This window comes from Streptomyces sp. NBC_00341 (assembly GCF_041435055.1).
Classification (GTDB): domain Bacteria; phylum Actinomycetota; class Actinomycetes; order Streptomycetales; family Streptomycetaceae; genus Streptomyces.
The window spans coordinates 114,623-172,293 of the sequence record NZ_CP108003.1; the positions used below are offsets into that span (position 1 = coordinate 114,623).

Below are 57,671 nucleotides of genomic sequence, written 5' to 3' on the forward strand. Positions count from 1 at the left end.
GTGACGATCGCGGCGTGCGACGTGTCCGACCGCGAGGCGCTGCGCCGGGTACTCGCCGGCATTCCGGCCTCGCAGCCGCTGACCGGTGTGGTGCACGCGGCAGCCGTACTCGACGACTGCCTGCTCGACGAGCTGACCCCGGAGCGGGTCCGCACGGTGCTGCGGCCCAAGGCGACAGCGGCGCACCACCTGCACGAACTCACCAGGGACGCCGGCCTCGACGCCTTCGTCCTGCTGTCCTCGATGGCCGGCACACTCGGCGGACCGGGCCAGGGCAGTTACGCGGCGGCCAACGCCTATCTCGACGCGCTGGCCCGGCTGCGGCGTGCCGAGGGACTCCCGGCCACCTCGCTGGCCTGGGGCGCCTGGGACAGCGTCGGGCTCGCCGTGGGTGAGATGGGTGAGCGGCTGAGCCGCAGCGGAGTGGCTCCGATGGCACCCGAAGTGGCGCTCCGCGCGGTGCAGTACGCCCTCGATCACGATCTGGCCTACCTCATGGTCGCCGATCTCGACTGGCGGGTGTTCGGGCCGAACTGCACGGCCGGCCGTTCCGGGCGGGTGCTCGACAGACTGCCCGAGGCGCTCCGCACCGAGTCGCCGGAGTCCGCCGGAGAGAAGGAAGAGGCGGGCTTCGCCGGCACCCTTGCCGGGCGTGCGCCGGCCGAGCGGGAGCAGTTGCTGTCGACGCTGGTGCGCACCCAGGCGGCGGCGGTGCTCGGTCTGACCGGGCCCGAGACGATCGACCCCGACCGGGCCCTGCGCGAGCTCGGCTTCGACTCGATCACCGCCGTCGAACTGCGCAACCGCCTCAACTCGGTCACCGGACTGCGGCTGCCGGTCACCGTCGTCTTCGACCACGTGGCCGCCGGACCGCTGGCCCGCTACCTGGACGGAGAACTGTTCGGCGAACAGTCCGGCGGGGCGTCCGCCGCCCTCGTGACCCCCGGCGCGCAGCCGGCCGCCGCGGTGGCCGGCACCGATGACGACCCGGTCGTCATCGTCGGGATGGGCTGCCGCTTCCCGGGCGGCGTCCAGACCCCCGAACAGTTCTGGGACCTGCTGTCCGAAGGCGGCGACGTCGTCTCGGACTTCCCCACCGACCGCGGCTGGGACCTCGAAGGGAACTTCCACCCGGACCCGGACCACTCGGGCACGTACTACACCCGGGGCGGTGGCTTCCTCCAGGACGTGGGCGAGTTCGACCCGGTGTTCTTCGGCATCTCGCCCCGGGTGGCACCGGCCATCGACCCGCAGCACCGACTGCTGCTGGAAACCTCGTGGGAGGCGTTCGAGCGGGCCGGGATCGACCCGGCGACCGTGAAGGGCACCCCGGTCGGGGTGTTCGTCGGCTCCAACTACAACGACTACGGGCACCGGCTCCTCGGCACACCGAGCGAGTTCGAGGGACAGCTCGCCACCGGCAGCGCGTCGAGCGTGACCTCGGGCCGGGTGGCGTACACCTTCGGTCTCGAAGGGCCCGCCGTCACCGTGGACACCGCGTGCTCGTCGTCGCTGGTCGCCCTGCATCTGGCCGCCCAGTCCGTCCGATCCGGTGAATGCGCCATGGCGCTGGCCGGCGGCGTCACGGTGATGTCCACCCAGGACACGTTCATCGAGTTCAGCCGCCAGGGCGCGCTCTCGCCGGACGGGCGCTGCAAGGCGTTCTCCGCCGAGGCCGACGGGGCGGGCTGGGCCGAGGGCGTCGGCATGCTCCTGGTCGAGCGGCTGTCGGACGCACGACGCCACGGGCACCCGGTGCTCGCGGTGGTGCGGGGCAGCGCGGTCAACCAGGACGGCGCGTCGAACGGGCTGACCGCGCCCAACGGGCTCGCCCAGCAGCGGGTCATCCGGCAGGCACTGGCCAACGGAGGACTGAACACCGCCGACGTGGACCTGATGGAGGCGCACGGCACCGGCACCTCGCTGGGCGACCCCATCGAGGCGGACGCGCTCCTCGCGACCTACGGGCAGGGGAGGCCCGAGGACCGGCCGCTGTGGCTGGGATCGGTGAAGTCGAACATCGGCCACACCCAGGCCGCTTCTGGCGTGGCCGGAATCATCAAGACCGTCCTGGCCATGCGGCACGACACCATGCCGGGCACGCTGCACGTCGCCCGGCCCACACCGCACGTGGACTGGTCCTCGGGTGCCGTGCGGCTGCTGACCGAGGCCCGTGCCTGGCCGGAGGGCGACACACCGCGTCGGGCGGCGGTCTCCTCGTTCGGCGTCAGCGGCACCAACGTCCACATGATCATCGAGCAGGCTCCGGCGCCGGTTCCGGCTCAGCCGGAACTGCCCGCGCCGGTGTCCGGCGGGGCGAGTGGTACGGACAGCGCAGGACGGCTCCCGTTCACCCTGTCCGCCCGCAGCGCCGCCGCGCTCACCGCGCAGGTGGAGAACCTGCTCGGGGTGCTCGACAGCCGGCCGGACACCGACGTCGCGGCCATCGGCCGCGCGCTCGTGGCTCGCTCGCGCTTCGAGCACCGCCTGGTGACCTGGAGCAGTGACCGCGACGGGCTGCGCGAGCAGCTCAACGCCTGGATGGACGGGCGCACCGCGGCACCCGCGGCGGACGGCACCGCGAGCGGCGGCCGTACCGCGTTCCTGTTCTCCGGACAGGGCGCCCAGCGGCTCGGCATGGGCCGCGAGCTCTACGGCACGTTCCCGGTGTACGCCGATGCGTTCGACGAGGTCTGCGCCCACGTGGACCTGGAGCTGCCGAAGCCGCTGCGTGACATCGTGTTCGCGCCGGAAGGCAGCGCGGAGGCCGCGCTGCTCGACCGCACGGAGTACACCCAGCCGGCACTGTTCGCGGTCGAGGTCGCCCTCTTCCGGCTCTTCGCCTCGTGGGGTGTCACGCCCGACTACCTGATCGGGCACTCCATCGGTGAGCTGGCCGCCGCCCACCTCGCCGGAGTCTTCACCCTCCCCGACGCCTGCCGCCTGGTGGCGGCGCGCGGCCGGCTGATGGGCGAAGTGCCCGAGGGGGGCGCGATGGCCGCCCTGGCCGCCGCAGAGGAAGAGGTGATCCCGCTGCTCACGGGCCGGGAGGACCGGATCGGCGTGGCCGCGGTCAACGGCCCGGATGCCGTGGTGGTGTCCGGTGACACCGCCGAAGTCGACCGGGTGGCCGCGCACTTCGCGGAGATCGGTCGAAAGACTAGGCGTTTGCGGGTCAGCCATGCGTTTCACTCGCCGCATATGGATGTGATGCTGGAGCGCTTCTCCGAGATCGTCCGGGACATTCCGATGTCGCCGCCGACGATTCCGCTGGTGTCGGACGTGACGGGTGAGACCGCCACGGCCGCACAGCTGTGCACGCCCGAGTACTGGGTGGCGCAGCTGCGCGGGACCGTCCGGTTCGCCGACGGCGTCCGCTTCCTCGCGGACGCCGGAGTGACCCGGTTCCTGGAGATCGGCCCCGACGCCGTGCTGTCCGCGATGACCGCGGACAGCCGTGCCGAGGACGCCCCCGGTGTGGTCGTGCCCGCGCTGCGCCGTGGCCGGGACGAGACCGGGGCCGCACTCGGGGCGCTCGCCCAGCTGTACGTGCACGGCGGCAGCTGCGACTGGTCGGCGTTCCTGCCGGACACCGCACCGGCCGAGCTGCCCACCTACCCGTTCCAGCGGCAGCGCTACTGGCTGGACGCACGGCCCGCGGGCGACGTACGGGAGGCCGGGTTCGACACCGCGGACCATCCGCTGCTCGGCGCGGCGGTGCAACTCGCCGACGGCGACGGCGTCCTGTTCACGGCCCGGCTCTCGCACCGCCGCCACCCCTGGCTCGGCGACCATGTCATCGCCGGCCGGGCGGTACTGCCCGGCACGGCGTTCCTGGACCTCGCCGTCCGGGCCGGTGACCACGTCGGCTGCGGCGGCATCGGCGAACTGACCCTTCAGGAGCCGCTGGTGCTCCCCGGGAGCGGGGCGGTCCAGGTCCAGGTGCGGGTGGGCGCCGCCGACGACGACGGCATCCGGCCGATCGGCGTGTACTCGCGCCCCGACAGCGAAGGCGCCGACGGACGGTGGCAGCGGCACGCGGGCGGAACCCTGCTGCCCCAGGCCCTGCCCGCCGAGCCGCTCCCCGCGGCCTGGCCGCCCGCGGACGCCGACCCGGTCGACCTGACCGGCCTCTACCCCCGGCTGGCCGAGGCGGGCAGCGAGTACGGTCCGGTGTTCCAGGGTCTGCGCGCCGCCTGGCGGCGGGGATCCGAGATCTTCGCCGAGGTGTCCCTGCCCGACGGCACGGACGCGACCGGCTTCGGGCTCCACCCGGCGCTCCTGGACGCCGCCCTTCAGGCGGTGTCCCTGGGCACGCTCGGGGACGAGGGCCGCAGCGTGATGCCCTTCTCCTGGCAGAACGTCACCCTGCACAGCACGGGCGCGACGGCCTTGCGGGTGAGGCTCGCGGACACCGGTACGAGTACGGTGTCCGTCCAGGCCTGGGACACGGCCGGTTCCCCCGCCGTGTCCGCCGGCTCGCTGGCGTTCCGGCCGGTCGCCGGCGCCGAGCCGGGCCGCCCGCGCACCGAACTGCTGCTGCGCACGGAGTGGACACCCGTCCCGGTCCCGGCGGCGGACCCGCAGGGCCGCACCTGGGCGATCGTCGGGTACGACGCGTCGCCCGGTCCGACGGCCGCCCTCACCCGGGCCGTCGTACTCGACACCTACGCGGCACTGCCGGACCTGGCCCAGGCCGTCTCGGCGGGCACCGCCGTCCCCGACCGGGTCCTCGTCGCCGCACCGTCTTTCGACGGCGACCCGGCGGGCGCCGCCCACTCGGCCGCCCACTGGGCCCTGGAGCTGGTGCAGAGCTGGCTCGCGGACCAGCGGTTCACCGGATCCCGGCTGGTCTTCGTGACGCGGGGCGCCATCGCCGTCGACTCCGGCACGGAGCTGACCGACCTGCCCGTCGCCACGGTCCACGGACTGGTCCGCGCCGCGATCACCGAGCATCCGGGACGCTTCGCACTCCTGGACGTCGACGGCCACGACATGCCGGCCGCCGCGCTGGCAGCCGTGCTCACCGGCGACGAACCCCAGACGGTGCTGCGCGACGGCACCGCGCGCATGGCCCGCCTGGCCCGTGTCCGCGCCGGTCAGGAGCCCGCCCGGGAACCCGTCTGGAACCCCGCCGGAACGACACTGGTCACCGGTGCCACCGGCACGCTCGGCCGGCTGGTCGCACGGCATCTCGTCGCCGAGCACGGCGTACGGCAGCTGCTGCTGGTCAGCCGCAGCGGCCCCGACGCGGCGGGAGCGGCCGAACTGCGGGCCGAACTCACCGCGCTGGGAGCCGAGGTGACCTTGGCGGCCTGCGACGTGGCGGACCGTACGGCACTGCGCCGGCTGCTCGACGGCATCCCCGCCGCACACCCGCTCACCTCGGTCGTGCACGCGGCCGGTGTCGTGGACGACGGAGTGGTCACCGGGCTGACCCCGGAACGGGTCGACGGCGTGCTCGCGGCCAAGGTCGACGCCGCCGTCAACCTGCACGAGCTCACCGCGGACCTGGAGCTGAGCGCCTTCGTGCTGTTCTCCTCGGTGGCCTCGACGTTCGGCGGGGCGGGCCAGGCGGCCTACGCCGCCGGGAACGCCTTCCTGGACGCGCTCGCCGGCCACCGCCGGGCCCGCGCACTGCCCGCCGTGTCCCTGTGCTGGGGGCCGTGGGCCGAGGCCAGCGCCATGACGGGCAAGCTCGGGGCCGCGGACCACGCACGATTCGCCCGGGGCGGCATGGCATCGCTGTCCTCGGCCGAGGGACTGAGCCTGCTCGACGCCGCCCGCGGCATCGACGAGGCGGTCCTGGTGCCCGTACGACTGGCCCTCGCCCCGCTCGACGACATGGACCCGGACCAAGTGCTGCCTCTGCTGCGCGGCCTGGTGCGGGGCAAGGCACGGCCGGCCGCCGCGCAGGCGGGCAGGCCGGCCGCCGCAGCCGCCCCGGAGGACCGCTTCGCGGGAATGTCCGGGCCCGGACGCGGACGCGCCCTGCTGGACCTGGTCCGTGACGAGGCGGCCGTGGTCCTCGCGTACTCGGCCTCCGAACGCGTCGACGTGGAGCGCGGATTCCTCGAAATGGGCTTCGACTCCCTCAGCGCCGTGGAACTGCGCAACCGGCTCGGCAAGGCGACCGGCCTCACCCTGCCGGCGACCCTGCTCTTCGACTACCCGACGCCTGCCGGGCTCGCCGCGCACCTCGACGAGGTCTTCCCGTCGGACAGCGAACTCGTACTGGCCCCGCTCCTGGTGGAGCTGGAGAAGCTGGGCGCCAACCTGCCCGACACGACCGCCGACGACGAGCTGCGCGGCCGGGTCGAGAACCGGCTGCGGGACCTGCTGGCCAGGGTGACGGGTCCGGCGGCCGCTCCGACGGCGCCGGACCCGGCGATCGACGACCTCGACGGGGCCTCCGACGACGAGATCTTCCGGTTCCTCGACGGGCTGGAGCCGTGAGCGTGCGAATGGGGGAGCAGGACGTGCATCAGGCCAGCTGGTCCGGACGAGGGGGAGACCGATGAGTCCCATGAACGAGGAGCGGCTGCGCGAATACCTGAAGAGGGCCACCGCCGATCTGCAGCGCACCCGTCAGAAACTCGCCGAGCACCAGGAGAAGAGCTCGGAGCCGATCGCGATCGTCGGCATGAGCTGCCGGCTGCCCGGCGGGGTCACCTCGCCCGAGCAGCTGTGGCAGCTCGTCGCCGACGGCACCGACGCCGTCTCGGAGTTCCCGGACGACCGGGGCTGGGACCTGCGCTCGCTCTACGACCCGGACCCCGACCAGCCGGGCACCTGCTACTCGACACAGGGCGGCTTCCTGCACGACGCCACCCGGTTCGACGCCGAACTCTTCGGCCTGAGCCCCCGCGAGGCACTGGCCACCGACCCGCAGCAGCGACTCCTCCTCGAAGCCTCCTGGGAGGCGCTGGAACACAGCGGGATCAGCCCGACGTCGCTGCGCGGCAGCCGTACGGGCGTGTACGTCGGCGTGATGTACAACGACTACGGATCCAGGGTGCGGCAGCCGCCGCGCGGCCTGGAGGGCTACATAGGCAACGGCAGCTCCCCGAGCATCGCCTCCGGCCGCATCGCCTACACCCTCGGCCTCGAAGGGCCCGCGGTCACGCTGGACACGGCGTGCTCCTCCTCGCTGGTCGCCCTGCACCTGGCCTGCCAGTCCCTCCGGTCGGGGGAGTGCACCCTGGCTCTGGCCGGCGGTGTGACGGTCATGTCCACACCGGTCACCTTCGTGCAGTTCAGCCGGCACCGGGGCCTGGCGCCCGACGGACGCTGCAAGTCCTTCGCCGACGACGCCGACGGGACGGGCTGGTCCGAGGGCGTCGGCCTGCTCACCCTGGAACGCCTGTCGGAGGCCCGCCGCAACGGCCACCGCGTGCTGGCCGTGATCCGCGGCAGCGCCATCAACCAGGACGGCGCCAGCAGCGGCCTCACCGCTCCCAACGGCCCCTCCCAGCAGCGCGTCATCCGCCAGGCCCTGTCCAACGCCGGCCTCACCCCGGCCGACGTGGACGCCGTCGAGGCGCACGGCACCGGTACCCGGCTCGGCGACCCGATCGAGGCGCAGGCGCTGCTCGCCACCTACGGCAAGGACCGCCCGGCGGGCCGGCCGCTGTGGCTCGGATCGCTCAAGTCGAACCTCGGCCACACCCAGGCCGCCGCCGGCGTCGCCGGTGTGATCAAGATGGTGCAGGCGATACGGCACGGCAGCCTGCCGAAGACCCTCCACGTGACCGAGCCCTCCCAGCACGTCGACTGGTCCGCCGGTGACGTGCAACTGCTCACCGAGGCCCGGCCGTGGCCCGAACCCGACCGCCCCCGCCGGGCCGGCGTCTCGGCGTTCGGCGTCAGCGGCACCAACGCCCACCTGATCGTCGAACAGGCCCCGCAGGAGGAGCCCGCCGCCGCGACGCAGGACGGTCCGCCCGCAGGCCCCGCGCCGCGCATCCTCCCCGTGATCCCCTGGGTGGTCTCCGCGAAGACCCCCGAAGGCCTCGCCGCCCAGGCCCGCAGGCTGCTCCCCGGCACCGCCGGGCACGCCCCCCAGGACATCGGCCACGCACTGGCCGTCACCCGGGCGCCCCTGGAGCGGCGCGCGGTGGCGGTGGGCACCGGCCCGCAGGAACTGCTGGCCGCGCTCACCGCCATCGCGGACGGCGAGAGCACCGGACCCGGTGTGGTCACGGGACAGCCCCTCGGCGGCCCGGTCGCCTTCATGTTCAGCGGCCAGGGCTCCCAGCGGACCGGGACGGGCCGCGAGCTGTACGCCGCCTACCCCGTGTTCGCACGGACACTGGACGAGATCTGCGCGCACTTCGACATCGGTTCCGGCACCCCGCTGAAGACCGTCATGTTCGAGGACACCGGCCTGCTGGACCGGACCGAGTACACCCAGCCCGCCCTGTTCGCCCTCGAAGTGGCCCTGTTCCGGCTGCTGGAGTCCTGGGGTGTGCGGCCCGACCACCTCATCGGCCACTCCATCGGGGAACTCGCCGCCGCCCACGCCGCGGACGCGCTGTCCCTGCCGGACGCCTGCCGGCTCGTCGCCGCCCGTGCCCGGCTGATGCAGGCCCTGCCGGCCGGCGGCGCCATGCTCGCCCTGCGCGCCACCGAGGCCGAGGTCACCGGGCTGCTCGGGGACCGCGTCTCGATCGCCGCGATCAACGCCGCCGACTCCGTGGTCCTGTCCGGCGACGAGGACGAAGTGCTCCGCGTCGCCGCCGGGTTCCCCGGCCGCGACACCCGCCGCCTCACCGTCAGCCACGCCTTCCACTCCCACCGCATGGACGGGATGCTGGCGGAGTTCCGCGCGGTCGCCGAGACCGTCGAGTACCGCAGGCCGGCCGTCCCGGTCGTGTCCAACCTGACCGGGCGTCCCGTCGAGGAGTTCACCGCCGAGCACTGGGTGCGGCACGTACGCGAGGCGGTCCGCTTCGCCGACGGCATCGACCGGCTGCGCGCCCTGGGCACCGAACGGTTCGTCGAACTCGGCCCCGACGGACCGCTGTGCGCGGCCGTCGCCGGCGGCCGGCCCGGCCCCGGCCTCGTGCGGCCGCTGCTGCGCGGCGCCCGGCCCGAACCCGAGACCCTCACCGAGACCCTGGCCATGCTCTGGGCCTGCGGCGGCCACGTCGACTGGTCCGCCTTCTACGAGGGCACCGGCGCCCGCCGCCCCGAGCTGCCCACCTTCGCCTTCCAGCACCGGCGCTTCTGGCTGGAGGCGCCCTTCCCGCACCGCGACACGACGACCGGTCACCCCGTCCTCGGGGCCGGAGTCGAACGCGCCGACGCGGACGGCTTCGTCTTCGACGGCGAACTGTCCGTCGCCACGCACCCCTGGCTGGCCGACCACCGCGTGGCCGGTCACATCCTGGTGCCCGGCACCGCCTTCCTCGAACTCGCGCTGTCGGCCGGCACCCGGATCGGCTGCCCCCGCGTCGACGAACTCGTCCTGGCCGAACCACTGGTGCTGGAACCCGCCGACCGCGTCACCCTGCAACTGGTGATCGGTGCCGCGGACCCCGCCGGCCGGCGCGCCGTCACCGGCTACGCCAGGCCGGAGACGGACACCCCCGGCCGGCCGTGGACCCGCCACTTCACCGGCACCCTGACCCCGGCACCCGGCCCCGCGGACATCGGAGCCGGGCCCGCCGACTGGCCGCCGCCGGGCGCGACCCCCCTGGAGACCGGGCACCTCTACGACGAACTGGCCTCGGCCGGACTGGAGTACGGTCCGCTGCTGCGCGGACTGCGCGCCGCCTGGCGGCTCGGCGACGAGATCCACGCCGAGGTCGAGCTGCCCGAGTCCCGGCACATCGAGGCCGAACGGTTCGAACTGCACCCGGCCCTCCTCGACGCCGCCCTGCACGCCTCCGCGCTCGGCGCCGACACCTCCGCCGCCGCGGTCCCCTTCACCTGGACCGGCGTCAGCGTGCACACCCCGGGCGCCACCGCACTGCGCGTCACCCTCAGCCCGTCCGGGCAGCGCTCGCTGAGGGTGACCGCGACCGACGCCGCCGGGACGCCCGTCGTGTCCGTCGAATCGCTGCTGGTACGCCCGCTGCCCGGGGAACGGCTGCGCGCACTGCCGCGCCACCGCGACACCCTGTACCGCGTCGAGTGGCCGGAGGTCCCCGCCGGACCCGCCCCGGCCGGTGAACCGCCCGAGGTGATGGACCTGCCGGGCGGCCCCGCGCTGCCGGACGACCCGCACGAGGCGCTGCGCGAGGCCCTGCACCGCACCCTCGCGATCCTGCAGGACCGGCTCGGCGGACCCGAGCCCGTGGACGGGACCCCGCTCGTACTGCGCACCCGCGCCGCCGCCCGGCTGCCCGGCGAGAGCGCGCAGGCCGACCCGGTCGCCGCCGCCGTCCAGGCCCTGGTGCGCTCGGCGCAGTCGGAGAACCCGGACCGGTTCGTCCTCGTGGACGTCACCGACGACGGCCCGCAGATCCCGGTGGCGGCACTCCCGTACGACGAGCCGTCGCTGCTGTGGCGCGACGGCCGCTGGTACGCGCCCCGCCTCGCCCGGCCGGAGCCCCGCACCGAAGAGCCGGCGTCCCCCTTCGGGGCCGACGGAACGGTCCTGGTCACGGGAGCCACCGGCCGGCTCGGCCGCGCCCTGTGCCGGCACCTCGTCGAGCAGCACGGCGTCCGGCACCTGCTGCTGACCAGCAGGTCGGGGCCGGACTCCCCGGACGCCGACGAGCTGACCTCGCTGGACGCCGAGGTGCGGCTCGCGGCCTGCGACGTCTCGGACCGGGACGCCCTGGCGGCACTGCTCGACACGGTGCCCGCCGCGCACCCGCTGACCGCCGTCATCCACCTGGCGGGCATCCTCGACGACGGCATCATCCAGTCGCTGACCCCCGGGCGCATCGACGCCGTACTCGCCCCGAAGGTCTCCGGGGCGCTCAACCTCCACGAGCTGACCCAGGACCTGCCCCTGACCGCGTTCATCCTGTTCGCCTCGGCCGCCGGCACCTTCGGCGGCCCCGGCCAGGGCAACTACTCCGCCGCCAACGCCTACCTCGACGCCCTCGCGGAGAACCGCCGCCGGCAGGGGCTGCCCGGCCTCTCCCTGGCCTGGGGCCTGTGGGAGGGCCAGGACGGCATGGTCGGCGGCCTCAGCGACGTCGACCTGCAGCGCGCCGCCAGCATCGGTGTCCTCAGCCTGGGCGGCCCCGAAGGACTCGCCCTGTTCGACACGGCCCTCGGCAGCCCCGAGGGCAACCTGGTGCCCGCCGCCTTCGACTTCCCCGTCCTGCGCGGGCAGGACGGCAAGCAGGCCATGCACGCCCTGCTGCGCGGCCTGGTACGCCACCAGAGGCCCGCGACGGCCCCGGCGGCCCGGCCGGTCCGCACGATCGACCTGGTCCGCAGCCGGGTCGCCGCCGTACTGCGGCACTCCTCGACGAGCGCCGTCGACCCCGACAAGTCGTTCTCCGAGCTCGGCTTCGACTCGCTGATGGCCGTCGAACTGCGCAACACGCTCAGCGAGCAGACCGGCCTCAGACTGCCCGCGTCCGTCATCTTCGACCAGCCCACCCCGGCCGCGCTGGCCGGCCACCTGGAGTCGATGACGGCGGGCCCGACGGCCGCGCCCGCCCCCGGCGCCACCCCCGTCACGGCGGCCGGCGCCCCCGACGACGAGCCGATCGCGATCGTGTCCATGGCCTGCCGGCTGCCCGGCGGGGTCGAGACACCCGAACAGCTGTGGGAGCTGGTGCTGCGCGGCGACGACGCTGTCGTACCGATGCCGGAGGACCGGGGCTGGGACCTCGGCGCGCTCCTCGACCCGGACGCCGACCGGCCCGGCACCAGCTACGCCTCCGAGGGCGGATTCCTCGTCGGAGCCGACCGGTTCGACCCCACCCCGTTCGGGATCTCGCCCCGCGAAGCCCTCGCCATGGACCCCCAGCAGCGCCTGCTGCTCGAATCGTCCTGGGAGCTCTTCGAACGGGCCGGGCTCCCCGCGCGCTCCCTGCGGGGCAGCAGCACCGGCGTGTTCATCGGCCTGATGTACACCGACTACTCGGCCCTGCTGCACGGCCGCGCCCACGATCTGGAGGGCCACCTCGGCACCGGCACCGCGGGCAGCGTCGCCTCCGGCCGGCTCGCCTACACCTACGGACTGGAGGGCCCGGCCGTCACCGTCGACACCGCCTGCTCCTCCTCACTGGTCTCCGTGCACATGGCGGTCGCCGCACTCCGCTCCGGCGAGTGCTCGCTCGCCCTGGCCGGCGGCACCACCGTGATGTCGACGCCCACCGTGTTCCAGGAGTTCAGCCGCCAGCGCGGACTCGCCACCGACGGCCGCTGCAAGCCGTTCGCGCAGGGCGCCGACGGCACCGGCTGGGGCGAGGGCGCCGGACTGCTGCTCCTGGAGCGGCTCTCCGACGCCCGCCGCAACGGGCACACCGTCCTCGGTGTCGTACGCGGCTCGGCCGTCAACCAGGACGGCGCCTCCAACGGGCTCACCGCCCCCAACGGCCCCTCCCAGCAGCGCGTCATCCGCCAGGCGCTCGCCAACGCCCGGCTGGACGCCGCGGACATCGACACCGTCGAGGCGCACGGCACCGGCACCCCGCTCGGCGACCCGATCGAGGCGCAGGCGCTGCTCGCCACCTACGGCCAGGAACGGGCGGACGACACCCCGCTGCTGGTCGGCGCCCTCAAGTCGAACCTCGGGCACACCCAGGCCGCCGCCGGTGTCGCCGGGATCATCAAGACCGTGCTGGCGATGCGGCACGGCGTACTGCCCAGGATCGTGCACCTGGACGAGCCCTCGTCCAGGGTCGACTGGGAGTCCGGCGCCGTACGGCTGCTCGACCGCAACCAGGACTGGCCCGACACCGGACGGCCGCGCCGCGCCGCGGTCTCCTCGTTCGGCATCAGCGGCACCAACGCCCACGTCATCCTCGAACAGGCACCTGCCGAGCCCGCGTCGGCCGCCCGTCCGGACCCGGACCGCACGCCGCCCGCCGCCGTCGCCTGGACCCTGTCCGCACCGAGCGAACCGGCCCTGCGCGCCCAGGCGGACAGCCTGCTGCCGGCCCTCCAGGACACCGCACCCGTGGACGTGGGCCTGACCCTGGCCACGGTCCGGTCGGCCTTCGAACACCGCGCGGTGATCGTCGGCGCCGACCGGGGCGAACTCCTCGACGGACTGCGCGCCCTGGCCGCGGGCGAACCCAGCGCGCACGTCGTCGAGGGCGTCGCCCGTCCGCTGAGCCGCCCGGTGTTCGTCTTCCCCGGCCAGGGCTCCCAGTGGGCCGGCATGGCCGCCGAACTGATCGACACCTCACCCCGGTTCGCCCGCAGCATCGCCCGCTGTGAGGCCGCGCTGGCCGAGTTCGTCGACTGGCGGCTCACCGACGTGCTGCGCGGCGCACCGGGCGCCCCCGGCCTCGACAGCGACGACGTCGTGCAGCCCGCGACGTTCGCCGTCACCGTGTCACTGGCCGAACTGTGGCGCTCCTGCGGCGTCGAACCGGCCGCGGTCGTCGGCCACTCCCAGGGCGAGATCGCCGCCGCCTGCTTCGCCGGAGCGCTGACCCTGCGCGACGCCGCCCGCGTCGTATGCCTGCGCGGCCGCGAGGTCACCGCACTCGCCGGGCTCGGCGGCCTGCTCTCGGTGGCCGCCCCGCAGGCCCTGGTCGAGGAACTGCTGCGGGCGTACGAGGGCCGGCTGCACATCGGCGCGGTCAACAGCCCGCGCGCGGTGATCGTCTCCGGTGACGCGGACGCGCTGCGGGAGTTCGCCGCCGCCTGCACGGACCAGTCCATCCGCACCAGGACCGTCCCGATCAACTACGCCTCCCACTCCCCGCACGCGGACGCCGTCGAGGACCGGCTCGCGGAGGTCCTCGCGCCGGTCACGTCATCGGCGCCCGACGTGCCGTTCTTCTCCACCGTGACCGCCGACTGGGCCGACGGCCCGGTGTTCGACGGCTCGTACTGGTTCCAGAACCTGCGTCGGCCGGTGCGCTTCGCGGACTCCGTCCGGGCGCTCGCCGAGGAGGGCTACGGACCGCTGATCGAGGTCAGCGCCCACCCCGTGCTGACCGCCGCCGTCGAGGAGACCCTCGCGGACCGCGACGACGTGGCCGCCCTCGGCTCGCTGCGCCGCTTCGACGGCGGACTGGCCCGCTTCCTGCGGTCCGTCGGCGAGGCCCATACGGCGGGCGCGGCCGTCGACTGGACCCGGGTCTTCGAGGACACCGGCGCCCGGCGCATCGACCTGCCCCCGTACGCCTTCCAACGGCGCCGCTTCTGGCCGGAGTTCGAGGAGATCGTGGCAACGGTCGCGGATCCGGCCGAGGCCGAGTTCTGGCGGGCCGTGAGCGACCAGGACCTCGACGCACTCACCGAGCACACCGGCATGGCACGCTGCGAACTGGCACCCGTGCTGCCCGCCCTGTCCCGCTGGCACACCGGACGCCGGCTCCGTACCACGCTGGACGACTGGCGCTACCGCACCCAGTGGGAGCCGGTGGCGGCGGGCCCGGACGCGCCGCTGTCCGGGAGCTGGCTGCTGCTGCGGCCCGCCGGAGCCCACGACCGCCTCGTGGACGCCACCGCCCGCGCACTGCGGCAGGCGGGCGCCGACGTCATCGACGTACCGGTGGACACCACCGGAAACGGCACCGCCGGAAGCGATACTGCCGGGGGCCGGAGCTCCTCGCTGGCCGAGCGGATCACGGCAGCCCTCGACGGCCGGCGCCCCGCCGGAGTGCTCTGCCTCACCGGCCTCGACGAGACCCCGCACCCCGACCACCCCGCGATGACCACCGGGCTCACCGCCGTCCTCGCCACGGTCCGGGCACTGACCGCGCTGGACCTGGACGCCCCGCTCTGGCTGGGCACCACGGGCGCGGTCGGCACCGGCCCCGCCGACCCGCCGCGCCACCCGGCACAGGCACTGGTGTGGGGCACGGGCGTGGTCATCGGCCTCGACCTGCCCCGCCGCTGGGGCGGACTGCTCGACCTGCCGGAGGAACTGGACGCCGACAGCGCCCGCCACCTGTGCGCCGTCCTCGGCGGCACCACCGGCGAGGAACAGCTGGTGATCGCCCCGTCCGGGATACTCGCCCGCCGGCTGGTCCGCGCGCCCGCCGACGGCGCGGCGACGCCCTGGCAGCCGCGCGAGACCGTGGTGATCACCGGCGGCACCGGAGCCCTCGGCAGCCGCCTGGCCCGCTGGGCCGCGCGCTCGGGCGCGGACCGGGTCGTCCTGGTCAGCCGGCGCGGAGAGGCCGCGGACGGCATGCCGGAACTCATCGACGAACTCGTCGACCTGGGTGCCGACGTCGTCATCGCCGCCTGCGACCTGGCCGACCGGGCCGCCCTCGGCGACCTGTTCGCCAAGATCGGCACCGACGGTCCGCCGATCCGCGCGGTCCTGCACGTCGCCGGCACCAGCGGACGCGAGGTGCCCGCAGAGGAGCTGACCCCCGCCGAACTGGCCGCCGTACTGGGCCCCAAGGTGACCGGCACCCGCAACCTCGCCGCCCTCACCGAGGACCTCGACCTCGACGCCTTCGTCCTGTTCTCCTCCGGCGCCGGCACCTGGGGCAACTCCGGCCGGATCGGCTACGCGGCCGCCAACGCCCACCTCGACGCGTTCGCTGCCGAACGACGGGCGGCCGGACTGCCGTTCCTGTCCCTCGCCTGGGGCGCCTGGGACGGCGGAGGCATGGTGGACACCGACACCGCAGCCCATCTGCACCGGCTCGGCAACCGGCAGATGGACCCCGACCTGGCCGTCGCCGCCCTCGCCGACGCCGTCGGCCGCCAGGACCACAACCTGGTCATCGCGGACATCGACTGGCAGGCCTTCGCCCCCGCATACAGCGCCGCCCGCTCCAGGCCGCTGATCCTCGGCGTGCCGGAGGCACGACAGGCACTCACCGGGTCCGAGACACCCGCCGCCGAGAGCGACGCCGTGACCGGACTCGTCCGCGAACTGTCCGCACTCGACGACACCGAGCGGCAACGGCTGCTGCTCGACCGGATCCGCCGTGAGGCGGCGGTGGCGCTCGGACACGAATCGGCCTCCGAGCTGCTGTCCGACCGGTCCTTCCGGGACCTGGGCTTCGACTCCCTGACCGTGGTGACCCTGCGCAACCGGCTGTCCGCGCTCACCGGTCTGCAGCTCCCGACCACCCTGGTCTTCGACCACCCCACCTTCCCGGACCTCACCCGCTACCTGACGACCCGCCTGTTCGGCGCCGACAGCGAGGCCGCCGCGCAGAGCCCCGAGGAGGAGGCCACCTGGTCGGCCCTGCGCGCCATCCCGCTGAGCCGGCTGCGCGAGACCGGGCTGCTCGACGCCCTGCTGGAACTGGCCGCCGCCCCGCAGCAGGCCGACGCCCCGGACGCGGACACCGCGGCCGACACCGCGGAGCGCATCGACGACATGAACGTGGCCGACCTCGTCGAGCTGGCACTCGGCACCGACACCCATGTACAGGAAAGCTGACATGACCGCACCTTCGGACAAGATCGTCGATGCCCTGCGCGCCGCGCTGCGCACCAACGAGCAGCTCAAGCAGCGCAACGAGCGCCTGGAGCAGGTCGCGCGCGAGCCGATCGCGATCGTGGGCATGGGCTGCCGGCTGCCCGGCGGAGCCAACAGCCCCGAGCGGCTGTGGCAGCTGCTCGCCGCGGGCGAGGACGCCATCTCGCAGTTTCCCGACCGGCCCGGCTGGGAGCTCGAGTCCCTCGTCGACCCGGACCCGGACCGGCGCGGCACCACGTACGTCAGCGAGGGCGGGTTCCTCCACGACGCCGACCGGTTCGACGCGGGTTTCTTCGGCATCTCGCCGCGCGAGGCCCTGGCGATGGACCCGCAGCAGCGGCTCCTCCTGGAGGTCGCCTGGGAGACCCTGGAGAACGCCCGGATATCCCCGGCCTCGCTGCGCGGCACATCGACCGGCGTCTTCGCCGGGGCCACCGGCCAGGACTACGGACCGCTCGTCCACCAGAGCGGCGTCGACACCGAGGGCTACCTCGCCACCGGCACCGCCACCAGCGTCGCCTCCGGCCGCATCGCCTACGTCCTGGGTCTCGAAGGACCGGCGGTGACCGTGGACACCGCCTGCTCCACCTCCCTGGTGGCGCTCCACCTGGCCGTGCAGTCCCTGCGTTCCGGCGAATGCTCGCTGGCCCTCGCCGGCGGCGCGCAGCTGATGACGAGCCCCTCGACGTTCCGCGAGTTCAGCCGCCAGCGCGGCCTCGCCCCCGACGGCCGGTGCAAGCCGTTCTCGGACGACGCCGACGGCACGGCCTGGAGCGAGGGTGTCGGCCTCCTCCTGGTGGAGCGGCTGTCGGACGCGCGCCGCAACGGCCACCGCGTCCTGGCCGTCGTCCGGGGCACCGCTGTCAACCAGGACGGTGCGTCGAACGGCCTCACCGCGCCGAGCGGCCCGTCGCAGCAGCGGGTGATCCGGCAGGCGCTGGCCAACGCGCGGCTGGCCTCCTCGGACGTGGATGTGGTCGAGGCGCACGGTACGGGTACCTCGCTGGGTGACCCGATCGAGGCGCAGGCGGTGCTCGCCACGTACGGTCAGGACCGGCCGGACGACGCTCCGTTGTGGCTGGGCTCGATCAAGTCGAACATCGGCCATGCGCAGGGTGCGGCCGGTGTGGCTGGTGTGATCAAGATGGTGCAGGCGATGCGGCACGGGTTGATGCCGAAGTCGCTGCATCTGGGTACGCCGTCGTCGCATGTGGACTGGTCGGCGGGTGCGGTGGAGCTGCTGGCGGAGGCGCGGGAGTGGCCGCGTGGTGAGCGGCCGAGGCGCGCGGCTGTGTCGGCGTTCGGGATGAGTGGGACGAACGCCCACGTGATCCTGGAAGAGGTGCCGGAGGAGGCGGGGGCGGAGGTCGGGGACGCGGTTTCCGGGACGCCTTCGGTGGTGCCGTGGATTCTGTCGGGGCGGAGTGCTGCCGCGCTGCGGGGTCAGGCCGAGGCGCTGCGTCCGCTGGCGGACGGCACTGATCCGGTGGGTGTCGGGTGGTCGTTGGTGTCGTCCCGGGCGCGGTTCGAGCATCGGGCGGTTGTGGTGGGGGAGCCGGTGTCCGCTCTGGCTGCGTTGGCTGTGGGTGAGCCTTCGGGTCGGGTGGTGTCCGGGGTGGTGGGTCCGGTGGGTCGGACGGTGTTTGTGTTCCCTGGTCAGGGGGCGCAGTGGGCGGGTATGGCGGTCGAGCTGGCGGAGTCGTCGCCGGTGTTCGCGGCGCGGCTGGCTGAGTGTGAGTCGGCGTTGTCCGCTTATGTGGACTGGTCGTTGACGGAGGTATTGAACGGGGTGCCGGGTGCTGCGTCGTTGGATGCGGTGGATGTGGTGCAGCCGGTGTCGTTTGCGGTGATGGTGTCGTTGGCGGCGTTGTGGCGGTCGTTCGGTGTGGTGCCGGCTGCGGTGGTGGGGCATTCGCAGGGTGAGATTGCTGCGGCGTGTGTGGCGGGGGTGTTGTCGTTGGAGGATGCGGCGCGGGTGGTGTGCTTGCGGAGTCGGGCGATTGCTGCGGTGGCGGGTGCGGGCGGTATGGCGTCGGTCGCGGCGTCGGTGGAGCGGGTGGAGGAGTTGCTCGGGGCTTGGGCGGGCCGGGTGTCGGTGGCTGCGGTGAATGGTCCGTCGCAGGTGGTGGTCTCGGGTGAGGCCGTGGCTCTGGATGAGCTGGTTGCCGAGTGCAAGGGGCTGGGGTTGCGGGCGCGGCGGATCGCGGTGGATTACGCCTCGCATTCCGCAGCGATGGATGTGCTGGAGGCGGATCTGGCGGTCGAGCTGGCCGGGATCAGTCCGCGTGCGGGTGACATCCCGTTGCTGTCGACGGTGACCGGTGAGTTCGTGGACGGTTCCGGGATGGATGGCGGGTACTGGTTCACGAACCTGCGCTCGCGGGTCCGGTTCTCCGAGGCGATCGAGAAGCTGAGCGGAGAGGGTTACGGCGTCTTCGTCGAGGCATCCTCGCATCCGGTGCTGACGGCTGCGGTCCAGGAGATCGCGGACGAGAGTGTGGTCACCGGTTCGCTGCGGCGCGATGACGGGGGCCTGGACCGTTTCCTGGCCGGGGTGGCAGAGCTGTGGGTGCGCGGCGTGGACGTCGACTGGTCGGCCGCCTTCCCCGACGGCGCCCGGCCCGCGACCGTGGACCTGCCCACGTACGCCTTCCAGCGCGGGCACTACTGGCCGGAGTTCGAGACCGAAGCTGTGGTGTCCGGCGATGAGGGCACTGCTGCCGATCGTGCGTTCTGGGCGGCGGTGGAGCATGCCGATGTGGACGCGCTGGCCGGGACGCTGGGTGCGGAGGCGGCTCTCATCGATCCGTTGCTGCCCGCGCTGACCGACTGGCGACGCAAGCAGCGGGAACAGGACACCACCGACTCCTGGCGCTACGAAGTGAAATGGCGCCCCAGGAGCAGCAGCGCCGGGCAGCCCGAGCTGACGGGGGCATGGCTGGTCGTCCTGCCGGAGAGCGAGGCGGAAACCGAGCACACCGGCGCGGTCCTCGACGCCCTGCGCACGCACGGCGCCGACGTACACACCCTGGTACTGGCCGATGGTACGGCCGAGCGGCAGGCGATCACGGAGCGGCTGCGGGAACTCGTACCGCAGCCGGTCGGGGTGCTGTCCCTCGCCGCGCTCGACGAGCGCCCGCATCCCGGAGAGCCCGCCGTACCTGCCGGGCTGGCGGCCACCGTCGCGCTGGTGCAGGCACTCGGTGACGCGGACCTCGCCGCGCCGGTGTGGCTCGCCACGCGGGGCGCGGTCGGCATCGGGCCGTCTGACCCGCCGCGCAGCGTGCCGCAGGCAGCGGCCTGGGGGCTGGGCCGGGTCGTCGGGCTGGAACACCCGGACCGCTGGGGCGGGCTGATCGACCTGCCCGAACTCCTCGACGCCCGTGGCGCGGAGCGCCTCGCCACCGCACTGGCCGACGGCGCAGAGGACCAGATGGCGCTGCGCGCGTCCGGCTCCTTCGTGCGACGTCTGGTGCACGCCGGGCCCGGCGGGGCACGGGGCCGCCGCTGGCAGCCGCACGGCACCGCACTGGTCACCGGTGGTACCGGCGGGATCGGTGCGGAACTCGCCCGGTGGCTCGCCGCGGAGGGCATCGACCACCTGATCCTGACCAGCCGGCGCGGGGCCGAGGCGCCCGGAGTGCCGGAACTGCGGGACGAGCTGACCGCGCAGGGCGTGGGCGTCACCGTCGCCGCCTGCGACGTCGCGGACCGGGCCGCGCTGGCCGGGGTGCTCGACCTGGTACCGGAGGAGCACCCGCTGACGGCGGTCGTGCACGCGGCGGGCGTCGGTGAGTTCGCGCCGCTTGCCGAGCACAGCCTCGCGGACCTCGCGGACGTCCTGGCAGCGAAGACGCTGGGCGCCACCCACCTCGACGAACTGCTGGGCGACCGGCCGCTGGACGCGTTCGTGCTGTTCTCCTCCAGCGCCGGTGTCTGGGGCAGCGGCGGCCAGTCGGTCTACGCGGCGGCCAACGCCCACCTCGACGCGCTGGCACACCACCGGCGCTCGCGCGGCCGGGTCGCCACCTCGGTCGCCTGGGGCGCCTGGGGCGGCGCCGGTATGGCGGCCGACGCGTCCATGGCACGCCACCTGGGCGCCCGGGGCATCCGCGCGATGCCGCCCGCCTCCGCCCTCGTCGCACTGCGTGCCGCGGTCGAGCGCGAGGAGACCGTCGCGGTCGTGGCCGACATGGACTGGGAGCGGTTCGCCCCGGCCTTCACCGCGGCCCGCCCCCGCCCGCTGCTCGACGAACTCCCCGACGTCAGGAAGGCCGCGGAAGCGGGCCGGCCGGACACCGGACACGACGGTGCCGACGACGCGCTGCGCCGCCGGCTGGCCGGCCTGACCCCGGCCGAGCAGCAGCGGGAACTGCTGGAACTCGTACGCGCCCACGCCGCCGCGGTGCTCGGCCACGCCGACGGCTCCGCCATCGAGCAGACGCGCGCCTTCCGCGAGCTGGGCTTCGACTCGCTCACCGCCCTGGAGCTGCGCAACCGGCTGTCCGCCGCGACCGGACTGCGGCTGCCCGCCACCCTGGTCTTCGACCACGCCCAGCCCCGGCTTCTTGCCGCCTTCCTCCACACGGAGCTGGGCGGTGAAGGGAGCGCCGCGGACGACACGGTGGCACCGGCCGTCGCCCACGCGGCCGACGAGCCGATCGCCATCGTCGGCATGGGCTGCCGCTACCCGGGCGACATCCGCTCGCCGGAGGACTTCTGGAAACTGCTCGCCGACGGCACCGACGCGCTGTCACCGCTACCGTCCGACCGAGGCTGGCCGTCCGCCGTGGGAGGGGTCCGCGAGGGCGGATTCGTCCACGACGCGATCGACTTCGACGCGGCCTTCTTCGGCATGAGCCCGCGCGAGGCGCTGGCCACCGATCCGCAGCAGCGGCTGCTGCTCGAAACGGCCTGGAAGGCCTTCGAACACGCGGGCATCGACCCGTCGTCCGTGCGCGGCAGCCGCACGGGCGTCTTCATCGGCTGCAACAGCATGGGGTACGGCAGCGGGCTGGAGTCCGTCCCCGAGGAGGTCCAGGGCCACCTTCTCATCGGCAACGCCAACAGCGTCGTCTCGGGCCGGGTCGCCTACACCCTCGGGCTCGAAGGCCCGGCGGTCACCCTCGACACGGCCTGCTCGTCCTCACTCGTCGCGCTGCACTGGGCCGCCCAGTCCCTGCGCTCCGGCGAATCCACCATGGCGCTCGCCGGTGGTGTGGCCGTGCTGGTCACGCCGGACAGCTTCACCGAGTTCAGCCGCCAGGGAGGCCTCGCCTCCGACGGCCGGTGCAAGGCGTTCTCCGACGAGGCCGACGGCACCGGTTGGGGCGAGGGCGCCGGTGTCCTCGTCCTGGAACGGCTGTCGGACGCACGGCGCAACGGCCACCGGGTGCTGGCCGTGGTGCGCGGCACCGCCACCAACCAGGACGGCGCGTCGAACGGCCTCAGCGCTCCCAGCGGCCCCGCCCAGCAGCGAGTGATCCGGGAGGCACTCGCCCACGCCGGACTGTCGTCGGCAGACGTGGACGCGGTCGAGGCGCACGGCACGGGCACCCGGCTGGGTGACCCGATCGAGGCGCATGCGCTGCTGGCCACCTACGGTCAGGACCGGCCCGCCGACCAGCCGCTGTGGCTGGGCTCGGTGAAGTCGAACCTGGGTCACACACAGGCCGCGGCGGGTGTCGCCGGTCTGATCAAGATGGTGCTGGCGATGCGGCACGGCGAACTGCCCAGGACGCTGTACGCCGACGCCCCGTCCTCGCACGTGGACTGGTCGGCGGGTGCGGTGGAGCTGCTGTCGGAGGCGCGGGAGTGGCCGCGCGGCGAGCGGCCCAGGCGGGCCGGTGTCTCCGCCTTCGGGATCAGCGGCACCAACGCGCACGTGATCCTTGAGGAGGCGCCCGCCGAGCCGGAGCCCGCCAGGAACGGCGCGCTGCTTCCCGTCGTGCCGTGGCTGGTGTCGGCCCGGTCGGGCGAGGCCGTCGTGGAGCAGGCCGGCCGGCTGCGGTCCGGGCTGGTGGGTCTGGACGCGGCGGATGTGGGTCTGTCACTGGCGAAGAGCCGGGCCGCGCTGGAGCACCGCGCGGTCATCCTCGGCAGTGACACGGACGAGCTGCTCGCAGGGCTGGGCGCGTTGGCGGCCGGTGAGCCGGCGCCGGGCGCGGTGCCGGTGGTGGCCCGGGACGGCCTGACCGGGTTCGTGTTCTCGGGTCAGGGCGGCCAGCGGCTCGGTATGGGCCGCGAGCTGGCGGACGCCTATCCGGTCTTCGCGGAGGCTCTGGACGAGGTGTGCGCGCACTTCGACGGTCTGCTGGACCGGCCGCTGCGTGAGGTGATGTTCACCGATGCGGAGGCTCTCGGACGAACGGGCTGGGCGCAGCCCGCGTTGTTCGCGGTCGAGGTGGCGCTGTTCCGGCTTCTTGAGTCGTGGGGGGTTCGCCCGGACTACCTGGTGGGTCACTCGGTGGGTGAGCTGGCCGCCGCGCATGTGGCCGGGGTGTTCTCGCTGGCGGACGCCTGCAAGCTGGTCGCCGCGCGTGCCGCGTTGATGCAGGCGCTGCCCGCTGGTGGTGCGATGTGGGCGGTCCGGGCGACGCTCGACGAGGTCGCACCGTTCCTGGTCGAGGGTGTCTCCGTGGCTGCGGTGAACGCTCCGGGCCAGGTCGTCCTGTCGGGTGCCCGTGAAGCGGTCGAGGCGGTAGCGAGTGGTCTTGCTGACCGGCAGGCACGGTGGCTGGAGGTCAGCCACGCCTTCCACTCGGTGCTGATGGACCCGATGCTGGACGCGTTCCGTGCGGCGGCGAACTCGGTTACGTACGAGACTCCGCGCATCCCGATCGTCTCCACCCTGACCGGCGAGCCGGTCACCGGCTTCTTCCCGGCGTACTGGGCCGACCAGGTCCGGGGCACGGTGCGGTTCGCCGACGCCGTCACCCGCCTGGAGTCTCTGGGCGTCACCCGCTTCGTCGAACTCGGGCCGGACGCGAGCCTGACCGGGGCCGTCGAGGAAACCTGCGGGGACACCGTGTCGGTGGTCTCGCTCCTGCGCCGGGACAAGCCGGAGCCCGTCACCTCGGTCGCCGCCCTGGCGCACCTGTGGGCGACCGGTGCGGAGGCCGACTGGGCGGCGTTCTTCGCCCCCGCCGGCGCGCGGGTCACCGACCTGCCCACGTACGCCTTCCAGCGCCGGCGCTACTGGCTCGGTGCGGGCCCGTCCCGGACCCAGGACGGCTGGAGCTACCAGGTCGCCTGGCACCGGATCACCGAGCGGCGCGGCCGGCTCGCCGGACGCTGGCTGCTGCTCGCGCCAGAGGCCGACGCCCCGCTCGTCGCCCCGCTCACCGAAGGGCTGCTGGCCCATGGCGCGCAGCCCGAACTGATCGTCCTCACCCCGGACACGGACCCCGCACAGCTGCTCGCCGGGCACACCGGCATCGCGGGAGCCGTCTGCCTGCCCGCGCCGGGCGCAGGTCCAGGACCGGGCCGGGCAGGCTGGCTCGCACAGGTGGTACGCGGACTCGGCCAGGCCTCGGTCGCGGCGCCGCTGTGGTGCGTCACCAGCGGTGCCGTCGCCACCGGCGGAGCCGATGCGGCACCGGACCCCGAGCAGGCAGCGGTCTGGGGCCTGGGGCGGGTGGCGGCGATGGAACACCCCGACCGATGGGGCGGCCTGGTCGACCTGCCCGCACTGCCGACCGCGCGGGACATCGAGCGGCTGGCAGGCCTGCTGGCCGGCGGCACCACCGAGAACGAGATCGCGATCCGCCCCGCAGGCATGTCCGTACGGCGCCTGGAACGCGGCGCCAGGCCGTCCGGCGAGGCGGCCGAACTGCCGCTGAGCGGCACCGTCCTGGTCACCGGCGGTACGGGAGCGCTGGGCGCCCACGTTGCCCGATGGCTGGCCGGACACGGCACCCAGCACCTCGTACTCGTCGGACGCCGGGGGCCGGAGGCGCCCGGTGCGGCCGCGCTGCGCGAGGAACTGACCGCCGCCGGTGCCCGCGTCACCCTCGCGGCCTGCGATGTCTCCGACCGGGCCGCGCTCGCCGCCCTGATTGAGGGACTCGACACCGACGGCGTCCGCGTCGACGGCGTCGTCCACGCCGCCGGAGTGGTCGACGACGGCCTGCTGCACACGATGACCCCACGGCAACTGGCGGACATCTGGGCGGCGAAGGCGACGGCCGCCGCGCACCTGAACGAGCTGCTCGGGGACCGGGAGCTGACCGCGTTCGTGCTGTTCTCCTCACTGTCCGGCACCCTGGGCGCCGTCGGCCAGGCGGGCTACGCGGCGGCGAACGCCTACCTCGACGCGCTGGCCGAGACGCGCCGGCGCGCCGGGCGGCCGGCCCTGTCGGTCGCGTGGGGCCCCTGGGCCGGCGACGGCATGGCCGCCGGTGACGGCATGGCGGAGCGGATGCGGCACACCGGGCTCAACCCGATGGACGCCGCGGACGCGCTGGCCGCACTGGAGCCCGTCCTGACCGGTGACGCGTCCTGCGCGGTGATCGCCGACGCCGACTGGACGCGGATGACCTCCGGGCGGCCCAGCGGTCTCCTCGCGGAACTCGGCGCGACGGTGGACGCCGTCGCCGCCGCCTCGCGGGGCAACGCACCGACGCTGCGGCGCGAGGTGCTCGCGCTGCCCGAACAGGCGCGGTACTCCGCACTGCTGGACGCGGTGCGCGCCCAGGCCGCCGAGGTGCTCGGGCACACGTCCGCCGCCGCGGTCGAACCGGAGGCCGCGTTCTCGGCGCTCGGCTTCGACTCGATGCTCGCCCTGGACCTGCGCGGCCGACTCTCCACGCTCACCGGTCTCGTCCTGCCCGCAACCCTCGTCTACGACCACTCCAACGCCGACGCGCTCGCCCGCCACCTGCTGCATGAGCTGGCCGACGCCGACGGCACGCCCGACGACAGCCTCCTCCCGGTGCCCGCCGTGGCGCGGGCCGACGACGAACCGATCGCCGTGGTCTCCATGAGCTGCCGGTTCTCCGGCGGCATCCGGACCCCGGAGGAGCTGTGGCGGCTGCTCACCGACGGGGCGGACGGCATCGGCCCGTTCCCCGAGGACCGCGGCTGGGACACCGCCTCCCTCCACCACCCCGACCCCGCCCACGAGGGCACCTCGTACGCACGGGAGGGCGGCTTCCTCCAGGGCGTGGCGGACTTCGACGCCGACCTGTTCGGCATCAACCCGCGCGAGGCACTGGCCATGGACCCGCAGCAGCGCCTCCTGCTGGAATGCTCCTGGGAGGCGTTCGAACGGGCCGGCATCGACCCGCGTTCCGTACGCGGCAGCCGTATAGGTGTGTTCGCCGGAACCAACGGCCAGGACTACCCGGTGGCCCTGCACAACTCCGAGGAGAACGTCGCCGGTTACATCGCCACCGGCAGTTCCGCCAGCGTGTTCTCCGGCCGGATCTCCTACACGTTCGGGCTCGAAGGCCCCGCCATGACCGTGGACACCGCCTGCTCCGCGTCCCTGGTCACCCTGCATCTGGCCTGCCAGGCCCTGCGCGCCGACGAGTGCAGCGCAGCCCTGGTGGCCGGCGCGTCCGTGATGAGCACCCCCGGCGCGTTCGTCGAGTTCAGCCGCCAGCGCGCACTGTCGCCGGACGGCCGCTGCAAGGCGTTCTCCGACGACGCCGACGGCACCGGCTGGGGTGAGGGCGCGGGCGTCGTCATGGTGGAACGCCTCTCCGACGCGCGTCGCAACGGGCACCCCGTGCTGGCCGTGATCCGCGGCACCGCCGTCAACCAGGACGGCGCGTCCAACGGGCTCAGCGCCCCCAGCGGCCCCGCCCAGCAGCGCGTCGTCCGCCAGGCGCTCGCCGCGGCGGGCCTCACCACGCAGGACGTCGACGCGGTGGAGGCCCACGGCACCGGCACCAGGCTCGGTGACCCGATCGAGGCGCAGGCGCTGCTCGCCACGTACGGCAAGGACCGGCCCCAGGACCGGCCGTTGTGGCTCGGCTCGCTCAAGTCGAACATCGGCCACACCCAGGCGGCCGCCGGTGTCGCCGGAGTCATCAAGACCGTCCTGGCACTGCGGCACGCCACCCTGCCGAAGACCCTGCACGTGGCCGCACCCACCTCGCACGTCGACTGGGACAGCGCACAGGGCGGCGGCGTACGGCTGCTCACCGAGCAGCAGGCCTGGCCCGACCTCGGCCGGCCGCGCCGCGCGGGAGTCTCGGCATTCGGCGTCAGCGGCACCAACGCCCACGCCATCCTGGAACAGGCACCCGAACCGATGAGCGTCGAACCGGTGGTGCCCGGTCCTGACACCGCCCCTGCCAGTGCCCCTGACACCACCCCGCGCCCCGCACCGTTCTCGGACGCGGTGCTGTGGACCCTGTCCGGCAAGACACCGCAGGCACTCACCGACCAGGCCGCCCGGCTGCTGTCCCGGGTCACCGGGCCGGACGCACCGGCCCCCGCGGACGTGGCCCGGACCCTGGTCACCTCGCGCGCGGCGCTCGACCGGCGCGCCGCCGTCATCGGCAGCGGCCACGACGAGCTGGTGGCCGGTCTGGCCGCGCTCGCCGACGGCCGGGAGAGCGCACACGTCGTCACCGCGACGGCCGGCTCACCCGGCAGAACGGTGTTCGTCTTCCCCGGCCAGGGCGCCCAGTGGGTCGCCATGGCCACCGAACTGGCCGCTTCCTCACCGGTGTTCGCCGCGAAACTCGCCGCCTGCGAGGAAGCGCTGGCCGAGTACGTGGACTGGAAGCTGACCGACGTACTGCACGGCACGTCCGGAGCCCCCGGATACGACCGGGTGGACGTGGTCCAGCCCGTGCTGTTCGCGGTGATGGTCTCGCTCGCGGAACTCTGGCAGTCCTGCGGCGTCCGCCCGCACGCGGTGATCGGACACTCCCAGGGCGAGATCGCAGCCGCCTGCGTGTCCGGCGCCCTCTCCCTGCGCGACGCCGCACGCGTCGTCGCCCTGCGCAGCCGGGCACTGACCGCACTCGCCGCGAGCGGCGGCATGGTCTCCGTGATGCTCGCGCCCGAACCCGCAGCGGAGCTGGTCGCCGGCTACGACGGACGCCTCTCGGTCGCCGCGGTCAACGGCCCCGCCTCCGTGGTGATCTCCGGCGACGTGGACGCCCTCGACGAACTGCTCGTCCACTGCGAGGGCACCGGCGTACGGGCCCGTCGCATCCCCGTCGACTACGCCTCGCACAGCGCCCACGTCGACCGCATAGCGGACGAGATCCGCGAGGCGCTGCGCCCGATCCGGCCGCAGCACCCCACGATCCCCATGCTGTCCACCGTCACCGGAGAGTGGATCGACGACGGCGAACTGGACGCCGAGTACTGGTTCCAGAACCTGCGCCGGCCCGTGCGGCTCGACCCCGTCGTACGCACCCTCGCCGGGCACGGCCATCGCGGCTTCCTGGAGATGAGCCCCCACCCGGTCCTGACCGTCCCCGTCCGGGAGACCGTCGACGACCTGACCGACAGCGGCGCCCCGATGGCCGGGCAGATCTTCGTCGGAGGCTCGCTGCGCCGCGACGACGGCGGCCCGCGCCGGTTCGCGACCTCGCTGGCCGAGGCGTACTGCTCCGGCATCGACGTCGACTGGGACGCGGTGACCGCTACGGACGCCCCGGCCACCCACGTCGAACTGCCCACGTACGCCTTCCAGCACCGGCGCTACTGGCCGCGCCCCGCGACGGCCGTCACCGACCGGTCCGCCGCCGACCCGGTCGGCGACGCCTTCTGGAGCGCCGTCGAACGGCAGGACACCGCCGCCCTCGCGGACACCCTCGGTATCGGCGCGACCACCCTCGACGAGGTGCTGCCCCGGCTGTCCGCCTGGCGGCGCACCCGCCGCGACGCCGCCGCACTGGACGCCTGGCGCTACCGCGCCGTATGGCGCCCGCTCCCCGAGCAACGGCCCGCCCGGCTGTCCGGCACCTGGCTGCTGCTCACCCCGGACCTCTCAGGCGCTGCCACCGCCGACACCGCCGCCTGGTGCGACACCGTCGGCCGGGCACTGGCGGCAGCCTCCGGAGCCGAGCTGCGGACCGTGACCGTCGACGCGGCCACCGCCACCCGTGACTCGCTCGCCGGACTGCTGCGCACCCACCTGGCGGACTCCGGCACCGTGCACGGCATCGTCTCCCTGCTCGGCACCGACGTACGCCCCCACCCGGCGCACCCGGCGCTGCACGCCGGAGTCGCGGCCACCCTGCGGCTGGCCCAGGCACTGACCGGCACCGATGGGGAGGCGCCCCTGTGGCTGCTGACCCGCGGAGCCGAACTGGCCACCCCCGCCGACCGGCTCACCGACCCCGCCCAACGACAGATCTGGGGCCTGGGCCGGGTCATCGGCCTCGAGTGCGCCGACCGCTGGGGCGGCCTCCTCGACCTGCCCGCCGAACTGGCCGAACCCGACGCGGAGCGGATCCGCCAGATCCTGGCCGGCAGCGGCGACGAGGACCAGATCGCCCTGCGCCGCCAAGGCGTCCTCGTACGGCGGCTGGTACCCGCGCCGCTCGACGACACCCCGCCGCAACGCACCTGGCAGCCCCGGGACACCGCACTCATCACCGGCGGAACCGGCGGACTCGGCTCCCACATCGCCCGCTGGCTGGCCGAATCCGGCGTCGAGCACCTGGTGCTCACCAGCCGCCGGGGCCCCGACGCGCCCGGCGCCGAGGAACTGCGCGCCGAACTGACCGCACTCGGCGCCCAGGTGACCATCGTCGGCTGCGACGTGGCCGACCGTGCCGCGCTGGCCGCTCTGTTGGCCGGACTGCGCGACGAAGGACGCCGCGTCCGCACCGTCGTACACGCCGCCGGAGCCGTCCAGGCCACCCCGCTGTCGGAGATGAGCATCGAGGAATGCGCGGACGTGCTCGCCGCGAAGACCCTGGGCGCGACCCACCTCGACGAGCTGTACGGCGAGTACTTCGACGAGGCCGACCTGGACGCGTTCGTGCTGTTCTCGTCCAACGCCGGTGTCTGGGGCAGCGGAGGCCAGGCCGCCTACGCCGCGGCGAACGCCGCCCTCGACGCCCTCGCCCAGTCCCGCAGAGCACGCGGCCGCACCGCCACCTCGGTCGCCTGGGGCGCCTGGTCCGGCAGCGGCATGGCCGCCGACCCGGCAGCAGAGGAGCAACTGCGCCGCCGGGGCGTCATCGCCATGGCCCCCGAACGGGCCCTCGCCGCACTCCGCCAGGCCCTGGAACACGACGAGACGCTGCTCACTGTCGCCGACATCGACTGGCCGCGCTTCGCGACCGGCTTCACCGCCGCCCGGCCCCGGCCGCTGCTCACCGAGCTGCCCACCGGCCGCCCCGCATCTGCTGGCCCCGACGCGTCGCAGCAGCCGGACACGGACCACGGCGACCGGCTGCGCGGTATGGCCGCGGCGGAACGCGACGCCGCCCTGCTCGGTCTCGTACGGTCCGCCGTCGCCGCCGTCCTGGGCCACGACGAGGCCGACGCCGTCGAGGTGAACCGGCCCTTCAAGGACCTCGGATTCGACTCGCTGACCTCGGTGGAGCTGCGCAACCGGCTGACCTCCGCCACGGGAGTGAAGCTGCCCGCCACGCTGGTCTTCGACCATCCGACCGTGCTGGACCTCGTCGGACGGCTGCGCTCGGGGCTCCTCGGGGAGCAGCCGGGGCAGATCTCCCCGGACCAGGCAGTACTTCAGGAGCTGGACAAGATTGAAGCCGGAATTTCAGCTCTTTCCCCAGACCACGATCTGGACGCCGTGCAAGCAAGGTTGCGCAGCCTACTGTCGGTGCTGGGGGACAGGCCGTCCGTGGATGACGAGGAGCCCGTAACCCGCAAGTTGGAGACAGCGACAGACGACGAGCTGTTCGAATTCATCCACAGGGAGTTCGGTAAGTCTTCCTGAGCGAAAGCCGAAGCTACCGTCTCCCGTGGCGACGCCAACAGGAGACGGTCCGTACGGTGAACGAGGACAAGCTTCGCGACTATCTCAAGTGGACGACGGCCGACCTTCACGAGACGCGCAAGCGGCTCCGTGAAGTGGAGGACGCGGCGCGGGAACCCATCGCGATCGTCGCGATGAGCTGCCGCTTCCCGGGCGGCGTCCGCTCGTCCGACGACCTGTGGCGGCTCGTCGAGGACGGCGTGGACGCGATGTCTCCCGTTCCGCGCGACCGTGGCTGGGACCTCGACCTGCCCGGCGTCGGCCCCACCACCCAGGGCGGATTCCTGGGTGACGTGGCCGACTTCGACGCCGCCCTCTTCGGCATCTCGCCGCGCGAGGCACTGGCCATGGACCCCCAGCAGCGGCTGCTCCTTGAGCTCGTGTGGGAGTCGCTGGAGCGCGCGGGCATCGCTCCGATGTCCACGAAGGGCGAGAAGGTCGGCGTCTTCATGGGCGGCTCCCCGTCCCGCTACGACATCCTCCTGGGCGCCGAGGAAGGCGTCGGCGGCTACATCATGACCGGCAGCGCCGGCAGCGTCCTGTCCGGCCGTATCTCGTACGCGCTGGGGCTCGAGGGCCCGGCGGTGACCGTTGACACGGCCTGCTCCTCGTCGCTGGTGGCCCTGCACCTGGCCGTGCAGTCGCTGCGGGCCGGTGAGTGCGAGCTCGCGCTGACCGGTGGCGCCGCGATCATGTCGACGCCGGGTGCGTTCGTGGAGTTCGAGCGGCAGGGTGGTCTGGCCGGGGACGGCCGGTGCAAGGCGTTCTCGGACGATGCGGACGGTACGGGCTGGGGCGAGGGCGTGGGTGTCCTGGTCCTGGAGCGGTTGTCGGACGCCCGGCGCAGCGGGCACCAGGTGCTGGCTGTGGTGCGCGGTTCGGCCGTGAACCAGGACGGCGCGTCCAACGGTCTGACGGCGCCGAACGGTCCCTCGCAGCAGCGTGTCATCCGTGAGGCGCTGGCCAGCGCGCGTCTGTCATCGGCGGATGTGGACGTGGTGGAGGCGCACGGTACGGGTACCAAGCTGGGTGACCCGATCGAGGCGCAGGCGCTGCTGGCCACGTACGGGCAGGACCGGCCTGCGGACCAGCCGCTGTGGCTGGGCTCGATCAAGTCGAACATCGGGCACACGCAGGCGGCGGCGGGTGTCGCGGGCGTCATGAAGATGGTCCTGGCGATGCGGCACGGCATGCTGCCGAAGACACTGCACGCGCAGACGCCGTCGACCCATGTCGACTGGTCGGACGGTGCGGTGGAGTTGCTGGCCGAGGCGCGGGAGTGGGCGCCCGGTGACCGGCCGAGGCGGGCGGGTGTGTCCGCGTTCGGCGTCAGCGGGACGAACGCCCACGTGATCATCGAAGAGGAGCCGATCGCCGAGGAGGCCGCGGTCTCGGACTCGGACGACGAGCCGCAGGAACCGCAGGAGCGGCTGGAGCGGCTGGCGCTTCCGGTGATCCCCTGGCTGGTGTCGTCGAAGTCTGCGGCGGGCGTGGAAGGTCAGGTGCAGCGGCTGGCTTCCGGTGTGGAGGGCCTGGACGCGGTCGATGTCGGCCTGTCGCTGGCGACGACCCGGGCGGCGCTGGAGCACCGCGCCGTCGTGCTCGGCGTGGACGCTGACGAGCTGCGTGCGCGGCTGGGCGAGGCGCTGGTGCCGGTGGTGGCCCGGGACGGTCTGACCGGGTTCGTGTTCTCGGGTCAGGGTGGTCAGCGGGTCGGTATGGGCCGGGAGCTGGCGGAGTCCTTCCCGGTGTTCGCGGCTGCGTTGGATGAGGTGTGCGCGCATTTTGATGGTCTGCGTGAGGTGATGTTCACCGATGCGGAGGCGTTGAAGTCGACCGGTTGGGCGCAGCCGGCGTTGTTCGCGGTTGAGGTGGCGCTGTTCCGGCTTCTTGAGTCGTGGGGGGTGCGCCCGGACTACCTGGTGGGTCATTCGGTGGGTGAGCTGGCGGCTGCGCATGTGTCCGGGGTGTTCTCGCTGGCGGACGCCTGCAAGCTGGTGTCGGCGCGTGCCGGGTTGATGCAGGCGTTGCCTGCCGGTGGGGCGATGTGGGCGGTGCGGGCGACGGTGGAGGAGGTCACTCCGCTGCTGGTCGAGGGCGATGGTGTGTCCGTGGCTGCGGTGAATGCTCCCGGTCAGGTGGTGCTGTCGGGTGCTCGTGAGGCGGTCGAGGCGGTAGCGAGTGGTCTTGCTGATCGTCAGGGGCGGTGGCTGGAGGTCAGCCATGCGTTCCACTCGGTGTTGATGGACCCGATGCTGGACGAGTTCCGTGCGGCGGCTGACGCGGTGACGTATGAGGCTCCGCGCATCCCGATCGTGTCGACGCTGACGGGTGAGCTGGTCGCTGGGTTCAGTGGGGCGTATTGGGCGGATCAGGTCCGGGGGACGGTTCGTTTCGCGGATGCCGTTTCCCGGTTGGCCGGGTTGGGTGTGGCGCGTCTGGTGGAGGTTGGGCCGGATGCGTCCTTGGTCGGTGCGATCGGTGAGGCGAGTGACGATGCGGTGTTCGCTGTCTCGATGCTGCGTAGGGACAGGCCCGAGGCGCATACGGCGGTAACCGCGTTGGCCGGGCTGTGGGCGGCGGGTGGCGATGTCGATTGGGCGGCGTTCTTCGCTCCGTCGGGTGCCCGGACTGTGGATCTGCCTACGTATGCGTTTCAGCGTCAGCGTTTCTGGCCGAGTGTGCGGCGGGAGCCGGTGGTGGCGTCGGCTGCTGTTGATGCGGTGTTCTGGGATGCGGTGGAGCGTGGTGACGGTGAGTTGTTCGCGGCGGAGTTCGGTGTGGATGTCGGGGCTCCGTTGCGGGAGACGTTGCCGGCGTTCTCGGCGTGGCAGCGTCGGCGTCGTGAGCGTGAGGTAGCGGACAGGCTGCGTTATGAGGTGTCGTGGGCGCCGCTGGGTGCTGGGGTTGGGGTTGGGGTTGGGGTGTCGGGTGGGTGGCTGATTGTTGAGCCGGCCGGTGTTGAGGATGTGTGGGCGGCTGCGCTGGCGGATGAGCTGACGGGCCGGGGTGCGGAGGTGTCCCGGTTGGTTTTGGATGCGGAGGGCTTGGAGCGGGCGGTTCTGGCCGGCCGTCTTGGGGAGTTCGCGGGTTGTGGGCGGGTGGTGTCGTTCCTGGGTCAGGTGGAGTCGGGGCCCGGGGGTGTTGTGGGGTCTGCGGTGTTGGTGCAGGCGTTGGGTGATGCCGGTGTTGACGTTCCGGTGTGGTCGGTGACGTCCGGTGCGGTCTCGGTGGGTGCGGGTGATGTGGTTGCGCGTCCGGTGCGGGCTGGTGTGTGGGGTCTGGGTCGGGTGGTGGCTTTGGAGGAGCCGGGGCGTTGGGGTGGGTTGGTGGATGTGCCGGAGGTGCCGGTGGGGGGTGCGGTGGGCCGGCTGGTGGAGGTGCTGGCCGGTGGTTTCGGTGATGAGGACGAGGTTGCGGTGCGTGGTGGGGCGGTGCTGGGGCGTCGGCTCGGTCCTGCCCGGCCTGGGGGTGTGGTGTGGTCGCCGTCGGGGACGGTGTTGGTGACGGGTGGTCTGGGTGCGTTGGGTGCCCGGGTCGCGCGGTGGGTGGTGGGCCGGGGTGCTGAGCGTGTGGTGCTGGTGGGCCGTCGCGGGATGGAGTCCGTTGGTGCGGCGGAGTTGGTGGATGGGCTTCGTGGGTTGGGTGCTGTGGTGGATGTGGTGGCGTGTGATGTGGGTGTGCGGGAGGAGGTGGAGGAGCTTTTCGCCCGGTTCGAGGTCTCGGCGGTGGTGCATACGGCAGGGGTGTTGGACGACGGTGTGGTGGATGGTCTGACGGCTGAGCGGGTGTCCGGGGTGTGGGGGGCGAAGGCGGGTGGTGCGTGGAATCTGCATCACGCTTCGCTCGGTCGGGACTTGGATGCGTTTGTGGTGTTCTCGTCGGCTGCGGGTGTGTGGGGTGGTGCGGGTCAGGGTGCGTATGCGGCGGCGAATGCTGCGCTGGACGGGTTGGTGGACTTCCGCCGGGGTCAGGGTCTGGTGGGCTCGTCGATCGCGTGGGGGCCGTGGGCCGAGGGGGGTATGGCTGATGACGTCACGGTGTTGGCCCGGATGGAGCGTGGTGGGGTAAAGCCGCTGGATCCTGATGCGGCGCTTGGGGTGCTGGGTTCTGCTTCGGGGTGTGTGACGGTTGTTGATGTGGAGTGGGAGCGTTTCGTTCCCGGGATGACCGCGTTGCGGGCGAACCGTCTGTGGGACGAGGTCGCGCCACGCAGCACGACCACGCCTGTGCCGCGCGCCGACGCCGGAGCCGGCGCATTGAGGGAGCGGTTCGTCGGCCTGTCACCCGCTGTCCGTCGGAAGACGTTCATGGAGATCGTGCGGTCGCTGGCCGCAGCGGTGCTGGGGTTCGAGGATCCGGCGGCCGTCGGGATGTCCACGGCATTCCGCGATCTGGGTCTCGACTCACTGATGGCGGTGGAACTCCGTAACGCCTTGACCACGACTTCCGGTCTGAAACTGCCCTCGACCGTGGTGTTCGACTACCCGTCCGTCGAGGCACTGACCGATGAACTGCTGTCCCGGCTGTTCGGTGCGGAGGAGGAGGGTGCGGCGCTGGGTGTGGTGGCGGCGCGTCAGGTTGATGGTGATGATCCGGTGGTTGTGGTGGGGATGGGTTGCCGGTTCCCGGGTGCGGTGGATTCGCCGGAGGAGTTGTGGCGGCTGCTGGCTGAGGGCACGGATGCGATGGGTGGGTTCCCCGCGGATCGTGGCTGGGAGCTGATCGGCGCGGTCGGTGGTGACTATGCCCGGGTCGGTGGGTTCGTCGAGGGTGTGGCGGACTTCGATGCCGGTCTCTTCGGGATCTCGCCGCGTGAGGCACTGGCGATGGACCCGCAGCAGCGGTTGCTGCTTGAGGTGGTGTGGGAGTCGCTGGAGCGGTCGGGTATCGCGCCGTTCTCGTTGCGTGGTCTGCCGGTCGGGGTCTTCGCGGGGACGAACGGGCAGGACTACCCGGCGGCATTGGCGCTGGCGGGGGAGTCGGCCGAGGGTTATGGCGGGACGGGAAGCTCGGGCAGCGTCCTGTCGGGGCGCATCTCCTACGCGCTGGGCCTTGAGGGGCCGGCCGTCACCATTGACACGGCCTGCTCGTCGTCGTTGGTGGCCCTTCATCTTGCGGCGCAGTCGTTGCGGTCGGGTGAGTGTGATCTTGCGCTGGCCGGTGGTGTGACGGTGATGTCGACGCCGGGTGCGTTCGTGGAGTTCGAGCGGCAGGGTGGTCTGGCTGGGGACGGCCGGTGCAAGGCGTTCTCGGACGATGCGGACGGTACGGGCTGGGGCGAGGGCGCGGGCGTTCTGGTCCTGGAGCGGTTGTCGGACGCCCGACGCAGCGGGCACCAGGTTTTGGCGGTGGTGCGCGGTTCGGCCGTGAACCAGGATGGTGCGTCCAATGGTCTGACGGCGCCGAACGGTCCGTCGCAGCAGCGGGTGATTCGGCAGGCGCTGGCCAATGCGGGGCTGTCGGGCGCTGAGGTGGACGCGGTCGAGGCGCACGGCACGGGCACCTCGTTGGGTGACCCGATCGAGGCGCAGGCGCTGCTGGCCACGTATGGCCAGGATCGGCCCGCAGAGCGGCCGTTGTGGTTGGGTTCGGTGAAGTCGAACATCGGGCACACGCAGGCGGCGGCGGGTGTCGCGGGTGTGATGAAGATGATTCTGGCGATGCGGCACGAGGTGCTGCCGCAGTCGTTGCACGTCGGTACTCCGTCCTCGCATGTGGACTGGTCGGACGGTGCGGTGGAGTTGCTGGCCGAGGCACGGGACTGGGCGCCCGGTGACCGGCCGAGGCGGGCGGGTGTGTCCGCGTTCGGCGTCAGCGGGACAAACGCACACGTGATCATCGAAGAGATTCCTGCCACCGTGCAGACACCGGCCACGGTGCCGGACGTCGCGCTTCCGGTGATCCCCTGGCTGGTGTCGTCGAAGTCTGCGGCGGGCGTGGAAGGTCAGGTGCAGCGGCTGGCTTCCGGTGTGGAGGGCCTGGACGCGGTCGATGTCGGCCTGTCGCTGGCGACGACCCGGGCGGCGCTGGAGCACCGCGCCGTCGTGCTCGGCGTGGACGCTGACGAGCTGCGGGCGCGGTTGGGCGAGGCGCTGGTGCCGGTGGTGGCCCGGGACGGTCTGACCGGGTTCGTGTTCTCGGGTCAGGGTGGTCAGCGGGTCGGTATGGGCCGGGAGCTGGCGGAGGCCTTCCCGGTGTTCGCAGCCGCGCTGGATGCGGTGTGTGCGCACTTCGATGGTCTGCGTGAGGTGATGTTCACCGACGCTGAGGCTCTCGGACGAACGGGCTGGGCGCAGCCCGCGCTGTTCGCGGTCGAGGTGGCGCTGTTCCGGCTTCTTGAGTCGTGGGGGGTTCGCCCGGACTACCTGGTGGGTCACTCGGTGGGTGAGCTGGCCGCCGCGCATGTCGCTGGGGTGTTCTCGCTGGCGGATGCGTGCAAGCTGGTCGCTGCGCGGGCCGGGTTGATGCAGGCGTTGCCTGCCGGTGGTGCGATGTGGGCGGTTCGGGCGACGCTCGACGAGGTCACCCCGCTGCTGGTCGAGGGCGATGGTGTGTCCGTGGCTGCGGTGAACGCTCCCGGTCAGGTGGTGCTGTCGGGTGCTCGTGAAGCGGTTGAGGCCGTAGCGGGCGCTCTGTCTGATCGTCAGGGGCGGTGGCTGGAGGTCAGTCACGCGTTCCACTCGGTGCTGATGGACCCGATGCTGGACGCGTTCCGTGCGGCTGCGAACTCGGTTACGTACGAGACTCCGCGCATCCCGATCGTCTCCACCCTGACGAGTGAGCCGGTCACCGGGTTCACCGCGTCGTACTGGGTGGACCAGGTGCGCGGCACGGTCCGCTTCGCCGACGCGATCACCCACCTGAAGTCCTCCGGTGTCACCAGGTTCCTGGAGCTGGGACCGGACGCCACGCTGACCGGTGCCGTCGACGAGACGTACGACGGCGATTCGCTCGCGGTGGCGGCGCTGAACCGAAAGCAGTCCGAGCCCACCACCGTCGTCACCGCACTGGCCCGCCTCTGGGCCGACGGCGCCGACGTCGACTGGGCGGCGTTCTACGCACCCACCGGCGCCCGCACCGTCGACCTGCCCACCTACGCCTTCCAGCACCAGCGCTACTGGCCGCGCCACCAGCTCCGGCCGTCCGAGCCCGCCCCCGTCCCCGCCACCAGCGGTGCGGACGCCGCGTTCTGGGAGATCGTCGAGGGCGGCGACCTGGGCGCGTTCACGCAGTCGCTCGGCGTCGCACCCGATGCCGATCCGGACCAGGTGCTGAGGGCCCTCAGCACCTGGCAGCGGCGCCGGAGCGAGCGCGCCGACCTGGAACGGCTCGGATACCGGATCGGCTGGACGCCGACCGGACCGGCCAACAGCGTTGATGTGTCCGGGAGTTGGCTGATCGTGGAGTCGGAGCCGACGGACGGCGACGACCCCTGGGCGGGAGCCCTCGCCGAGGACCTGGCGGCGCGCGGCGCCCGGGTCACCCGGCTCCGGCTGGAGCCCATGGAGCTGGACCGGGCGGCACTGGCCGCTCGTCTCGCGGAGTTCACCGGGGCCGCCGCGTCCTCCGGCCGGACGCGCGTGGTGTCGTTCCTCGGTCAGGACGAGCGGGAACACGTGGGCCGCCCCGGTCTCGCGTACGGTCTGACGGCCACGACCACGCTGGTGCAGGCCCTGGCTGACGCCGGGACGGATACCCAGGTGTGGTCCGTGACGTCGGGGGCGGTGTCCACCACAGCGGGCGACGAACTCTCGCATCCGTTGCGGGCGGCCGTCTGGGGCCTGGGCCGCGTCGTCGCCCTGGAGGAGCCTGAGCGCTGGGGCGGTCTCGTCGACGTCCCGGAACGGCCGGCGGGCGGTGCGCTCGCCCGGCTGGTGGAAGTACTGGCGGGCAGCGCCGAGGACGAGGACCAGCTGGCCGTGCGCGGCGGGGCCGTGCTCGGACGGCGGCTCGTGTCCGCGTCGATGGAGAACACCGGCGCCGGATGGACGCCCTCCGGCACGGTCCTGATCACCGGCGGCACCGGCGCGCTCGGCGCCCGGCTGGCCCGCTGGGCGGTGGACCGGGGCGCACAGCACATCGCGCTCGTCAGCCGTCGCGGTGAGGGCGCCCCGGGCGCCCCCGAACTGCGTGCGGAACTGGAAGCGCGCGGGGTGACCGTCACCCTCGCCGGCTGCGACCTCGCCGACCGTTCGTCCCTCGCGGCGGCCGTCGCCCTGATCGAGGCCGCAGGGCCCGCCATCCGGTCCGTCTTCCACGCCGCCGGCCAGACCCGGGCCATGGCCCTGGGCGACACCGACGCCGACTGCCTCGCCGCGATGCTGGGCGCGAAGGCGGCCGGGGCGGCGAACCTCGACGCGCTGCTCGGAGACCGCGACCTCGACGCGTTCGTGCTCTACTCCTCCATCGCGGCCACCTGGGGCAGCGGCGGCCAGAGCGGATACGCGGCAGCCAACGCCTACCTCGACGCCCTCGCGATCCGGCGCCGCGGCCGGGGCAGGGCCGCCACCTCGGTCGCCTGGGGGCCGTGGGACGGCGGTGGCATGGCCGCCGCCGAGGGCGCCCAGGACGATCTGCGCAGACGCGGACTGCCGGTCCTGTCGCCCGATGACGCGATGGCCGCACTGGAGTCGGCGCTCTGTGGCGACGAGCCCTGCGTGTCGGTCGCGGACGTCGACTGGGACCGCTTCCTGCCGAGCTTCACCCTGCGCCGGTCCAGCGCGCTGCTGGCCGCGTTCGGCACCGCCCCCGCCGATGACCGAGGCGACGGCGGCGCCACCGACGGGGACGACACCACCGCCGTCCTGCGCGAGGGACTGCGCGGCCTCGACGACCGGGAGCAGCGCCGCCGTGTCCTCGAACTCGTACGCGGCGAGGCCGCCACGGTCCTCGGTCACGCGGGCGCCGCGGCCATCGAGCCGGAGAACGCCTTCCGCGACCTCGGGTTCGACTCGCTCACCGCGGTCGAGTTCCGTGACCGGCTGCGCGTGGTGACCGGCCTGCCGCTGCCCGCCACCCTGGTCTTCGACCACCCCACCGCCGCGGTACTCGCCGACTTCCTCGTCGACCGGCTGCTGGGCACCGAGCAGAGCCCCGAACGGGTCGAAGCCGTCCACGCGGCTCTCGACGAACCGGTCGCGATCGTCTCGATGGGCTGCCGCTTCCCCGGCGGCGCCACGGACCCGCAGAGCCTGTGGCAGGTGATCTCCGGAGCGGCCGACGCCATCACCCCGTTCCCCGCCGACCGAGGCTGGGATCTGGACGCCCTCGACGCCGCAGGGTCCGCCTTCACCCGTGAGGGCGGCTTCCTGTCCGGTGCCGCGGACTTCGACGCCGCCTTCTTCGGCATCTCGCCGCGCGAGGCCCTCGCCATGGACCCGCAGCAGCGGCTGCTCCTCGAAGTCGCCTGGGAGTCCCTGGAGCGTGCGGGCATCGCCCCGCTGTCCCTGAAGGGCGACAAGGTCGGCGTCTTCGTCGGCGCCGGCAGCTCCGGCTACCTCAGCCGGGTGAACGACGTGCCCGATGGGGTCGGCGGCCACCTGATCACCGGCAACTCGGGCAGCGTGATGTCCGGCCGGATCTCGTACGCGCTCGGGCTGGAAGGCCCGGCCGTCACCGTCGACACGGCCTGCTCCTCCTCGCTCGTCGCCCTCCACCTCGCCGTGCAGGCGCTCAGGTCGGGGGAGTGCTCACTCGCCCTCGCCGGCGGTGTCACCGTCATCGCGGGCCCGGACGCCTTCATCGACTTTGCCCACCAGGGCGGACTCGCCACCGACGGCCGCTGCAAGGCGTTCTCCGACGACGCCGACGGCACCGGCTGGAGCGAGGGCGTCGGCCTGCTCCTGGTGGAACGCCTCTCGGACGCGCAGCGCAACGGCCACCAGGTGCTGGCGGTCGTGCGCGGCAGCGCGGTCAACCAGGACGGCGCGTCCAACGGACTGACGGCGCCGAACGGTCCCTCCCAGCAGCGCGTCATCCGGCAGGCCCTCGCGAACGCGCGGCTGGAGCCTGCGGACGTGGACGTGGTGGAGGCCCACGGCACGGGCACCTCGCTCGGTGACCCGATCGAGGCGCAGGCCCTGCTCGCCACGTACGGCCAGGACCGGCCCGAGGACCAGCAGCCGCTGTGGCTCGGCTCGATCAAGTCGAACATCGGGCACACGCAGGCCGCGGCGGGTGTCGCGGGCATCATGAAGATGGTGCTCGCGCTGCACCACGCCGAGCTGCCCAGAACGCTGTACGCCGACACTCCGTCCTCGCACGTGGACTGGTCGGCAGGCGCGGTGGAGCTGCTGGCCGAGACCAGGCAGTGGCCCCGCGGCGAGCGCCCGCGCCGCGCGGGTGTGTCCGCGTTCGGAGTCAGCGGCACCAACGCGCACGTGATCGTCGAAGAAGCACCCGCCGCCGCTCAGTCGCCGGTGTCGGCTGCGGTCTCCACCCTGCCGCTGGTGCCCTGGGCCGTGTCGGCACGCTCGACGGAGGGTCTGGCCGCACAGGCCGGCCGACTCGCCGCTGCCGTGACGGACCTGGACACGACCGACGTCGGCCTCTCTCTGGCCACCACCCGCTCGTCCCTGGAACACCGCGCGGTCGTCCTCGGCAGCGACGCCGGGGCACTCCGTACGCGACTGGAAGCACTGGCCGCCGGTGAACCGACGCCGGGAATGGTGTCGGGCGTCTCCCGGACGGCCCCCACGGGTTTCGTGTTCTCGGGTCAGGGTGGTCAGCGGGTCGGTATGGGACGGGAGTTGGCCGAAGCCTTCCCGGTGTTCGCAGCCGCGTTGGATGAGGTGTGTGGGCACTTCGACGGTCTGCGTGAGGTGATGTTCACCGATGCGGAGGCGTTGAAGTCAACGGGTTGGGCGCAGCCCGCGTTGTTCGCGGTCGAGGTGGCGTTGTTCCGGCTGGTGGAGTCGTGGGGTGTCAGGCCGGATTACCTGGTCGGTCATTCGGTGGGTGAGCTGGCTGCCGCGCATGTGTCCGGGGTGTTCTCGCTGGCGGACGCCTGCAAGCTGGTGGCCGCGCGTGCCGCGTTGATGCAGGCGTTGCCTGCTGGTGGTGCGATGTGGGCGGTACGGGCGACGCTCGACGAGGTCGCGCCGTTCCTGGTCGATGGTGTCTCCGTGGCTGCGGTGAACGCTCCGGGTCAGGTCGTCCTGTCGGGTGCCCGTGAAGCGGTCGAGGCGGTAGCGAGTGGTCTTGCTGACCGGCAGGGGCGGTGGCTGGAGGTCAGCCATGCGTTCCACTCGGTGCTGATGGACCCGATGCTGGACGCGTTCCGTGCGGCGGCGAACTCGGTTACGTACGAGACTTCGCGCATCCCGATCGTCTCCACCCTGACGAGTGAGCCGGTCACCGAGTTCACCGCGTCGTACTGGGTCGACCAGGTCCGGGGGACTGTCCGGTTCGCCGACGCGATCACCCACCTGAAGTCCCTGGGTGTTGGGCGGTTCCTGGAGCTGGGCCCGGATGCGGGTCTGGTGGGTGCGATCAGTGAGGCGGATGAGGACGCGCTCGTGGTGGCGGCGCTGAACCGTAAGCAGTCCGAGCCCGCCACCGCCGTCGAGGCACTGGCCCGGCTCTGGGCCGATGGCGCCGACGTCGACTGGGCGGCGTTCTACGCACCCACCGGCGCCCGCACCGTCGACCTGCCCACCTACGCATTCCAGCACCAGCGCTACTGGCTCGACGGCGCGCCCGGTGTCTCGGACGCCGGTGCTCTCGGGGCCGAGCCGCTCAAGCACCCGCTGCTCAGCGCGGCGGTGGAGCTCTCCGACGGCGACGGGCACGTGTTCACCGGCCGGATCTCCGCCCGCACCCACCCGTGGATCGCCGAGCACCAGGTCGCGGGAGAGGCGATCTTCCCCGGCACCGGATACGTGGAACTCGCCGTCCGTGCCGGTGACCATCTGGCCTGCGACCGGATCGAGGAACTCGTCCTGGAGGCCCCGCTGGTCCTGCCGGAACGGCAAGCGGTCCAGTTGCAGGTCATCGTCGACCACGCGGACCCGGCCGGCAGCCGTTCGTTCCGCATCAGCTCCCGCGTCGGTTCCCGCAGCGATGAAATGCCGTGGATTCGGCACGCGAGCGGCGTCCTCGGCACCGCGTCCGGACGACAGCACACCGGACTCGCCGCCTGGCCGCCCGCCGGGGCCACCGCCGTCGACATCGACGGCCACTACGCGGCCCGCGCCGTCGGCGGCTTCGGCTACGGAGACGTCTATCAGGGGCTGACCGCCGTCTGGCGGCGGGACGGGGAACTGTTCGCCGAGGTCGTCCTCGGTGACGAGTTCCGCGGCGAGGCAGACCGGTTCGGCCTCCACCCCGCCGTGCTCGACGCGGCGCTCCAGGCCCTGTCGTACGACGAGAGCGCCGCAGGAGCGGGCCGGCTCCCGTTCGTCTGGAGCGGCATCACCCTGCACGCGAGCGGCGCGTCCCTGCTGCGCGTCGCGATCACCCCGGGCACGGCGGAGGGCGCGTACACCGTCACCGTCGCCGACACCTCCGGCGAACTCGTCCTGACCACCGACGCGCTGACCCTGCGCCCCTACGACGGCGCCCCGCTCTCCGCCCCCAAGGGGGACGGGACGGCCAAGGCCCCCGAGGCAGAGGCGGACGCCCCGTCGCCACGCCCCGTCGCCCGCCGCAAGGCCGCGGCCGCCGTGTCCGGAGGCGGCCAGGCACTCCGCGACCGGCTCGCCGCGCTGCCCCGGAACGAGCAGCGCGACGACCTGCTGGAGATCGTGCGCCGCCGCGCCTCGATCGTGCTCGACCAGCCCCGTACGCAGACGATGAACGCGGAGCTGCCGTTCCGCGATCTCGGCTTCACCTCCCTCACCGCCGTCGAACTGCGCGAGGCGCTCGCGGAGGAGACCGGCCTGCGGCTGCCCGCGACGCTCGTCTTCGACTATCCGACGCCCCGCGCCCTGGTCGACCACCTCCGCGACGAGCTGCTCGGCGGGCCCGAACCCGCCACCGCACCGGCCCGGTCCGGTGCGACCGTGGGCCGCGACGACCCCATCGCCATCATCGGCATGAGCTGCCGGTACCCCGGGGGCATCCACACCGCCCACGACCTGTGGCGGCTCGTCGCCGACGGCACCGACGCGATCTCCGGCTTCCCGACCGACCGGGGCTGGGACCTGGACGCGCTGTACGACCCCGACCCGGACAATCCGGGCACCTGCTACGTCCACGAGGGCGGGTTCCTGCACGACGCGAGCCAGTTCGACGCCACGTTCTTCGGCATCAGCCCGCGTGAGGCCGTCTCCATGGACCCCCAGCAGCGGCTGCTCCTGGAGATCTCCTGGGAGGCGATGGAACAGGCCGGCCTCGACGTCCACACCATGCGTGGCAGCAGCACCGGCGTCTTCGCCGGTGTGACCTACCAGGACTACGGCGGCATGCTCGCGGCGGCCAAGGAGAGTTCCGAGGGATTCCTCGGCACCGGCAACTCGCCCAGCGTCCTGTCCGGCCGGGTCGCGTACTCCTTCGGTCTCGAAGGCCCGGCGATCACCATCGACACGGCCTGCTCCTCCTCCCTGGTCGCGCTGCACTCGGCATGCCAGGCACTGCGGGAGGGCGACTGCACGATGGCGCTCGCCGGCGGTGTGACGGTCATGTCCACCCCGATCTCGCTGATCGAGTTCAGCCGTCAGCGCGCACTCGCCGAGGACGGCCGCTCCAAGCCGTTCTCCGACGACGCCGACGGAGCGAGCTGGGGCGAGGGCGTGGGCATGCTGCTCCTGGAGCGGCTGTCGGACGCACGCGCCAACGGCCACCAGGTGCTGGCGGTGGTACGCGGCTCCGCCGTGAACCAGGACGGTGCGTCGAACGGCCTCACCGCCCCCAACGGCCCGTCGCAGCAGCGGGTGATCCGGCAGGCGCTGGCCAACGCGCGGCTGGCCTCCTCGGACGTGGATGTGGTCGAGGCGCACGGCACGGGTACCTCGCTCGGTGACCCGATCGAGGCGCAGGCCGTGCTCGCCACGTACGGTCAGGACCGGCCGGACGACGCTCCGCTGTGGCTGGGCTCGATCAAGTCGAACATCGGCCATGCGCAGGCTGCGGCCGGTGTGGCTGGTGTGATCAAGATGGTGCAGGCGATGCGGCACGGGTTGATGCCGAAGTCGCTGCATTTGGGTACGCCGTCGTCGCATGTGGACTGGTCGGCGGGTGCGGTGGAGCTGCTGGCCGAGGCGCGGGAGTGGCCGCGTGGTGAGCGGCCGAGGCGCGCGGCTGTGTCGGCGTTCGGGATGAGCGGGACGAACGCCCACGTGATCCTTGAAGAGGTGGAAGACGCACCGGAGGAGACGGAGGCCGGAGAGACGATCTCCCAGGCACCGTCCGTGGCGCCGTGGATCCTGTCGGGGCGGAGCGCTGCCGCGCTGCGGGGCCAGGCCGAGGCGCTGCGTCCGCTGGCGGACGGCGCCGATCCGGTGCGTGTCGGGTGGTCGTTGGCGTCGTCCCGGGCGCGGTTCGAGCACCGGGCCGTCGTGGCGGGGGAGTTCGGTCCGGGGCTGGCCGCGTTGGCGGCGGGCGAGCCCGCCGGGCAGGTCGTCACCGGGCTTGCAGCTCCCGTCGGCCGTACCGCGTTCGTCTTCCCCGGTCAGGGCGCGCAGTGGGCCGCCATGGGCGCCCAGCTGCTGGAGTCCTCCCCGGTCTTCGCACAGGCGGTAGTGGAGTGTGAGTCGGCGTTGTCCGCCTATGTGGACTGGTCGTTGACGGATGTGTTGCGTGGTGTGCCGGGTGCTGCGTCGTTGGATGCGGTGGATGTGGTGCAGCCGGTGTCGTTTGCGGTGATGGTGTCGTTGGCGGCGTTGTGGCGGTCGTTCGGTGTGGTGCCGGCGGCGGTGGTGGGGCATTCGCAGGGTGAGATCGCTGCGGCGTGTGTGGCTGGGGTGTTGTCGTTGGAGGATGCGGCGCGGGTGGTGTGCTTGCGGAGCCGGGCGATTGCTGCGGTGGCGGGTGCGGGCGGTATGGCGTCGGTGGCGGCGTCGGTGGAGCGGGTGGAGGAGTTGCTCGGGCCGTGGGCGGGCCGGGTGTCGGTGGCTGCGGTGAATGGTCCGTCGCAGGTGGTGGTCTCGGGTGAGGCCGTGGCGCTGGACGAACTGGTTGCCGAGTGCAAGGGGCAGGGGTTGCGGGCGCGGCGGATCGCGGTGGACTACGCCTCGCATTCCGCAGCGATGGACGTGCTGGAGGCCGATCTGGCGGTCGAGCTGGCCGGGATCTCCCCGCGTGCGGGTGACATCCCGTTGCTGTCGACGGTGACCGGTGAGTTCGTGGACGGTTCCGGGATGGATGGCGGGTACTGGTTCACGAACCTGCGCTCGCGGGTCCGGTTCTCCGAGGCGATCGAGAAGCTGACGGCTGAGGGTTACGGCGTCTTCGTCGAGGCCTCCTCGCACCCCGTACTGACGGCTGCGGTCCAGGAGATCGCGGACGACAGCGTCATCACTGGATCCCTGCGGCGCGACGACGGCGGCCTGGACCGGTTCCTGGCCGGGGTGGCAGAGCTGTGGGTGCGCGGTGTCGAGGTCGACTGGTCGGCCGCCTTCCCCGACGGCCCCCGGCCCGTGACCGTGGACCTTCCCACGTATGCGTTCCAGCATCAGCACTACTGGCCGGAGTTCGAGACCGAGGCTGTGGTGTCCGGGGATGAGGGCACTGCTGCCGATCGTGCGTTCTGGGCGGCTGTCGAGAGCGCGGACGTGGATGCGCTGGCCGGGACGCTGGGTGCGGAGGCGGCTCTCATCGATCCGTTGCTGCCCGCGCTGACCGACTGGCGGCGCAAGCAGCGGGAACAGGACACCACCGACTCCTGGCGCTACCAGGTCAGCTGGAAGCCGCTGACCCCCGCGGACGGCGAGCCGCTCACCGGCGACTGGCTGGTGGTGACGTCCGAGGGTGCCGCTGACACCGCACAGGTCTGGGCGGACACCATCGCCGAGGAGCTGACCGCGCGGGGCGCGACCGTCCGGCCGCTGCGGCTGGACGGGACCGTGCAGGACCGGACGGCCCTCGCCGCCCGGCTCGCCGGCCTCACCGGCGCCGACGAGCTCGCCGGAGTCGTATCGCTGCTGGCCTGGGACGAGCGCGCCACCGACGGACTGCCCGGACTGCCGCGCGGCCTGGGGATGACCGCCGTACTTCTGCAGGCTCTGGGTGACGCCGGCTTCGCCGCACCGCTGTGGACGCTGACCTCCGGGGCGGTCTCGGCCGCCCGCTGGGACACGGTGACCAGGCCCGGCCAGGCGGCGGTGTGGGGACTCGGACGAGTCGCCGCGCTGGAACACCCGGACCGCTGGGGCGGACTGGTCGACGTACCGGACGAGGCCGACGCACGTTCCGCGCGGCGGCTGCTCAACGCGATCGTCGCGGCCGACGAGGACCAGATCGCCCTGCGCGCATCGGGCCTCTTCGGACGCCGGCTCGTGCGCGCCCCGCGCCCGGCCGACGCGGACGCGGCATGGGAGCCCTCGGGCACCGTCCTGATCACCGGCGGCACCGGCGCGCTCGGCGCCCGGATGGCCCGCTGGGCGGCCGGGAACGGCGCCGAGCACCTGGTGCTGACCAGCCGCAGAGGCGCGGACGCGCCCGGCGCACCGGACCTCGCCCGCGAACTGGAGGCCCTCGGCGCCAGGGTCACCCTCGCGGCCTGCGACCTGGCCGACCGCGAACAGGTCGCCGTGCTGCTCGGCACATGCAACGGCGCGACGGCCCCGCTGACGGCCGTCGTACACGCGGCCGGTGTCCTGGAGGACGGCATCCTCGACGCGCTCAGCCCCGAACGCATCGCCGCGGTCATGGCACCCAAGGCGGGCGCCGCGCTGCTCTTGGACGAGCTCACCCGCGAACTCGTCCCGGAACTCGACGCGTTCGTCCTGTTCGCCTCCACCGCCGGTATCTGGGGCGGCCCCGGGCAGGCGAACTACGCGGCCGCCAACGCGGTGCTCGACGCCCTCGCCGAGCACCGGCGGGCCGACGGACTCGCCGCCACCTCGATCGCGTGGGGCCCCTGGTCCGACGCCGGCATGGCGGACAGCGCGGCCGTCGAGGCCCGGCAGCGCAAGGGCGGCGTCCACTCGCTGGCCCCCGACCCCGCCGTCGCCGTACTGCGGCAGGCGGTCGGTGACGGGGACGCCACGCTCACCGTCGCCTCCATCGACTGGGACATCTACGCCCCCGCCTTCACGGCGAGCCGCCGCAGCACACTCCTCGACGGAATCCCGGAAGCCCGCAGGGCCCTGGAGACGGCGAGTACCGACGCCACCGCGGCCGGCCCCGACTCGCTCGCCGCCCGGCTGGCCGGGCTCACCGAGGCCGAGCGGGAACGCGAACTGCTCGACCTGGTGCGCGGCCACGTCGCCGCGGTCCTCGGCTTCGCCACGCCGACCGACGTGGAACCCACGCACGTGTTCTCCGACATCGGCTTCGACTCGCTCACGGCGATCGAACTGCGCAACCGGCTCAACTCGGCCACCGGGCTCCGCCTGCCCGCCACGCTGATCTTCGACCATCCCACCCCGGGCGCGCTCACACGCCTGCTGCGCCAGGAACTCGTCGGCGCTCTCGCCGGAGCCGCCGAACCGGCGTCCGCCGGCCCGCTCCCGTCCGGCGGCGGCCAGGACCACGACCCGATCGCCATCGTCGGCATGAGCTGCCGGCTGCCCGGCGGCGTCTCCTCGCCGGAGGACCTCTGGCAGCTGCTGTCCGAGGGCGTCGACGCGATATCCGACTTCCCGGACGACCGGGGCTGGGACATCGAATCGGTCTACGATCCCGACCCCGACAAGGCGGGCACGACGTACACCCGGCACGGCGGATTCGTCCACGGCATCGGTGAGTTCGACGCCGCGCTCTTCGGCATCAACCCGCGTGAGGCCCTCGCCATGGACCCGCAGCAGCGGCTGCTCCTGGAGACCGCCTGGGAGGCCACCGAGCGGGCGGGCATCGACCCGCTGTCCCTGGCGGGCAGCCGGACCGGCATGTTCGCCGGCAGCAACGGCTCCGACTACGGCGGTCTGCTGATGGCGTCCCCGCAGGGTGCGGACGGCTACTTCATGACCGGGAACGCATCCAGCGTCCTGTCCGGCCGGGTCGCCTACACCCTGGGACTGGAAGGCCCGGCGGTCACCGTCGACACGGCCTGCTCGTCCTCGCTCGTCGCCCTCCACCTGGCGTCGCAGGCGCTGCGCGGCGACGAGTGCGACCTCGCCCTCGCCAGCGGTGTCACGCTCATCTCCACGCCCACCCCGTTCGTGAGCTTCAGCCGTCAGCACGGACTGGCCGTCGACGGCCGGTGCAAGGCGTTCTCCGACGAGGCCGACGGCACCGGCTGGGCCGAGGGTGTCGGCGTCCTCGTCCTCGAACGGCTCTCGGACGCCCGCCGCAACGGCCACGAGGTGCTCGCCCTCGTCACCGGAAGCGCCACAAACCAGGACGGTGCCTCGAACGGCCTCACCGCCCCCAACGGCCCCTCCCAGCAGCGTGTCATCCGGCAGGCACTGGCCACCGCCGGACTGTCGTCGGCAGACGTGGACGCGGTCGAGGCGCACGGCACGGGCACCTCGCTCGGTGACCCGATCGAGGCGCAGGCCCTGCTCGCCACGTACGGCCAGGACCGGCCCGCGGACCGTCCGCTGTGGCTGGGCTCGGTGAAGTCGAACATCGGCCACACCCAGGCCGCCGCAGGTGTCGCCGGTCTGATCAAGATGGTGCTGGCGATGCGGCACGAGGTACTGCCCGGCACCCTGCACGTGAACGAGCCGTCGACACACGTCGACTGGTCGTCCGGCGCCGTGGAGCTGCTGTCCGAGGCCCGTCCGTGGCCGCGCGGCGACCGGCCGAGGCGCGCGGGCGTGTCGTCGTTCGGCATCAGCGGGACGAACGCCCACGTGATCATCGAGGAGGCGCCCGACGTCGCACGGGCACCGGCCACGGTCCCGGACGTCGAGCTTCCGGCGGTGCCGTGGGTGGTGTCCGCGAAGACGGGCACCGCGCTCACCGCACAGGCGGCGCGGCTGGCCTCCGGGGTGGACGGTCCGGAGGCGGTCGACGTCGGCCTGTCGCTGGCGACGGGCCGCGCGGCAATGGAGCACCGAGCCGTCGTTGTCGGTGCCGACGCCGATGAGCTGCGGACGGCACTGACGGCCCTGGCTGCCGGTGAACCCACACCGCGCACCGCCACCGGCCGGGCCCGCACGGCCCCCACCGGGTTCGTGTTCTCGGGTCAGGGCGGCCAGCGGCTCGGTATGGGCCGCGAGCTGGCGGAGGCCTTCCCGGTCTTCGAGACCGCGCTGGATGCGGTGTGCGCGCACTTCGACGGTCTGCTGGACCGGCCGCTGCGTGAGGTGATGTTCACCGACGCGGAGGCTCTCGGACGAACGGGCTGGGCGCAGCCGGCGTTGTTCGCGGTTGAGGTGGCGTTGTTCCGGCTGGTGGAGTCGTGGGGTGTCAGGCCGGATTATCTGGTCGGTCATTCGGTGGGTGAGCTGGCCGCCGCGCACGTGTCCGGGGTGTTCTCGCTGGCCGACGCGTGCAAGCTGGTCGCCGCGCGGGCCGGGTTGATGCAGGCGCTGCCTGCTGGTGGTGCGATGTGGGCGGTCCGGGCGACGCCCGATGAGGTCGCACCGTTCCTGGTCGAGGGCGTCTCCGTGGCTGCGGTGAACGCTCCGGGTCAGGTCGTCCTGTCGGGTGCCCGTGAGGCGGTTGAGGCGGTCGCTTCGTCGGCTGCCTTCGATGGCCGCCAGGCACGTTGGCTGGAGGTCAGCCACGCCTTCCACTCGGTGTTGATGGACCCGATGCTGGACGCGTTCGGTGCTGCGGCTGACGCGGTGACGTACGAGGCTCCGCGCATCCCGATCGTCTCGACCCTGACCGGTGAGCCGGTCTCCGGGTTCACCGCGTCGTACTGGGTGGACCAGGTGCGGGGGACGGTCCGCTTCGCGGACGCGATCACCCACCTCAAGTCCCTCGGCGTCGCGCGGTTCCTGGAGCTGGGCCCGGACGCGACACTGACCGGTGCCGTCGACGAGACGTACGACGGCGATTCGCTCACTGTGGCGGCGCTGAACCGAAAGCAGTCCGAGCCCGCCACCGCCGTCGAGGCCCTGGCCCGCCTCTGGGCCGATGGCGCCGGCGTCGACTGGGCGGCGTTCTACGCACCCACCGGCGCCCGCACCGTCGACCTGCCCACCTACGCCTTCCAGCACCAGCGCTACTGGCCGCAGGCCCCGGTTGCGCGGCCCGGTGACGTGTCGGCGGCCGGGCTCGCTGACGCCGGGCACCCGCTGCTCGGCGCCGCCGTGGCGCTGGCCGGTGACGACGGACGGCTGTTCACCGCGCGGATCGGCGTACGGGATCTGCCGTGGCTCGCCGACCACGAGGTCATGGGCACCATCCTCTTCCCCGGCACCGGATTCCTCGAACTGGCGATCCGGGCGGCCGACGAGGTCGGTTGCGACCGGGTGGAGGAACTGACGCTGGCGTCCCCGCTGGTGCTGCCGGCCGATGGCACGGTGCAGCTCCAGCTCCAGGTGGGCGCTCCCGATGCGTCCGGCCTGCGCCCGCTGAAGCTGCACGCGCGCCCCGACGACGCGTCGGCCGAAGCCCCGTGGACCCTGCACGCCACGGGACTCCTCGGCGGCGGCCGGCCGGAACCGGCGTTCGACCTCGCCTCCTGGCCGCCGCCCGGCGCCGAGACCATCGACGTATCCGACTTCTACGAGATGTACCGGCAGGGCGGATTCGCCTACGGCCCCTCGTTCCAGGGGTTGCGGCGGGCCTGGCGCGCCGGGGACGAGGTGTTCGCGGAGGTCGCTCTGACCGAGCCGTACGCCGCCGATGCCGCCGCGTACGGGCTGCACCCGCCGCTGCTCGACGCGGCACTGCAGGCGCTGACGTTCGTCGCACTCGACGGCAGCGGCCGCAGCAGACTGCCGTTCTCCTGGTCCGGTGTCTGCCTGTACGCCTCCGGTGCGTCGAGCCTGCGCGTACGGCTGACGCAGGCCGGGCCCGACGCGCTGTCCCTGGCCATCGCGGACGGTACGGGACAGCCGGTCGCCCACGTGGAATCCCTGGCGATGCGCCAGGTGTCGGCCGGGCAACTGCACGCCTCCTCGCGCACCACGGCATACCCGCAGGACGTGTTCCGGCTCGACTGGCTGCCCGTGACCATGCCGGTCCCCGGTGACAGCCCGGCCGCGGGCAGGCCGTGGGCGGTCCTCGGCGACGAGGACACCGGGCGCCACGGAGCGGGGCTGGCGGACGCGCTGACAGCGCACCTCGTCCCCGACCTGGACGCGCTGGGCGCCGACGGACCGCTCCCCGATGTGCTGTTCGTACCGTGCTCCGGTGCGACGGCGCACACCCCCGGTGCGGCCACCACCGACACGATCGCGGCCGACACCAGGGCCCTCACCGTCCGCGTTCTCGCCCTGCTCCAGCGCTGGCTCGCGGACAGCAGGTTCACCTCCGCACGGCTCGTCCTGGTGACCAGGGGCGCCGTCGCGGCCGGCGATCCCGCGGGACCGGGCGATCCGGCGGCCGCCGCCGTGTGGGGCCTGGTCCGCTCGGCCCAGTCCGAGGACCCCGGCCGGTTCGTGCTCGTGGACCTCGACGAGAACGAACCGCCCGCCGACGCGTCGGCCGGCCTGTTCGACGCGCTCCTCGCGTCGGACGAACCCCAGGTCGTCGTCCGCGACGGCGCGATACGCGCCGCACGGCTCGTGCGCCCCGCCCCGGACGGCGCCCTGCTGCCCCCGGCGGGCGCCGAGGCCTGGCGGCTGGACAGCACCGGCCGGGGCAGCCTGGCGAACCTCACCCTCGCCGCCGACCCCGAGCCGCTGGAACCGCTCGGACCGGGCCAGGTCCGGGTGGCGGTACGGGCCGCCGGACTCAACTTCAGGGACGTACTGAACGCACTCGACATGTACCCCGGCGAACCCGGCCCGATGGGCGTCGAAGGCGCCGGAGTCATCACCGAGGTGGGCCCGGAGGTCACCGGGTACGCACCGGGCGACCGGGTACTCGGCATGTTCGGCAAGGCGTTCGGACCGGTCGCGGTCGCGGACCGGAGAATGATCGCCCCGATACCCGAAGGCTGGTCCTTCGACCGGGCCGCGTCCGTCCCGGTGGTCTTCCTGACCGCCTACTACGCACTGGTGGACCTGGCGGGGCTCAAGCCCGGCGAGTCGGTCCTCGTGCACGCCGCCGCGGGCGGCGTGGGCATGGCCGCCGCCCAGCTCGCCCGGCACCTCGGAGCCGAGGTGTTCGGCACCGCGAGCCAGGGCAAACACGACACCCTGCGCTCCCTCGGCATCGACGACGCCCACCTCGCCTCCTCCCGTGACCTGGACTTCGAGGAGCGCTTCCGTAAAACGGCCGGAACCGGCGGCATCGACGTCGTACTCAACTCGCTGGCCCGTGAATACGTGGACGCCTCACTGCGGCTGCTCAGCGGCGGCGGCCGGTTCCTCGAAATGGGCAAGACCGACATCCGCACCCCGGAAAGCATCACCGGGGCACACCCGGGCGTGACCTACGCGGCCTTCGACCTCATCGAGGCCGGACCCGAACGCATCGGAGAGATGCTCACCGAGGTACTGGACCTCATCGAAGCGGGAGCACTCAGCCCGCTGCCGCTGACCACCTGGGACGTGCGCCGGGCACCGGAGGCGTACCGGCAGATCAGCCAGGCCCGGCACATCGGCAAGGTGGTACTCACCCTGCCCCGGCGCCCCGACCCGGACGGCACCGTCCTGGTCACCGGCGGCACCGGAGGCCTCGGCCACTACGTGGCCCGCCACCTCGTCGAACAGTACGGCGCCCGCCACCTGCTGCTCACCAGCCGCAGGGGACCGGAGGCCGAGGGCGCGGCCGGCCTTGTCACCGAACTCGAAGAGCTCGGCGCACACGTACGGATCGAGGCGTGCGACGCGGCCGACCGGGCCGCACTGGCCCGCACCCTCGCCACCGTCGAGGCGGCACACCCGCTCACCGCGGTCGTGCACGTCGCCGGGGTGGTCGACGACGGGGTCATCCCCTTCCTCACCCCCGAACGCCTGGACACCACCATGCGGCCCAAGGCGGACGCGGCCCTCAACCTGTACGAGCTGACGAAGGACGCCGACCTCGCGGCCCTCGTCCTCTTCTCGGGCGCGGCCGGCACCCTGGGCGGCGCCGGCCAGGCCAACTACGCGGCCGCGAACGCCTTCCTCGACGAGTTCGCCCGCTGGGCACGCCACCGGGGCGTCCCCGCCGTTTCGCTGGCCTGGGGGCCGTGGGTGGCCGACCGGGGCATGACCGGACACCTCACCGAAACCGACCTCTCCCGCATGGAGCAGGCCGGGCTCCGGCCGCTCGACGCGCAAGCGGGCCTCGGCCTGCTCGACTTCGCCCTGACCGCCGACGAGGCCGCCCTGCTCCCGATGCGCCTGGACACCTCTCCGCAGGCGTTCACCGCCGGACCCGTACCCCCGATGCTGCGCCACCTCGCGGGCAACGCCGCACCACGGCGCGCCCAGGCCGCAACCGCGGCCGCCGCGGAACCGGCCGCCGCACTCGCGGACCGGCTGAGCACCATGCCCGCCGCCGACCGCGTCGACCACCTGATCGACCTGGTCTGCGAACAGGCGGCCGCCGTCCTCGGACACGAGTCGGCCCAGGACATCGAACCGGAACAGGCCTTCCAGGGCTTCGACTCCCTCACCGCCATCGAACTGCGCAACCGGATGGGCACCATGATCGGCACCCGGCTGCCCGCGACGCTCATCTTCGACTACCCGACACCGGCAGCGCTCGTGGAGTACCTGCTGGCCGAATTCGTCCCGGACACCGCACCGGACGACACCGCCACCTCCGGTCCGTCGAACCCGGCACCGGACGCCCACACGGCCCTCGACGAGATCGAACAACTGGAGCGGACCCTCGACAGACTGGCCGGCTCCGGCCCGGCCGCGGACGACACCGTGCAACGGCGCCTGCGGGCACTGGCAGAGAAATGGGCTGCCGCGAGCGACACCGACGAACCCTCGGGCGACGGCGAGGCCGACGCGCTTGAGTCGGCAACAGCCGACGAACTCTTCAGAATGATCGACGGCGAATTTGGTGGGGCGTCTTGAGTGAGAACCCGGTTGTGAGCGCTGACGGCGAGCAGCAGAAACTGCTCGGCTATCTGAAGAAGGTCACCGGCGACCTCCGCCAGGCCCACCGCAAGCTGCGGGAGATCGAGGCCGCGAACACCGAGCCGATCGCCATCGTCGGCATGGGCTGCCGGCTGCCCGGCGGAGTCCGCTCACCTCAGGAGCTGTGGCAGCTCCTCGACCGGGCCGGCGACGGCATGTCCGCCTTCCCCCGCGACCGGGGCTGGGACCTGGAGCGCCTCTTCGGCCCCGACTCGACCCTGCCCGGCACGAGCCACGCCCGCGAGGGCGGCTTCACCTACGACGCCACCGAGTTCGACCCCGTCTTCTTCGGCCTGAGCCCACGCGAAGCCCTCGCCATGGACCCGCAGCAGCGCATGCTGCTCCAGACGTCCTGGGAGGCCCTCGAACACGCGGGCATCGACCCCACCACCCTGAAGAACACCGACACCGGTGTCTTCGTCGGCGCCGCCTCCACCGGCTACGGTTCCCAGCTGACCGAACTCCCGCAGGGCGTCGAGGGCTACCTCCTCACCGGCAACTCCATGGCCGTCGCCTCCGGCCGCATCGCCTACACCCTCGGCCTCAAGGGCCCCGCCGTCACCGTCGACACGGCCTGCTCCTCCTCCTTGGTGGCGCTCCACATGGCCGTCCAGTCGCTGCGCTCCGGCGAATGCTCCCTCGCCCTCGTCGGCGGCGTCACCGTGATGTCGACGCCCGGAATGTTCCTCGAATTCAGCCGTCAGCAGGGCCTGGCGACCGACGGCCGGTGCAAGGCGTTCTCCGACGACGCGGACGGCACCGGCTGGTCCGAGGGCGCCGGCCTGCTGGTCCTCGGCCGCCTCTCCGACGCCGTACGAGACGGACACCGGGTCCTGGCGGTGGTGCGCGGCACGGCCGTCAACCAGGACGGCGCGTCCAACGGCCTGACCGTGCCCAACGGCCCGTCCCAGCAGCAGGTCATCCGGGCGGCACTGGAGAACGCCCAGCTGTCCGCACCGGACGTGGACGTGGTCGAGGCCCACGGCACCGGCACCTCGCTCGGTGACCCGATCGAGGCGCAGGCCCTGCTCGCCACCTATGGCAAGGACCGGCCCGCGGACCAGCCGCTGTGGCTGGGCTCGGTGAAGTCGAACATCGGCCACACGCAGGCCGCGGCGGGTGTCGCGGGCGTCATGAAGATGGTCCTGGCGATGCGGAACGAGGCGCTGCCCAAGACGCTGTACGCGGACAAGCCCTCGACCCACGTGGACTGGTCGACGGGCGCGGTGGAGCTGCTCTCCGAGGCCCGCGCCTGGCCGCGCGGTGAACACGCACGCCGGGCGGGGGTCTCGTCCTTCGGCATCAGCGGGACGAACGCTCACATCATCCTGGAGGAGGCGCCCGCCCCGGCGGAGCCCCGGACCGCAGACACCGTGCGGCCACCGGTGATGCCCTTGCCGCTGTCCACCCGGCAGCCGGAGGCCCTCCCCGAACTCGCTTCCCGGCTCCGCGCATCCCTGACCGCGCACCCGGACGCCCGCACCCAGGACATCGGCCACACCCTGGCCACGGGCCGCGCCGCGTTCGAACACCGGGCTGTGGTCCTGGCCCACGACACGGAATCGGCCCTGACCGGCCTGGAAGCCCTCGCCAGCGGCACCGGCACTGCCGCCCGTGTGGTCCAGGGCACGGCTGCGGCACGGGGCGGCGCGCGGGGCCGCAGGCGGCTGGCGTTCGTGTTCTCGGGTCAGGGTGGTCAGCGGGTCGGTATGGGCCGGGAGTTGGCGGAGGCCTTCCCGGTGTTCGCGGCTGCGTTGGATGAGGTGTGTGGGCACTTCGATGGTCTGCGTGAGGTGATGTTCACCGATGCGGAGGCGCTGAAGTCGACGGGTTGGGCGCAGCCGGCGTTGTTCGCGGTTGAGGTGGCGTTGTTCCGGCTGGTGGAGTCGTGGGGTGTCAGGCCGGACTATCTGGTCGGTCATTCGGTGGGTGAGCTGGCGGCTGCGCATGTGGCCGGGGTGTTCTCGCTGGCGGATGCCTGCCGGTTGGTGTCGGCGCGTGCCGGGTTGATGCAGGCGTTGCCTGCCGGTGGTGCGATGTGGGCGGTTCGGGCGACGGTGGAGGAGGTCACTCCGCTGCTGGTGGAGGGCGATGGTGTGTCCGTGGCTGCGGTGAACGCTCCGGGACAGGTGGTGTTGTCGGGTGCTCGTGAGGCGGTCGAGGCGGTAGCGAGTGGTCTTGCTGATCGTCAGGGGCGGTGGCTTGAGGTCAGCCATGCGTTCCACTCGGTGTTGATGGACCCGATGCTGGACGCGTTCCGTGCGGCGGCCGACGCGGTTACGTATGAGGCTCCGCGCATCCCGATCGTCTCCACCCTGACGGGTGAGCCGGTCTCCGGGTTCACCGCGTCGTACTGGGTGGACCAGGTGCGGGGGACGGTGCGGTTCGCGGACGCGATCACTCACCTGAAATCTCTCGGCGTCACCAGGTTCCTGGAGCTGGGACCGGACGCGACACTGATCGGTGCCGTCGACGAGACGTACGACGGCGATTCGCTCGCTGTGGCAGCGCTGAACCGTAAGCAGTCCGAGCCCGCCACCGCCGTCGAGGCCCTGGCCCGACTCTGGGTCGACGGACACCCCGTCGACTGGCAGAACTTCTACGGTGCGACGGACGCACGGTTCACCGACTTGCCGACCTACCCCTTCGCCCGGGACCGCTACTGGATGCAGAACCCCGAAGGCGCTGTGGTTCAGCGACGGGAACGGGGCTCCGGCGACGGCCTGCGTTATGAGGTGTCGTGGGCGCCTTTGGTTTCCGTTGCTGGTGGTGCTGGTGTTGGGGTGTCGGGTGGGTGGCTGATTGTTGAGCCGGGTGGTGTTGAGGATGTGTGGGCGGCTGCGTTGGCGGATGAGCTGACGGGTCGGGGCGCGGAGGTGTCCCGGTTGGTTTTGGATGCGGAGGGCTTGGAGCGGGCGGTTCTGGCTGGCCGTCTTGGGGAGTTTGCGGGTGTTGGGCGTGTGGTGTCGTTCCTGGGTCAGGTGGAGTCGGGGGCCGGGGGTGTTGTGGGGTCGGCGGT

At 73.0% G+C, this 57,671-nt stretch carries 5 protein-coding genes (2 of these 5 running past the window's edge); all 5 read left to right on the forward strand.

Annotated elements, in window-relative coordinates; all coding sequences use genetic code 11:
• Positions 1 to 6,456: the 3' portion of a type I polyketide synthase gene (locus OG892_RS39305; protein WP_371631791.1), read on the forward strand. The gene continues 12,726 nt to the left of window position 1, outside the view; 6,456 of the gene's 19,182 nt are visible here — the last part of the coding sequence; the start codon falls outside the window, past its left edge; it ends in the stop codon at positions 6,454 to 6,456.
• Between the two features lie 61 nt (positions 6,457 to 6,517).
• A complete protein-coding gene (locus OG892_RS39310; protein WP_371631792.1) occupies positions 6,518 to 16,501 on the forward strand; it encodes a type I polyketide synthase in 9,984 nt (3,327 codons plus the stop codon).
• A gap of 46 nt (positions 16,502 to 16,547) precedes the next feature.
• Entirely contained in the window at positions 16,548 to 30,425 is a 13,878-nt protein-coding gene (locus tag OG892_RS39315; RefSeq protein WP_371631824.1) for a type I polyketide synthase, read from the forward strand.
• On the forward strand, positions 30,422 to 54,589 hold the full coding sequence (locus OG892_RS39320) for a type I polyketide synthase (RefSeq protein ID WP_371631825.1): 24,168 nt from the start codon (positions 30,422 to 30,424) through the stop codon (positions 54,587 to 54,589). Before OG892_RS39315 ends, OG892_RS39320 begins: the two co-directional genes overlap by 4 nt.
• Positions 54,571 to 57,671 carry the 5' end (the start) of a type I polyketide synthase gene (locus tag OG892_RS39325; protein WP_371631826.1) on the forward strand. Its footprint extends 6,079 nt past the window's final position, so the window shows 3,101 of its 9,180 coding nt (coding positions 1-3,101); its start codon is at positions 54,571 to 54,573; its stop codon lies off the right edge, out of view. The genes OG892_RS39320 and OG892_RS39325 overlap by 19 nt, the downstream gene beginning before the upstream one ends.

Bases quoted from the DNA above. Each gene is read 5' to 3' on its own strand.
- OG892_RS39310 (WP_371631792.1), top strand. From the start codon at position 6,518: ATGAGTCCCATGAACGAGGAGCGGCTGCGCGAATACCTGAAGAGGGCC.